This is a genomic window from Georgenia sp. Z1491, from assembly GCF_049856175.1.
In the GTDB taxonomy this organism is placed as follows: domain Bacteria; phylum Actinomycetota; class Actinomycetes; order Actinomycetales; family Actinomycetaceae; genus JB111.
Map to the genome: position 1 here is coordinate 1 of NZ_JBNDNA010000018.1, position 47,903 is coordinate 47,903.

The following is a 47,903-nucleotide window of genomic DNA, read 5'->3' on the forward strand; positions in this document are numbered from 1 at the left end:
CCCCCCCCCCCCCCCCCCCCCCCCCCCCCGCCCCCGTCCCGGTCGGAGGTGGTGCCGGTCAGTGACGCCGCTGCGTCTCGTTCGCGAGCGCTTCCACCTGCTCACGGCCGCCGCACATCACCGAGCCGGCGAAGACGAGGAGGATGAACGGCAGCGGTGCGAATCTGACGAGGGTGGTGCCGGATCCGGCATCGGCGACGTACAGGAGGATGAGCATGGTCACGACGCCACCGATCGCGCCGATCGCGGTGAGGATGAAGCCCACCTTGCGGAACCGTCCGGACGAGACCTCCTCCGGCTCGAGGATGTCGGTCCACAGCAGCCCCCACTTGTGCAGCCGGGGGTAGACGATGCGGATGACGAACGGCGTGACGACGGCGGCGAGGAGCCAGCCCGGCACCAGGACGGCGATGAAGTAGAACTCTGCCGGCGCGAGGCCGAGCAGCAGGGCCACCCAGAAGGTGAGGATGAGCGCGAGAGCGCACTGACGCACCACCTGGATCGCCTGGTACCTCACCACGCGGTTCGTGCTCGTGAGGTTGAGGCCCATGTCGTTGCGGGGGCTGAGTGCGTTCCACAGTTTGTAGGCGAGGAAGCCGTTGACGAAGTTGGCGACGAAGCCGCCGATGGCCCCGGGGCTGAGGGTGCCGAAGAAGTCGCCGATGAGGTTGCCGATCGCTACACCCCAGGCCCCCGCCGGCCCGAAGAGCATGCCGAGGGCGACGGGGAGGATGTCGGCCACCCGGAGTGAGACGTGGCCGGGGATGATCGGGATGCTCTGGAACGGGATCAGCAGCGCGGCGTACATCGCAGCCGACAGAGCGACCAGCACGATCATGTTGGTGTGCCGCCACATCGTGAATATCTCTCGCATCATTGCCACTTTCGACGTCGGGATAGTGGGGGGCTCGTCGCAGCCGCGCGTCCAGCGCAGGCATCCTTGGCGCGCTCGAGGTAGATCGTATAGTATTTGAACAGGCCTGCGGGGTCAACCGTTGCGATCCGATCTGCAGCTTTACGTGGGGTGGGGAGTGCACGGCCGGATGCTTCGGGTGTGGCGCCGCATGGAGCGGGTCGAACTCACGCATGGTGCCGGCCGGCCACGACGCCCTCCTGGGCGTCGCGGCCGGCGGTCCCCCCGTCCTCGAGCTCGGCCGTCGGAGGTGCGTTCCGCGCTCGCTCATGGTGCGGCTGGCGACGCGGGTGGTCGTGTTCCGCAGGGGTTGACACGACCAGAGCTTCAAATACTATAGGATCATTCATCGGTCGGAAGCGGCAGCGTGGCCAGCTGGGTTCGAGCTCTCGTACGGGCACCGGCCGCTCGAGCTCGGAGGTAGCGACGATGCGCGAAGTGTTCACGGCATGGCGGCACACCAACCTGAAAGTGCTGATCGCCCTGTCCGCAGCACACCAGCCTCTGTCCATGACGACGCGGACGCGAGAGGAGTCTTTTCGATGACGAGTGCCACCACCACAGCCGTCGAGCTGCGGGATGTGCGGTTCACCTACCGGGGAGCGCCCGAGGAGACCTTGCGAGGGGTCGACCTCGAGGTCGAGGCGGGCGAGTTCGTCGCCGTGATGGGAGCGTCCGGCGCCGGCAAGAGCACCATCTGCCAGACGCTGAACGGGATCGTCCCCAGGCTCGCCAAGGGGTCGTTCCAGGGGACGGTCATGGTCGGAGGTGTCCTGGTGTCCGACCGGCGGATCGCCGAGATGGCCGAGGTCGTCGGACTCGGGTTCCAGGACTTCGAGGCGCAGCTCTTCTCGACCAACGCGGAGCTCGAGGTCGCCTTCGGCCTGGAGAACATGCGCATGCCCCGCGAGGAGATCCGGGAGCGCGTCGCGACCGTGCTCGAGCAGGTGGGGCTCACGGGGTACAACGACCGGCAGCCGGCCACCCTCTCCGGCGGGCAGAAGCAGCGGCTCGCGATCGCCTCGATCCTCGCCGCGCAGCCAACGGTCGTGTGCCTCGACGAGCCCACCACCGACCTCGACCCGGTCGGCAAGAACGAGGTCTTCGCGATCGCCAGGCGTCTGGCGCACTCGGGTGTGACGCTCATCGTCGTCGAGCACGAGACCACCGAGGCCCTGATGAGCGACCGCATCGCACTCGTCGACCAGGGCCGGGTCGTACGGATCGGTGCGAAGGAGGAGATCCTGCGCGAGGCGGAGCTCTTCGAGGAGCTGCGCATCATGCCGCTGCAGGTCCCACAGCTGTTCGCGCGGCTGGGCGTCGAGACGCGGCAGCGACCGCTGACGGTCGAGGAAGGGGTCGATCGGTACCGGTCCGACGGCCTCGAGCTCGACGTGGACGCCCACCGTGCGCTCCTCGCGGCGGATGCCGACCGCGCGGCGTCCTACGGCGAGGACGTCATCGTGCTGGACAACCTCTCGCACAAGTACCCCACGGGCCTGACGGCGGTGGACGGCGCGACCTTGTCCATCCGGCAGGGTGAGTTCGTCGCCCTCCTCGGTCAGAACGGCTCCGGCAAGACGACGCTGGTCAAGCACCTCAACGGGCTTCTGCAGCCGACGACCGGACGCATCTCGGTCAACGGGAAGGATGTCCGCGAGCACTCGCTGCTGAGCATCGGTAGCCACGTGGCGTACGTCTTCCAGAACCCGGACCACCAGATCTTCTCCGACACCGTGTTCGACGAGGTCTCGTTCGCCCTCCGCAAGCGGCACATGGACGACGACGAGATCAAGGTGCGTGTCGCCGAGGTGCTCGAGGCCGTCGGGATGTCCGGCCAGGAGGAAGAGGACCCGTTCTCGCTGACGAAGGGCCAGCGACAGCGAGTGGCGGTGGCTTCGGCGCTGGCGCTCCGCCCCGAGGTGCTCATCCTCGACGAGCCGACGACCGGCCTCGACTACCACGAGCAGCGCAGCATGATGGAGTTGGTCCGCCGGCTCAACGAGGAGATGGGCGCGACCATCGTCGTCGTCACCCACGCCATGTGGGTCGTGTGCGAGTACGCGCACCGCGTCGTCGTCATGAAGAATGGCTCGGTCGTCAGCGACGGCACGACGCGCGAGGTCTTCGCGCAGGAGGAACAGCTCGAAGGGATGGCGCTGGTACCGCCGCCGGTCGTCTCACTGTCCAACGAGCTCGGCCACACCGTCCTGTCGGTGGACGAGATGCTCCAGATCACCGGGGGCGGTGCGCGATGAACCTCTACCTGTACCTCGACAAGGACACGATCTTCCACCGGCTCGACCCGCGGACGAAGATGCTCGTCCTGGCAGGCCTTTTCGTGCTGGCCTTCCTGTTCATGTCACCGATCGCGAACCTGGCGCTCCTCGTTCTCGAGCTCGCGCTGGTCACGTGGTCGCGGTCCTGGCCCAACGTCCGGCGCTTCGCCGTGCTGCTCGTCATCATCATGATCGGGACGATCGTGATGTTCGGTCTCATCCAGGGCGGCGAGACACCGCTGATCGGATTCATCAAGTTGGAGGGCATCGTCCACGGTGTCTCGATCGGCCTGCGGGTCGTCTGCCTCATCATCGCCGGGCTGATGTTCCTCTCGACGACGACGAACGAGGAGCTGCTCATCGGCCTGGTGCGCATCGGCGTTCCCTACCGGTTCGCCTTCGCGCTCTCGACAGCCCTCCGGCTCGTCCCCACCGTCCTCGGTACGGCGCAGATCATCATGCAGGCGCAGCGGAGCCGCGGCCTCGACATCGAGGCGGGCAACATCATCAAGCGCCTCAAGAACATGGCGCCGATCGTCATCCCCGTCTTCATCTCGACGATCCGGTCGACCCACGTCTTCTCGATGGCGCTCGAGTCGAAGGGCTTCGGCGCGTTCGAGGACCGCACGTTCCTCCTCGACCCGAGGTTCCGCGGTATCGACTGGGGCTTCGTCACAGCCATCGTCGTGCTGCTCGCAGGCGCCGTCGCGCTACGACTCATGGGGGTGGGCGCCTCCCTCTCCCCGTTCGTCTAGGCCGAGGTCGGCGAAACCCACCGAGGTGCCACCAGTCAACGTCCATGAACGACCTGAGAGGTGAGAGATGCTCATCGTAGATACCGACCCGGGGATCGACGACACCGTCGCGATCATGACGCTGCTCGCTGCGGGCACGAAGGTCGATGCCTTCGTCAGCGTGTACGGCAACGTCCCGGAGAGCCTGACGACCGCGAACATGCAGCGTGTCCTCGACCTGGCCGGCGAGACCACGGCCGCACGCTTCCGCGGAGCGACGGCGCCGATGTTCGGGGACCCGGTCACGGCGTACCACGTCCACGGCAACGACGGCCTCGGCGGCGCGCTCGAGCACACCGCGACGCCCTCGCTCGACCCCGTCGACTACCCCGCTCTCATCCGCTCGGCGACCGACCCGGTGACGATCGTCGCCCTCGGGCCCCTGACGAACGTCGCGCGAGCCATCGTCGCGGCGCCGGATGTCGTCGACCGGATCGAGCGCATCGTGCTCATGGGCGGTGCGGTACTGACCTGGGGCAACACGACTCCGGCGGCGACGTTCAACCTGGTCAACGACCCGTTCGCGGCGGCGTTGGTCTACGACTCCGGCATTCCGCTGGTCCAGGCCGGGCTCGACGTGTGTCGAAAGGCGGGCGTGCCCGGTTCGCGCCTGATGGAGTTCCGAGACTCGACGACGGAGACCGGGCAGTTCCTCTGGCGGATGTTCAACGGGCACCACATGGTCGACAAGGAGCGCGGGCTGCAGGACGACTCGAGCCTGTGGTTCAACGACGGCCCCGCGATCGCGTACCTGCTCAGGCCCGAGCTGTTCGCGACGAGCCGCCTGCCCATGATGGTCGAGTCCGAGGGGCGCTTCGCCCGCGGGGCCACGTTCGCGGACTTCGAGGGCGTCACAGGGCGTGCGCCCAACGCCGAGCTTCTCCTCGAGATCGACACCGAGGGGTACATCGACCTCGTGACCTCGATGCTCGCGACCTACCGATGAGGTGCGGCCCGGTGGACTCCGGCGTTGCAGCCGAGGGTCCGACGGCGGGGACGACGACGCGCACCGTCCGTCCGGCTGCCGCCCTCGTGGCGGGGGGATCCAACAGGACGAGAGGAGGCTGCCATGTATGACCTCGAACCGGTCGTCGACGGATTCCCCGGCAAGTCCTCGACCCACGGCGCCGTCGGGTGGAGCAGCGTCCACCTGCTCCGCGGCGAGGGGCGGGTGGTGCTCGTCGAGACCGGGCCACCGGCCTACGCGCCGCTGCTCGCGGCCGGGCTGGAGCGCCTGGGCCTCGGACCGGGCGACGTGACCGACGTCCTCCTCACCCACTCGCACTGGGACCACCTGGCGAACTTCCCGACCTTCGAATCGGCACGCGTGTGGATCGGCGGTCGCGAGCTCGCCTGGGCGGAGGGCCTTCCGGTCGGCACACCGCACCAGTCGAGCCTCCACGTCGCCGCGCTAACCGTGCGGCGGGGCGGCCTCGGTCTGGTCTCCGACGGCGATGAGGCGTGCGCCGGCATCGAGGTCCTCGACGTGCCGGGCCACACCCCGGGACACGTCGCCTTCTGCGTCGAGACGGGCGGCGGACCGGTGATCTTCGCCGGCGACTCCGTGAAGAACGTCTATGAGCTCACCACCGGTGAGGTCGACATGACGCTCGACGCCGAGGCGAGCCGGGCCAGCATCGAACGGCTGCGGTCCCGGATGACAGACAACGACGCGACCTTGGTCCCCGGCCACGACGTGCCGCTCCGCCTCGAGGGAGGACGCGTCGTCCGCGTACGGCCGCAAGGGGCCCAGGTGACGTTCTTCGCCTCGGCTGCGGGGCCGGAGGACCGATCGATCTCGGACCTGCCGGACGGATGACCGCGTGGCCCGCGGACCGCCCGACCGGGCGTCCGGCAGGCCGTCCGCAGGCGCGGCCGCGCCCCACGCACACGAACCTCGACCGCCAGTCGGTCGCACGATCACACAGCAGGAGAAGACATGCCACACCGTCGCGTACTGATCACCACGGGCTATCTCGGGCCGGGCGACGAGATCGACGCGATGCTCACCACGGCCGGGTGCGAGGTGAGCTACTCGAGGCCGCAGGACCGCACTGACGACGCGCACCTGACGAGCGCGCTCGCGCAGGCCGACGCGCTGATCGCCGGCACCGACCCGTACGGGGCGGACCTCATCGCCGCGGCACCGTCGCTGGGGGTCATCGCGCGGACGGGAGCGGGCTACGACAACATCGACCTCGCTGCCGCCGGAGAGCGCGGAATCGTGGTGTGCTGCACGCCCGGCGCCAACAGCCGGTCTGTCGCCGAGCTCGCGATCGGGCTCGTCCTGGCGTGCGCGCGCAACATCGTCTCGTCCGCCGCGCAGGTACGGGACGGCCGGTGGGTCCAGGCCAGCGGACGACAGCTCTCCGGCTCGACGCTCGGTATCGTCGGGTTCGGTGGCATCGGGCAGGAGGTCGCCTCTCTGGCGCGCGCCTTCGGCATGCGGGTGCTCGTCCACGACCCGGTGGTGGACGAGTCGCGTGCCGCCGAGCTCGGCGTCGAGCCGCGGGACCTGGCGGAGCTCCTCGCCGAGTCCGACTTCGTCACCCTGCACCTCGGCCTGTCGCCTGCCACGCGGCACCTGATCGACGCCGATGCGCTCGCGCTGATGCGGCCGGACGCCTACCTCATCAACACCGCGCGCGGCGGCATTGTCGACGAGCGTGCGCTCGCGGGCGCCCTGGAGCGCGGCGAGCTGGCGGGGGCGGCGCTCGACGTGCTCGAGACCGAGCCCATGGCGCCGGACGACCCCCTGCGCGGCGCCCCCAACCTCGTGGTCGTCCCGCACGTCGCCGGCGCCACGACCCAGGCTCGCCGCCGGTCCGGGGAGATGGCCGCCGCGCAGGTGATCGCGCATCTCGACGGGCTCCCCGTCGAGCACGAGGTCGCCGTCCCCGCCCCTCCGACGGAATGAAAGCGGGCCGATGATGACCAACGCACACGAGCCGCGGTTCGCCGCCAACCTCAAGTGGCTCTTCACGGAGGACCCTCTCGAGGGCAGGTTCGCCGCCGCCGCGGACGAAGGTTTCGCGGGCGTCGAGCTCCCGGCTCCTGGGGGCCTGACGGCCGCGAGGACCGCCCGGCTGCTCGAGGAGAACGGGCTCGAGGCCGTCCTCCTCAACGTCGCGCAGGGCCCCTCGGGCTCACCCACCGCGGGCGGCGCCGCGTGCCTCCCGGACCACGTCGACACCTTCCGAGACCTGGTCGACGAGGGGCTGGACTTCGCCGGTGAGATCGGCTGCCGCACGGTGCACGTCGTGGGCGGTCGCATCCCGGACGGTGTCTCCCGCGACGACGCGTTCGCCCGGTACGTGCACAACATCGGCTGGGCCGCCGCGCGCGCCGAGGGGACCGGCCTGCGCATCGTGCTCGAGATGCAGAACCAGCGCGACGCACCGGGATTCGTCCTCGGGTCCCAGGCCATGGCAGCGGCCGTCGCGAAGGCCGTCGGCGGCCCGGTCGGCCTGCTCTTCGACGTCTTCCACACCCAGGTCGCCGAGGGCGACGTGACGAGGACCTTCGACGCCGTACGACCGCTCGTGCAGCACATCCAGATCGGAGACGGGCCGGGGCGGACGGAGCCCGGTACCGGGGAGCTCGACTGGCACTACGTCGTCGAGCACGTCCGGGCGTCCGGCTACACAGGATGGTTCGGGTGCGAGTTCATCCCGGCGGGAACGTCCGCCGGTGTCCTGCAGCGACTCAAGGAGGCGGTCCGATGACACGCGACGAACGCACGGTGGCACTCATCAGCGCGACACCGGTGGCGATCCCGCCCGCGACCGACGCGCTCGCCGAGGCACTGCCCGACGCGACGGTCTGGAACCTGCTCGACGACCGGCTGCTCGCCGACGCCGCAGACGCCGGTGAGCTGACCGAGCCGCTCCGGGAGCGCATGGTCAGGCTTATCGCGCACGCCGTCGACGGCGGCGCCGACGCCGTGCTGCTCACCTGCTCGATGTACGGCACGGTGGCCGAGGGGACCGTCGCGGACATCCCGGTGCTCGCCCCGGACGGTCCGGCCTTCGAGGAGGCCGCGACCGGCGGGTACGGCACCGTGCTGGTGGTCGCCTCCCTGGAGTCGGCGCTCGCCGACTCCGTGCAGCGGTTCACCGAGGCGGTGTCCGACGCCGGCACCGAGGTCGACGTGCGCGGCCTCGCAGTGCCCGCCGCCCTCGCGGCGGCCAAGGCCGACGACCCGTCCGCGCTGGCGACGGTGCTGATCGACGCGTGCCGGCCGTTCGTCGACGGCGAGGCCGGCGTGGACGCCGTCCTGCTCGCGCAGTACTCGCTCTCACCGGCGCAGGCCCAGCTCGCCGAGGCGCTCGGGGTCACCGTGATCTCCGGCCCGAGCAGCGCGGCCGCGACCCTGCGGGACGCGCTCGCCGGGCTCTCCGCCTCCGGGCTCTCCGCGGACGAGCCCGGGGCACGCTCGGCGGACGCCCGGGGAGGACCCGCCGAGGACAGGCTCGACACCCGCTCCACGGACGCGCCGCTGGGCGCGATCGCCGACGACTACACCGGCGGCACCGACCTCGCTCTGGCCTGGCGTCGTGCGGGGCTGCGGACCCTGCTCTTCTTCGGACCGCCGCCGCGGAACATCGACCTGCCGGAGCACGACGCGATCGTCGTCGCGCTGAAGTCCCGGACGGCGCCGGTCTTCGAGGCGGTGGAGGAGAGCCTCCGGGCGGGCGAGTGGCTCCGGGCCCAAGGAGCGCGGCAGCTCTACCTCAAGTACTGCTCCACGTTCGACTCCACCCCGCAGGGCAACATCGGCCCCGTCCTCGACGCGCTCGCGGACGCCGTGGGGGCAGGTGTCGTCGTCACCACGCCCAGCTCGCCCGAGCACGCCCGCACGGTCTACGCGGGGCAGCTCTTCGTCGACGACGTCCTGCTCGCCGAGACGCACATGGCGAACCATCCGCTCACGCCGATGACGGACTCCTACCTCCCCCGCGTCCTGCAGGCGCAGAGCGGGCGGTCGGTGGGTACGCTCCCGCTCGCGACGATCCGCCAGGGCACACCGGCGGTCCGCGCCGCGATCACCGAGCCGGCTGGCGGCGGGTCGAGGCATGTCCTGGCCGACGCCGTCGAGGCCCATGACCTCCGCGTCCTCGCGGAGTCCGTCGCCGACCAGCCGCTCGTCGCCGGTGCGGCCGGCCTCGGCGGTGCGATGGCCGAGCTCCGGACCGCCGCCACGTCCTCCGACGAGGCGACGGCGCCGGACCCTGTCGGCGACGGACGGGCCGCGGTCCTGGCCGGCAGCTGCTCCGCGCGGACCCTAGCGCAGATCGCCGATCTGCAGCGCCGCGGTCACCCGACCTACCGGGTCGACGCCCTCACGGCGGACGACCCGGCGGTGCTGGCGGACGGCGCGCTGGCCTGGGCGGACGCCCTTCCCGATGGCCCGGCACCACTCATCTACACGTCACTGCCCGCGGATGAGCTCCGCGAGGTGCAGTCGCGGCTCGGCACCGCGGAGTCGGCCGCGCTCCTCGAGGGTGCGCTGTCCCGCATCGCCGTCGGACTGGTGGACCGCGGGGTCCGGCGACTCGTCTCGGCCGGCGGAGAGACGTCCGGGGCGATCGTCCACGCGCTCGAGGTCGCGGGCGCCGCCGTCGGGGGCGAGGTCTCGACCGGGGTGCCGTGGATCTACGCGATCGGCGCCGAACCACTCGCGCTGCTCCTGAAGTCCGGGAACTTCGGCGATGTCGCGATGTTCTCCCGCGCGGTGGACGTCGACCAGGGATGGGGCACGCATGAGTAGCCGCACGGTGAGCGAGGGCAGCGAGGACGAGGCGCGCGACGAGGTGGTCGCGGCCGCTCGTGCCGTGGCCGCCCGCGGGCTCAGCCACGGCAGCACGGGCAACGTGTCCGTCCGTCACGGGGAGCGGATCATCGTCACCCCGACCCGCAGCAGCCTCTCGACGGTGGAGGCCTCAGAGCTCGCCGTCGTCGATCTCGACGGGCGACCGCTCACGGATGCGCGCCCCTCCAAGGAGGCGTTCCTCCACGCCGCCGTCTATCGAGGCCGTCCCACGGCGGGAGCGGTGGTCCACACGCACTCGCTCCACGCGACGGCGGTCTCCTGCCTCGGCGGGCTGGACCCCGACGACGCGATGGCGCCGTTGACTGCGTACTACGCGATGCGCGTCGTGGCGCTGCCGCTGGTCGACTACTTCGCCCCGGGCGACGAGCGTCTGGCCGATCGTGCGGGTGAGGTCGCGCGCGGCGACGCGTGCATGCTGCTGCGCAACCACGGTCCGGTCGTCGCGGCGGACCGTGCGCTCGCTGCCGTCGACGTCGCCGAGGAGATCGAGCACATGGCCCGGATCGTCCTGCTCGTCGGCGCTCGCGAGACGTCGCCACTGACGCAGGACGAACGGGAGCGCCTGTATGCGAACAACCAACGTGGAGAGAGGACGTAACACCGTGGAATCGACGCAGGTGACGCTGTTCAGCGGGCTCGCGGTCCGCGACATCCTTGAGGACACCGTCCTTCCGGCCTTCACCCGGGCCAGCGGCCACGAGGTCGCCCCCACCTACGAGCCGACGAAGGTGCTCACCGGCCTCATCGCCGACGGCGAGCGGCCCGACCTGGTGCTCGGCGTGGGCGGTGCGCTCGAGAAGCTGGCGGCCGACGGGATCCTCGACCGGCCCGGCCTGACCCCGCTCGTGCGGTCCGGGATCGGTGTGGCGACCGCACCGGGTGCCCAGCCCCCCGAGGTGGGGACGATCGACGAGCTCGTGACTGCCATCCGCTCGGCACGATCGGTCGCCTACTCGCGCACGGGCGCGAGCGGCGAGCACTTCGCCGCCCTGCTCGACCGGTTCGGGATCGCCGACGAGGTCAACGCGACCGCCACGGTCGTGGAGAAGGGGTTTACGGCAGAGGCGCTGTACGACGGGCGGGCCGACCTCGCCGTCCAGCAGGTCATCGAGCTGGCCTCGGTCGGCGGCGGCCACCAGATCCGCCCGCTGCCGACGGACGCCCAGCATCATGTCGACCTGTGGCTCGGGCATGCACCGAACGCGTCGGTGCCCGCCCGCGCGCTGTACGACTTCCTCGTCTCGACGGTGGCCGCGGACGCCTACCGGGCGGCCGGACTCGAGGTGTCCGTACCCGGCGGCGGCACCGTTCCGATGTCGTGAACCACGGGATGGCCCGGCCCATCCGTCCGGACCTCCCGCTCACGTCAGCACTCGACCAACCCCCTGACCCGCCGAATCGCGAGGACTCAATGACTGCATTACTTCTCACCGGAGCATCGGGCCGGATGGCCGCTGCACTTCGCCCCGCGCTCCGAGAACTCTACGACGAGGTTCGACTCTTCTCTCGGTCCGAGATCGATGACGTGGCCGACGGCGAGACGCTCGTGCGAGGCACGCTGGAGGACCTGGCGGCGCTCAGGCAGGCGTCCGCCGGAGTGGACGCGGTGGTCCATCTCGGTGGTCGCGCGGACGAGGCCGAGTTCGCCGCCATCCTCTCCGCGAACATCCTCGGTACGTACAATGTGTTCGAGGCCGCACATGAATCTGGGGTCGGACGCGTGGTGTACGCGAGCTCCCACCACGTCACGGGATTTCATTCCGCCGACGAGATGGTCAGCGTCGACTCGGACGTCCGGCCGGACACCTACTACGGCGTGAGCAAGGTGTTCGGGGAGGCGATCGGGCGGCTGTACCACGACAAGTGGGGGCTCGAGGTGGTGTGCCTCCGTATCGGTGTCTGCCGCGCGGAGCCGGAGAACTCCGACCAGCTCCGCACGTGGTTGAGCGTGCCGGACAGTGTTCGCTTGGTCCGGGCAGCACTGAGCCACGACCTTCCGGGTGGTTTCGCCACCGTGTACGGGGTCTCGGACAATTCCACTCGATTCTGGGACGCGTCCGGCGGTGAGACGATCGGATTCATGCCCGAGGACAGCGCCGACGAATTCGCTGACAGGTTCGGTGGTCATCAGGAATTCTCCACCGCCCATCAGGGTGCAGCATTCACAGCGCCCGATTATCGTGGGGGGATATGGTGACAGGCCGGATCGAAGACGCCCGGGTGCCGCCGTCGCGACGGCGGTCGACCCGCGTGCCTCTCGCGGACAAGGTGCACGACATCCTGCTCGTGCAGTTCATGAACGGCATGCGACCTCCGGGGCAGCGGCTCAACATCGAGAAGCTCTCGCGCGAGCTCGACCTCAGCCCGACCCCGGTGCGGGAGGCGCTCGCGCGCCTGGAGCACACGGGTTTCGTCCGTCGGGAGGCGCTGCGCGGGTACGAGGTGGCCCCGCTGCTCACTCCCAAGGAGATCGTTCAGCTGATGGACGCGAGGCTCCTCATCGAGCCGACGCTCGCCGCAGAGGCCACCCCCCGCAGCACCCCGGAGTTCCTCGCCGAGCTGGACGAGACGATCGCGGTGATGGAGCGGGTGGGGGCGGTGGCCGACGGCGAGGCGCTCCGCCAGTGCTGGCTCGCCGACGAGGCCTTCCATGCGCTCATCAGCAAGCAGGCGGGCAACCCGTTCACCGAGCGCGCCTACCAGGCGCTGGGCGGACAGCTTCAGAGGTTCCGGCTGATCGGAGAGGCGGGTGTGTCGCACGCGCACCGGGCGGCCCGGGAGCACCGGCGGCTCTTCGAGGCGCTCAGCGCGGCCGATGCCGAGCAGGCGGCGAACCGGATGCGGGAGCACATCGAGAGCGCGAAGAACCGCACCCTCGACGACGAGCGGGCTGCCCAGGATGCGAAGCAGGCCGCGCGCGACTGACGTTCGCCCGATGGGATCGAGACGAAGCCGGCGGCCGTCGTCGGACATGGACGGACCGCGCCCGATGACGACGGCTAGTCCTAGCGCTCAGTCAGTCAGGTAACCACCGAGGCAGTGCCCCGCGTCGATTGACTCGGTGGTTACGTGACTGGCTCGGCGCTCGTGCTGCGCGGTGGGAGACATCTGACCGCGCGGGAGGGGGCGCACGGGACCCGGGTAATGGCGGCGGAGCTCGCTGCAGGCAGCCGTTCGGACCCCTGGGCAGCCGCGCCGACCTCTCGGCAGCCGCGCCGACCCTCTCGGCGGCCCGTGGCGCGGACGGGATCGGGCCCCGCCGGACGCCCCGGGTAGATTCGGCACCAGCCCAGCCACCGGTGGCGCCTGCGCCCGCACGAGCGGCGCGCAGCCACCGGTCCGACCACCAGCCCAGCCCGCGAGTCCGTGAGGTCGCCCGCATGTCCGCAGATTCACCAGCATCCGACGCCGCGCCGAGCGCCCCGCAGCACGACGCAGCGCCGAGCGCCCCGCGCCCCGACGAGACCGTCGACGACGCCGCCGCGACCCCCGACACCCCGATGCCCTACGCGGAGCTCGGCCTCACGGCCGACGAGTACGCCCGCATCACCGACCTCCTCGGCCGCCGCCCCACCTCGGCCGAGCTCGCCATGTACTCCGTCATGTGGTCGGAGCACTGCAGCTACAAGTCCTCCAAGCGCCACCTGCGCCAGTTCGGCGACAAGACGACCGACGCCATGCGGCAGAACCTCCTCGTCGGCATCGGCGAGAACGCGGGCGTCGTCGACGTCGGTGACGGCTGGGCCGTCACCTTCAAGGTCGAGTCCCACAACCACCCCAGCTACGTGGAGCCGTTCCAGGGCGCGGCGACCGGCGTCGGCGGCATCGTGCGGGACATCATCGCCATGGGCGCCCGCCCGATCGCGGTGATGGACCAGCTCAGGTTCGGGGCGCCCGACCACCCGGACACGAGCCGGGTGGCGCACGGCGTCGTGGCGGGCATCAGCTCCTACGGCAACAGCCTGGGCCTGCCCAACATCGGCGGCGAGCTCGACCTCGATCCCGTATACCAGGGCAACCCGCTCGTCAACGCCTTGGCGATCGGCGTGCTGCGCCACGAGGACATCCACCTGGCCAACGCGTCCGGCGCCGGCAACAAGGTCGTCCTGTTCGGCGCGCGCACCGGCGGCGACGGCATCGGCGGCGCCTCCATCCTCGCGTCGGAGACGTTCGACGAGGGCGGCCCGGTCAAGCGCCCGTCGGTGCAGGTCGGTGATCCCTTCATGGAGAAGGTCCTCATCGAGTGCTGCCTGGAGCTGTTCGGCAAGAACCTCGTCGAGGGCATCCAGGACCTCGGCGCCGCCGGCATCTCCTGCGCCACCTCGGAGCTGGCCTCCAACGGCGACGGCGGCATGCACGTCGACCTGGAGACTGTCCTGCTGCGCGACCCCAGCCTCACTGCCGGCGAGATCCTCATGAGCGAGTCGCAGGAGCGGATGATGGCTGTCGTCGCGCCCGAGCGGCTCGAGGAGTTCCTCGCCGTCACCGAGCGCTGGGAGGTCGAGACCTCCGTCATCGGCGAGGTGACCGGCACCGGCCGCCTGACGATCGACCACCACGGGCGCCGGATCGTCGACGTCGAACCCCGCACCGTCGCCCACGACGGCCCCGTCTACGACCGCCCCTACGCCCGCCCGGCGTGGCTCGACCCGATCGTCGCGAGCTCGGCGGCCGACCTCGAGCGACCCACCGACCCGGAGCGGCTCGCTGCCCAGATCCGAGAGGTCGCCTCCGACCCCAACCAGGCGCACAAGGGCTGGGTCACCGACCAGTACGACCGGTTCGTCCAGGGCCGCACGGCCCTCGCCCAGCCCGACGACGCCGGCGTCCTGCGCATCGACGAGGACACCGACCGCGGGGTGGCGCTGGCGACCGACGCCAACCACCGATACGCCTTCCTCGACCCGCGCGCCGGCGCCGCCCAGGCGCTCGTCGAGGCGGCGCGCAACGTCGCGACCGTCGGCGCCCGCCCGCTCGCGGTCACCGACTGCCTCAATCTCGGCAACCCCGAGGACCCGGGCGCGATGTGGCAGCTCGTCGAGACGATCACCGGGCTCGCGGACGCCTGCCAGGAGTACGGCATCCCCGTCACCGGCGGCAACGTCTCGCTCTACAACTCCACGGGCGAGCCGGGCACGGCGTCGTCGTCGATCCATCCCACCCCGGTGGTGGGCGTGCTGGGACTGCACGACGACGTCACCCGCGCCACGCCGTCGGGCTGGCGGGGTGCGGGGGAGACGATCGTCCTGCTCGGCGCCACCGCGCTCGAGCTCGACGGGTCCGCCTGGGCGCAGACCGTGCACGGCCACCTGGGCGGGACGCCGCCGCGCGTCGACGTCGCGCAGGAGAAGGCGCTGGTGGAGACCCTGCTCGCGATCCACGGCGAGCGGCTCGCCACGGCCGCCCACGACCTCGCCACCGGCGGGCTGGCCCAGGCGCTCGTCGACGCGACCACGAGGTACGGCGTCGGGGCCGAGATCGATCTCACGGGCGTGACCGACCGGGACGGCATCGACCTTCCGACGGCGCTGTTCAGCGAGACGCAGGCCCGGACGATCGTGGCCTGCGCGCCGGCGGACGTCGACCGCATCACGGCGCTGGCCGCCGCCCAGGGCGTACCCTGCGCGACGATCGGTTCCACCGGCGGCGGGTCCCTCGCCGTCGGGGGCGTGACCGGGATCGACGTGGCCGCGCTCGCCGAGGCGTCGGCCGCGGTGCTGCCCGCACTGTGGGACTGAGCACGGTCCCGGGCCTGAAACGAGGATCGTGTGGCGGACCGAGACGAACATTTGGCACGATCCTGAGACAATTGTGAGCAGTGCCGGGTGCGTCCCGGGCCGCCGCGGTCGACGCGGGGCGTCATGCCCCGTGCGCCGCGCCGGTGAGGCCGCGGGCGACCTTGCCCCGCGCACCGGGCGGGCCCGGCCCGCCACGCACGACCGCACCATCCATGACCGCACCACGCGCGAGCACCCCTCGGGCGAGAACCAAGGACCATCCGCCCGGCGTGAGCCGGGCCCGACGTCAGGAGCCGCATGATCGACGAGCTGCAGGCGGTGTACGACGAGGTCGTCACCCGCGACCCGGGCCAGCCCGAGTTCCACCAGGCCGTGCACGAGGTGCTCGGCACGATCGGCGACGTGGCGCTCAAGCCGAAGTACGAGGGGCAGGCGATCCTGCGCCGCCTCATCGAGCCGGACCGCCAGATCATGTTCCGCGTCCCCTGGGTCGACGACGCCGGCCGGACGCAGGTCAACCGCGGCTACCGCGTGGAGTTCTCCTCCGCGCTGGGCCCGTACAAGGGCGGCCTGCGGTTCCACCCGTCGGTCAACCTCGGCGTCATCAAGTTCCTCGGCTTCGAGCAGATCTTCAAGAACGCGCTCACCGGTCAGGGCATCGGCGGCGGCAAGGGCGGCTCGGACTTCGACCCGCACGGGAAGTCCGACGGCGAGGTCATGCGCTTCTGCCAGTCCTTCATGACCGAGCTCTACCGCCACATCGGCGAGTACACCGACGTCCCCGCCGGCGACATCGGCGTGGGCGGCCGCGAGATCGGCTACATGTTCGGCCAGTACAAGCGCATCACCAACCGCTTCGAGGCCGGCGTGCTCACCGGCAAGGGCACCGGCTGGGGCGGCTCGTTCGGCCGCACCGAGGCCACCGGCTACGGCACGGTCTTCTTCACCGACCGCATGCTGCGCCGCGCGGGCAAGCAGCTCGACGGGCAGCGCGTCGTGGTCTCCGGCTCCGGCAACGTGGCGATCTACGCGATCCAGAAGGCCCAGCAGCTGGGCGCGCACGTGGTGGCGTTCTCCGACTCCTCGGGCTACGTGCTCGACGAGCAGGGGGTCGACGTCGAGCTGCTGAGCGAGATCAAGGAGGTCCGGCGCGGCCGCGTGTCGGACTACGTCGAGGCCCGTCCCGGGGCGGAGCTGCGGACCGAGGGCTCGGTGTGGGACGTGCCGTGCACGATCGCGCTGCCCTGCGCCACGCAGAACGAGCTCGACGAGCACCACGCCCGCACCCTCGTCGACAACGGGGTCATCGCCGTGGCCGAGGGCGCGAACATGCCCACGACGCCGGAGGCCGTCGAGGTCTTCCAGGCCGCCGGGACGGCGTTCGGTCCGGGCAAGGCCGCGAACGCGGGCGGGGTCGCGACGTCGGCGCTGGAGATGCAGCAGAACGCCTCGCGCGAGCAGTGGGGCTTCGACAAGACCGTCGCCAAGCTCGAGGTCGTCATGACGCACATCCACGACACCGTGGCGCGGACCGCCGAGATCCACAACGCGCCCGGCAACTACGTCCTGGGTGCGAACGTGGCCGGCTACGCCAAGGTGGCAGACGCGCTGCTCGCGCACGGGGTGGTCTGACGGGACAGGGCCGGTTGGCGTTCCGCGGTCGGCCGGCGGCTCCCCGACGTCGTCGAGCGTGCGGTTCGGAGTGGGCGAGTGTGCGGTGTCACGGCGTCGAGCGTGCGGTTCACCCCGTGCGGACCGCACACTGGAGGGTCGAGAACCGCACGCCCGAGGGGCGCGAACCGCACACTCGATGACTGGGAGGGCCGCTCGTGACAACCGGAGGAAACATGTCCCGAACCGCTCGTCCGGCGCTCGCCGCCGGAGTCCTCGGCGCCGCGCTCGCGCTCGCCTCGTGCTCGTCCGATCCTGAGGACCCCGCGGCCACCGAGTCCGGCACCGAGCAGGACGCGCCCGACGAGGACGAGGACGCCCGGGCCGAGACGGAGGCCCAGGAGCGTGCGGACGAGGACCAGGAGCGTGCGGAGGAGTCCCGGGAGCGCGCGGAGGAGGCCGCCGCCGTGCTCGAGGACGTGCCGACCACGGACGTCGACGTCGTCGCGGAGGATCCCGCGTACCCGACCGCGGTCGGCGAGGCGGACGCCGAGGTGACAATGGTGGTCTTCGAGGACTACCTGTGCAGCTACTGCCAGGCGATGGCCACCCAGTCGATGCCGGAGCTGCAGGATCTGGTCGACGACGGCACGCTGCGCATCGAGTACCGCGACGTCGGCGTCCTCGCGCAGCAGTCCCTCACCCTCGCGGAGGCCGCGTGGGCCGCGGGCCAGCAGGACGGGTTCATCGAGTACCACGATGCGCTGATGGCCGAGCCGATGCAGGCCGCGCAGGTGACGACCGAGGCGCTGGTCGAGCGCGCCACAGAGGTCGGGCTCGACGCCGAGCAGTTCGCCGCGGACCTCGAGGACCCGGCCACGGCCGAGCAGATCCGGGCCAACGGTCGGCTCGCGACGGACCTGGAGCTCACCGGCACCCCGACGACGGTGGTCGGCGGGTACGTGATGGTCGGTCTGCAGGACGCCGAGACGCTGCGGCTCGCCGTCGAGGGCGTGGCGTCGGGGGGCACGCCCGGCGGTGCCGAGACCGAGAGCGGCGAGGGCGCGAGCGACGGGGCGAGCGAGGGCTCCGTCGCGAGCTGACCGGGGTAGCGGGGCCTCGGCGCGGTGAGTCAGTCAGGTATCCGCCGAGTCAATCGACGCGGGGGACTGCCTCGGCGCTTACCCAACTGCCTCGGCAACGGACTCGTCGCACCCCACTGCCTCGGCGCTTACCCCACTGCCTCGGCAACGGGCTCGTCGCACCTCGCCTCCTCCGCCCCGGCGAGGCGTCGGGCAAGGGCTGACCGGGGTCGGCACGGTGCGCATCAGCACCAGGCTCCGCACGCGAGAATCCGTGCACGCACCGGTGACCACGTGGTGAAGCCACAGGTCGGACCGACCAACCGCGGGTGAACTCTTGGTGGCCGCTCGGTGAGACCCGGGGATCGGCATGGGACCGGCGATAGCCTGGCCGCGCCCTACCCCTGTCGGCCCGACGAAAGACTGAGGTCTCCCCCATATGTCACGCCCCTCTACGGTGAGGATCACGGCCAGCGCCGGCGTCCTCGCGCTCTTCGGATCGGTCGCCGCGGCGGCCCCGGCCCTCGCGGTCGAGAACGAGGACGGCACGGTCACCATCGACCTCGCCGTCATCACCGATTTCCACGGACACATCGAGACGGCCGCCCAGGTGCAGACCGTCGTCGACGGCATCCGCGCCGAGAACGAGACAGGGACCCTGTTCCTCTCCGCCGGCGACAACATCGGCGGCTCCGCCTTCGTCTCGGCGATCGCCAACGACGAGCCGACCCTCGAGATCCTCAACGCGATGGGCCTGGACCATGCCGCCGTCGGGAACCACGAGTTCGACCAGGGCTACGCGGACCTGCGCGACCGTGTGATCCCCGCGTCGGACTTCACCCACCTCGGCGCCAACGTCGACGGCGCGCCCGAGATCGCGGACCCGGGTTACGCCATCGAGGAGATCGACGGCGTGCGGGTCGGCATCATCGGCACCGTCACCTCGGACACCCCGAACGTCGTCTCGCCGGCCGGTATCGAGGGCCTCGAGTTCCTCGACGAGGTCGAGGTCGCCAACCAGCGCGCCGCCGAGCTGTCCGACGGTGTCGACGAGGAGGGCAACGGCGAGGCCGACGTGGTCGTCGCGCTCATCCACGAGGACGCCGACATCATCGCCCCGGGCCTGTCCGAGGACATCGACGCCGCATTCGCCGGCCACTCGCACCTGGTGAAGTCCACCGAGACCGGCGCCGGTGCCCCGCTGCTGCAGCCCGGTAATTTCGGCAGCCACGTCGCCAACACCCAGCTGACGATCGACCCCGAGTCCGGCGAGATCACGGTCGACACGGCGGAGAACATCGAGATCACCGAGGAGACCGCGCGCGACGCGGACATCGAGGCGCTCTACCAGGACGCTCTGGCCGAGAGCGAGGAGCTCGGCCAGGAGCAGGTCGGCTCCGTCGTCGCGCCGTTCGACCGCGGCTCGCGCACGGGAGCACCCGACGGCACGAACCGTGGCGCGGAGTCCACGCTCGGCAACTTGCTCGGCGACGCCGCGCTGGCGTCGGCGAACGAGTTCAACCTCGGCGCCGACATCGGCGTCATCAACCCGGGCGGTATCCGCGCGGACCTCGACCCGGACGGCGACGGCGTTGTCACCTACCAGGAGGCGTTCGACGTCCAGCCCTTCGGGAACACGATCGGCGCCGTGACGATCCCGGGCTCCGACCTGCGCCTGCTCCTCGAGCAGCAGCAGCGCACCGTGACGGACTCGCACCCGTACCTGGCGCTCGGCTGGTCCGAGAACCTGGACTACGTGTGGGACCCGGAGAGCAACGAGATCCTCTCCCTGACGATCGACGGCGAGCCCGTGGCCGACGACCAGCAGGTCCGCATCGCCGGTAACACCTTCCTGCTCGCGGGCGGTGACGCGTTCACCGGGTTCACCGACAACGCGAGCAACTTCGTCGACGCCGGAGTGCAGGACGTCCAGGCGCTCAACGACTACCTGGCGGCGAACGAGGAGCTCTCCCCGACCTACGAGCAGCGCTCGATCGGCTGGACCGGTCCGACGTCGGCTGCCGCCGGCGAGACCGTCTCGGTGGACCTCTCGGGCCTGTCGTTCACGACCGAGGCGGCCGCCAAGCCATTCGAGGTCGAGGTGCTCCTCGGCGACGAGGTCGTCGGGACCGCCGACGTCGACAACACCCCGTCCGACGGTTACAACACGACCGGCACGGCGACCGTCGACATCACCATCCCTGAGGGTGCCGAGGTCGGCGAGCAGTCGCTGACCGTCAGCGCCGAGCCGACCGTCGCCGAGGTGCCCTTCGAGGTCACCGAGGGTGCCGAGCAGCCTGGTGAGCCGGTGCCGCCGTCGCCGGGTCGTGGGTTCTACCTCAACGACGGCTGGAGCATCTGGGCTGACCACGAGTTCTCCTTCGGTCGCCCGGGTGACGAGGTCCTGGTCGGTGACTGGGACGGCGACGGCGCGGACACCCTCGCGGTGCGTCGCGGGAACGCCTACTACCTGAGCAACTCGCTGTATGGCGGGGCGGCGGAGGTCGAGCTGACCTACGGCCGCGCGGACGACGCGGTGCTGGTGGGTGACTGGGACGGCGACGGCAGTGACTCGTTCGCGGTGCGCCGGGGGAACAGCTACTTCCTGTCGAACTCCCTGACCGGTGGGAACGCCGACGCGGAGCTGGACTACGGCCGCGCCGACGACACCGTGCTGGTCGGGGACTACGACGGCGACGGCATCGACACCTTCACGGTCCGTCGCGGCAACACGTACTACGTGTCCAACTCGCTGAGCACTGGTTGGGCGGAGGTCGAGCTCGACTACGGCCGTGCGTCGGACGACGTGCTGGTCGGTGACTGGGACGGCGACGCGGTCGACACCTTCGCGGTGCGCCGCGGGAACCTCTACCTGGTCTCGAACTCGCTGACGTCCACGGTGGCCGACACCGAGGTCCGCTACGGCCGGGCCGGCGACGAGGTGTTCGTCGGTGACTGGAACGGCGACGGCTCCGACACCCTGGGAGTCCGCCGCTGACACGCACCCCACGAGTGCGGGGATATTTCCTCACCAACGAGGGGATTCTTCTCCACGAGTGCGGGGAATCTTCCTCACCAGTGAGCGCCGCCCGGACCTCGGTCCGGGCGGCGCTCACTCGTTCGTCGGGCCGCGGGCACCCCCGGGGCGTGGCCTGGCCGGTGAGTCAATCGGCGAAGCGGTGAGTCAACGCCCCGGGCGACTGCCTCGACACGTACCCGATTGACTGGGCGACAGCGCGACGCCAGGATCCACTCCACGCACCCCAGCGGACCGAGCCCCGCTCTCCCGCGGGGAGGCAGTCCGTTCACTCGCCGGGAGGAAATCCCCTCACTCGCGGGGAGGCAGTCCGCTCTCCCGCGGGGAGGAAGTCCCCTCACTCGTGAGGGGGTGGTTCGAGGCGCGCGACGACGGCGTCGATCGTCGCCCGCACCACCTCGGGGTCTGGGCGGTTCGAGCGGAAGAACGCGTGCACCGTGAAGCCCTCGACCAGGGCGTCCAGCGCCTTGCGCGTCGGCTCGGCGAAGTGCAGGGCGAGGGCGTCGGAGGACATCTGCGTCCACTCGTTGCGCAGCGCCCCGACGGCCGGGTCGTGGTTGCCGTAGGCGTACAGCTCGAGCATGGCGGTGGTGTCGCGGGGCGTGGAGTACTCGTCGTCGGAGATGAGGGCGGCCAGCGCCGTGCACGCCTCCTCCTGCGACCGGGCCCCCTCCATCGCCGCGCGGAACTGGCTGGTCATCGTGCGTACGAGCTGCCGGAACGCCTCCTCGAAGATTTCCTCGAGCCCGTCGAAGTAGTAGGTCATCGACCCCAGCGGCACGCCCGCACGCTCGGCCACGGCGCGGTGCGTCGTCCCCCGCACGCCACCCTCGGCGATCGAGTCGAGGGCCGCCCGCACGATCCGCTCGCGCCGCTCGGGGTCGTTCGCCCCGCGCCTGCGCCCGCTCGCGCCGCCCGGGCCCCGTCCGGGCGCGGCTGCCTTGCTCCCTCCGCCCGCGCCTCCCGAGCCCCGTCCTGTCGCGGCCCCCGTGCCCCGTCCTGTCGCGGCCCCCGTGCCCCGTCCTGTCGCGGACATCTCATCCTCCGGTCGTCGTCGGCCGTACCCTCGTCCCGCTCGTCAGTGTACATTTGTCCGCGAAACATGTACGAACGTACACGAATGGCGAAGCGAGCACGCTGCGCGCACGCGACGAAGGTGCCCTAGGAGGTTGTATGTCCGAGGTGATCGCCCGCCACGAGTCGGGGGTCGGCCGTCGACGGCTGGCGCTGCTCGCCCTGTTCCTCCTGCCCGGCCTCGCCATTTCGTCCTGGGTGACGCGCACGCCCGCGATCCGTGACGCGATCGGTGCCTCGACGGCCGAGATGGGCCTCGTGCTGCTCGGCCTATCGGTCGGGTCGATGGTCGGCATCCTCGCGGCGGGCCCGCTGGTCACGCGGTTCGGCGGGAAGCCGGTCGTCGTGGTCGGGATGACGCTGCTCGTCCTCAGCATGCCGACGATCGGCCTCGGCTCCGCCCTCGGTGAGCAGTCCGTCATCACCGCGGGCCTCGCGCTGTTCGGCGCCGGCATGGGGTCCGGCGAGGTCGCGATGAACGTCGAGGGCGCCGCGATCGAGGAGCTGACCGGGCGCTCGTTCCTGCCCGTCATGCACGGCTGCTTCAGCCTCGGCACGGTGATCGGCGCCCTGCTCGGCATGCTCGCCACGTGGGGCGGCTTCCCGGTCGGCGTCCACCTCGTCCTCGTCGGCGCCGTCGCGCTGGTCGTCGCCCTGGCGAGCATGAGTCTCGTCCCCGGTGGTACGGGTCGGGTCGACCCCGCCACCCGGGCGCTCACCGCCGCCGGGCCGCGCGTGCGGGTCTGGAAGGACTCCCGCCTGCTGCTCATCGGGCTCGTGGTGCTCGCGATGGCGCTCGCCGAGGGCACCGCGAACGACTGGCTGCCGCTGATCATGGTCGACGGCCACGGTGTCGATCTTGCCCTCGGCTCCGCCGTCTACGCCGTGTTCGCCGCCTCGATGATGGTGGGGCGCTTCGCGGGCGGCGCGATCGTCGAGCGCATCGGGCGCCCGGTCGTGCTCGCCGGGAGCGCGATGTCCGGCGTCGTGGGTCTCGGGCTCGTCGCGTTCGTCGACAGCCAGCTGGTGGCCGGGCTCGCCGTGGTGCTGTGGGGCCTGGGCACCTCGCTCGGCTTCCCGCTCGCACTGTCCGCGGCCGGCGACTCCGGGCCGGAGCCGGCCTCGCGCGTCGCGCTCGTCTCGACGGTGGGCTACCTCGCCTTCCTCGTCGGCCCCCCGGTGCTCGGCTTCCTCGGGGAGGAGGTCGGCCTGCGCAACGCGCTGATCGTCCCGATGGTCGTCCTCGTCGGCGCCGCCTTCCTCACGCCAGCCACCGCTCGTCGCGGCGCCCCCGACGACGACGCGCCCACCTCCCGTACCCCTGGCGCCGGGGAGGGCGGCGCGCCTCGCGCGGACGGGGGCCACGGTCCCGGCACGACGACGTCGCACGCCGGCTCGGGTGAGTCCCTCGCCCCGGTCGGGGCTCGCCGGGAGTGAACCGGCTCGCCCGGAGTGTCGCGGCTCCCCGGGAGTGAGGCGGCTCGCCGGGGGTAGCCGGCGGCGGTCGGGTGCGGGGCGGGCGTGCCGCGGGGGACCGGGTTGTTCGTTCCGCGCTCCGCTGTCGATTGCGGTGTCATCGATAGCTTCGCTGTCGATATCGCCGTGATCGACAGCGGCGGTCCGGGAGGCGATCCCCTCCGCCGCGTTCCGCGTGACGCAGGATGGTGCGGTGACCATAACGACGAGGCCGCAGCCCCGCGGCTGCCCAAGGGTTGATGGCCCCGCCGCGAGATCGGCGCGGACCGGTGTCTGACGCGCTGGTCGAGAGCGCGGCGCGGCTGGCCCGGGAGGGGCAGGCGCGGTCCGGACGCCGCCCGATCCTCGGCATCACCGGCGCTCCCGGCGCGGGCAAGTCGACCCTCGCCGCCTCGCTCGCGGAGGGCCTGCGGGCGGGGGGCGTCGTCGTCGGGATCCTCCCGATGGACGGCTTCCATCTCGCGGACGTCGAGCTCGACCGGCTGGGGCGCCGGGCCCGCAAGGGCGCGATCGACACGTTCGACGGTTGGGGCTACCTCTCCGTCCTCGAGCGCGTGGCGGCTGCCCCGGACCACATCGTCTACGCGCCGGGGTTCGAGCGAGAGCTGGAGCAACCGATCGCCGGCGCCGTGGCGATCGAGCCGGACGTCGACCTGGTCATCACCGAGGGCAACTACCTCCTCGCCGACGACGCACCCTGGGACGCGTTGCGCGGCGTGCTCGGCGAGACGTGGTTCGTCGAGGTGCCCGACGCGCTGCGTCGAGAGCGCCTCGTCGCCCGGCACGTCACGTTCGGCAAGAGCGAGCAGCAGGCGCGGGACTGGGTCCGCGACGTCGACGAGCCCAACGCCCGGGCCATCCAGGCAACGCGTGACGCCGCCGACCGAGTGGTCGAGGTCGGCTGAGGGGCTGGCTCAGTCAGGGTCTCGGGGCGATCCGCTACTTTCGCGTTCCGTAGGGGGGCCGATTCGTCGGCTTGAGCGAGACGCCGAGGTTGGACGCCATCGACTGAACGGCGCTCTCGGACCGTCCGAGCTTCAGTCCGATCACTCGTGTGGGCGTATTGCCTCGGGCGAGGGCTGAGAGTTCCTGCTTCTCGGTCGAGGACCATGGCTTGCCTGAGTTGCGTGTCGATTTCGACATGTGACCACCTCGATCTTGATCCTGCCGGGTGGGTCTGACATCGAGCCCGCGTCGGCTCCCCCCGTCGAGGTGCGTCCCTCGGTTGCGGCTGTCCGCGGTGGCAACGGACGCGCAGCCCATTGATTAATCCAGGATCCTGGATATTCTCTCTCCGTGGTGTCGACGGAGATTCTCATGACGCGCGTCGGGTACGTGGTCTCACGCCTGGCGGGCGAGCTCGCCGCGCTCACGCCCGGTGACCGCATCCCGAAGGTCGACGACCTCGCTGAGAAGCTCGACTGCGGCCGCGGGACGATCCAGGCCGCCTTCGCGGTCCTCGAGGAGGCTGCTGCGCTGCGGCTCAAGGCTCGTGGGCGGCTCGGCACGTTCGTCGAGGCGATCGACCACCGCAACCTCTGGGAGCTGTCCGGCCGGCGCTCAGCCTCGCTCGCGATGCCACTGCCGTACACGCGTCGGTACGAGGGGCTTGCCACCGGCCTCCAGGCTGCCTTCGACGACGGCGCCATGCCGCTGACGCTGTCCTTCATCCGCGGCTCGGTCGCCCGGGTCCGCGCGCTGCGCGAGGGGCGCGTCGACCTCGCCCTCGTCTCCGCCCTGGCAGCCAGCACCTTCGGCGATGTCGAGACCGTCCACGACTACGGCCCCGGCAGCTACGTCGCGGCGCACGCCGTCGTCGTCCGCCGCGGTATGGACCCCACGGACGCAACCTTGAGGGTCGCGGTCGACCCGAGCTCGGCCGATCTCGTCGACCTGGTGGCCCGCGTCTTCCCGGACCTCCCGGCGGAGCGACGCATCGAGATGTCCTACAACCACCTCGATCGCGCGTTCACCGACGGGGCCGTCGACGCCACCGTGTGGAACGCCGACGAGATCGGTTCGCACATCTCCACGCCCATCGACCTCCACCCGCTGCCCGACTCGGTGGGCGACGCGAACACACGCGGCGTCGTCCTCCGTCTCGCCGGCGACACCCCGATCTCGGTGGCCGTGCTCGACGCGCTGCGCAGCGACCGCGTGCTGGGCATCGCTGACGACGTCGTCGCCGGACGCGCGATCCCCACCTACTGATCCCCGCCCCCAAGGAGTCCCGAATGCATCCCACGGTCACTGCCCGGCTCGACGTCTACCGATCCATGGACACGGTTCCGGACGCGGTCGTCGACGCCGTCGCCGACGAGGTCGACCGCATCGATCCCGGAGGGGCCCTCGACGACGAGGCGGTCGGCTCGTTCGTCTCCCACCTCGTCAGCGCGCTCGCCAGGGCGGTCGACGGCGACACGTCCGTCGAGCAACCCGTGGAGGCCGTCTACGACGAGGTCAGACGCACCGTCCCCGACGCCGACTCACGAGCGAGCGAGCTCGCCGCCCGCGTCTCCGAGCGCCTGTCGGTCGACGTCCCCGAGCCCGAGCGGCGCTTCGTCGCGATCCACCTGGCGGTCATCGACCAGCACCAGACGCAGCACCAGTCCCAGTCGAAGGAGACATCATGAAGATCATCGTCGGAGGCGTGGCGAAGTCCGCCGTGGCCGATGCCCTGAAGCCGATCCTGCGCGAGACCGACTCGGTCGCGGTCGGCAGCGACATGGATGCGGCGATGAAGCTGCGCTCCGGTCAGGCCGACTACTTCCTCGGCACCTGCCACACGGGCGCCGGTGCCAGCCTCGGCGTGCTCGTCGGGCTGCTCGGCACGAACAAGTGCCACACGTTCGCCCGCCGCGTGCCCACGTCCGACGACGTCACGGCCGCCGTCGAGTCCGGCGTGCAGGCGCTGGGCTTCTCGGTAGACCAGGTCGAGGTTGCAGCGCCCACCATCTACCGCGCGCTCGTCGCGCACGACGAAGGACGTTGACCATGGGCACCGTGATGCTCTCCGCTCCGCAGGTGGGGATCAGCTTCGAGGTCTGGCAATCCGGCGTGGTGCTGGCCGTATCGGCGATCGCCGCCGTCCTGGCCCACTACGCGCTGGCCGTCTTCAACGACGGCGCCCGCCCGTTCATGCTCGACTTCATCCAGGGGCGCACGAGCAGGGCAGCGACCGCCACGATCATCTTCGGCCTGTCCGCCGGGTTCATCTTCGGCCTCGGCGCGCCGATGGCCCTGTCCACGGGCGTCCTCAACCCGTGGCTCATCTTCCTGCCCGCCGAGATCCTCGGCCTCATCGCTCCCTGGCCGTGGCTCGCCGCGGCGCTCGGCCTGAGCTGGGGCGCGATCTGCGCGTTCGGCCTGTCCACGGTCAACAACGCCGCGCAGCAGCTGCCGATCGACTTCATCACCGCCCTGCAGCAGATCGGCACGCCGATCCTGTGGCTGTTCGCCATGTTCCCCGTCATCGCCGTCGCCCAGCAGTTCGGCAAGATGCGCGGCGCGATCACGTTCGGCGTCGAGGCGGTGGCGATCGTCGCCACGATGAAGCTGTGGCCCACCATGTTCGCCGGTGCCATCGCCATGGCCCTCGGTGTGGCGATGCTGCTGGCCTTTGCGCTGACCAAGGACCGCACGCGACGGGCAGCCGAACAGAGGGAGCTGGCGTCCCAGGGCGCGGAGGCGATCGATGCGGCCCGGGCGTCGAAGGCAGCGGAGGCCGAGGCGGTCGACCAGCTCTTCGGCCCCAACGCCGAACGCCTGCGCCGCGGGCTGCCGTGGCTCGCGATCCTCGGCGCCGGCGTCGCCGCTCTGTCCGCGACCCACGTCTTCGCCGGCGGCGAGGCCACCTCCTTCCTCATCGCCGACGGCAACGTCACCGAGGCGGCCCAGGTCGACTTCTACCGGGCCTTCGGCTTCATCCCGCTCATCGCGACGACGGCGCTCGCGTCTGGTGCCTACGCGATGGCCGGGTTCACCTTCGTCTACCCGGTCGGCTACCTCACCGGCCACTGGGTCGACAACCCGGTGCTCGCGATCGCCATCGCGGCGGTCCTGGGCGCGGCGATCTTCGCCGTCGAGGTCTTTGCCCTGTCGGCCCTCGGTCGCTGGCTGCAGCACTGGCCGTCCGTGCGTGACTCCGCCGACCACATCCGCAACGCGATCCACGAGTCGCTGCACCTCGCGATCCTCGTCGGCTCGCTCATGGCGGCGCTCGCGATGGGCGGCGGGCTGGGCGTGTTCATCGTCGGTGGCCTCTACCTGCTCAACGACGCCATGGGCCGGCCCGTCGTCCGGATGGCCGCCGGTCCTGCCGCGGTGATCATCGGTGGCGTGGTCCTCAACCTGCTGTACCTCGTCGACCTCTTCGCACCGGTCGCCGCGTGAGCATGCCCGGCACGACGACGATCCGCACCGTCTCGGGCCCGGTGGCCGCCTCGGCGGTCGCCGGCCCGGTCCTCGCCCACGAGCATCTCGCGCTCGACCTGCGCACGGGCGACGACGCCGAGGGTTTCCTCGCCCACGAGGACGCGGTCACCGCGGAGCTCGCACGGGCAGCCGACGCGCACGGACTGGCGCTCGTCGTCGACCAGACGGCGCGCGGGATGGGGCGGGACGTCGCCGTCCTCGCCCGGATCTCCGCCGGCTCGGGGGTCGACGTCGTCGCCGCCACCGGCTGGTACTACGCGAGGTTCCATCCGGACGGAGAGCCGGGTGACGACGTCGGGAGGGCGACGGACCTCCTGCTCGCCGACCTGCTCGAGGGCATCGACGGGACCGGCATCCGGGCGGGCGTGGTCGCCGAGATCGGTACCCACGCCGAGGAGCCGACACCCGCGGAGTCGATCGGTCTGCGTGCCTCCGCGCGGGCCGCCTGCCGCGCCGACGTCTCGCTCGCCACGCACGCCCACCTGGGCACCGGCGCGCGCGCCCAGCTCGACCTGCTGCTGAGAGAGGGCCTCGACCCCGCCCGGATCGCGATCGGCCACCAAGACCTCAGCGCGGACGAGGACCAGCAGGACGAGCTGCTCGCCGCCGGCTGCTACCTCTCCTTCGACACGGTCGGCAAGGAGTCCTACCGCCCCGACGACGCCCGCCGCGCCCGCATCCTCGCGCTCGTCGAGTCCGGGTACGGCGGCCGGCTGCTCCTCAGCAACGACATCTCCCGGCACGCCTACCTCGCGTCCGAAGGAGGCCAGGGCTACGGGCACGTCCTGGGACCGTTCGCCGACTCGCTGCGATCCTTGGGGCTGGAGATCGACGACATCGACAGGCTCTACCGGCGCAACGCGCTCCGCTGGCTGACGGGGGTGGGGACCAGATGACCACGAGACCAGAGCTGCCGGCCACAACGCCGCTGCCCGTGATGGACGCGGACGGAGCGTTCGACCTCCAGCAGCGGCTCGTCGAGGCGATGTGCGAGGAGATGCCGGGCGCTGCGCCGTTCGAGGCCGACGCCGGCGTGCGCCCACCGCTGGGTCGACCCGGAACGACGGCCGGCGTCGAACGCGTCCTCGCCCGCGCGTTCGGCGGAAAGGCGGCGTGCCTCGTCCAGGGCGCAGGGACCGGCGCCATCCGCACGGCACTGTCCGCCGGGCCCTGGCGGTCGGGCGTCCGCCGTCTCCTCGTCCACGATGCCCCGGACTACACGACGACGGCGCAGACCTTCGCGGACGGGTGCGTCGAGACCGTGCGGGTCGACATGGGCGACGACGACGCCCTGCGGGCGGCGCTCGCCGGCTCGGGCGACGACGCCTGGGTCTACGTCCAGCACACGCGCCAGAGGCTCGAGGACGCGTTCGACCCAATGGCGGTCGTGCGTCTCGCGGTGCAGCACGGCCGGCGCGTGATCGTCGACGACAACTACGCGGTCCTGCGCACGCCGAGCATCGGCGTCGAGCACGGGGCCGCTGCCTCGGCCTTCTCGCTGTTCAAGCTGCACGGGCCGGAGGGGGTGGGCGTGGTGGTCGGGGACGCTGACCTCGTCGACGCCGCCCACGCGGCCAACTACTCCGGCGGCGGCCAGGTCCAGGGCCATCAGGCGCTCGAGGCGCTGCGCGCGCTCGTCACCGTCCCGCTCGCCTGGGCTGCGCAGGCCCGGGAGGCCGCCCGGCTCGCCGAGCTCCTCGACGCCGGCCACGTGCCGGGCGTGGTCGGCGCGCGGCTCGCGAACGCCCAGGACCTGTGCGTGGTGGCACTGCTCGAGGAACCGGTCGCCGACGCGGTGCGCGCGGCGGCCGCGCAGCTCGGTGCCGCCCCGTACCCGGTGGGCTCGAACTCGCGCTACGAGATCGCCCCGATGATCTACCGGCTGTCCTCCTCCGCACTGGACTCCAGGCCCGACCTGCGGGAGTGGACGCTGCGCATCAACCCGATGCGGGCGAGCGCCGAGCTCACCGCCCGTCTCGTGCGTCGCGCGCTCGACCAGGTGGGGGGACGCCATGTTTCTTGACGCGTTGCTCCGGCGAAACCCGCTCCTGGTCGACGCTGCCGCCCAGCTGCACGCCGACGGTCGGGTCGAGGCCGATACCTACGTCGTCGACGCCGATGCCGTCGAGGCCAACGCCGCCGCCCTCGCGAGCGTGGCCGCGGAGCACGGGGTCACGGCCTGGTTCGTGGTCAAGCAGCTCGGGCGCAACCCGGCGCTCGCCGCCCGGATCGCCCGTCACCTGCCCCGCGCCGCGGCCATCGACCTGCGGGAGGCTCGGGTCCTGCGTTCGGCCGGCGTCGAGCTGGGCAACGTCGGGCACCTCGTACAGATCCCGGTCCGTGCCCTCGACGAGGCGCTCGCCTGGCGCCCGTCGCACGTGACCGTCTACGACCGCGCGAACCTCGCGGCCGTGGCTGCCGCCGCGGAACGCGCCGGGATCGTCCAGGACGTGCTCCTGCGGATCGCGGGGGATCCAGCTTCGACCTACCCGGCGCAGGAGGGCGGCATCGACCTCGCGGACGTGGCCGTACTGCTCGAGGAGTCCGACCGGATGGCGGCGGTGCGGGCCGTCGGCGTCACCGGGTTCCCGTGCGTGCTGCTCGCCCCGGACACGGGGGAGCCGCGGCTGACGCCGACCGGTGAGCTCGTCGAGGCTGCGGCAGGCGTTCTTCGCGACCGGGGGATCGATCCGGTGGTGTCGATGCCGAGCCTGTCCAGCTGCTCGACGATCCCCGTCCTCGCTGCGCACGGCGCCACCCACGTCGAACCCGGGCACGCGCTGACCGGCACGACACCGGAGCACGCCCGCCGCGACGACCTCCCCGAGGTCCCCGCCATGGTCTACATCTCCGAGCTCGCACGCACCGAGCCGGATGCGGCTGTACTGGGCGGCGGCTTCTACGCGCGCGGTCACGCCGAGCACGCGCTCATCGACCCGCGCGGCGCCGCCGTGCGGGGGCGCCTGATCGGCACCCCGCCGGAGAACATCGACTACTACCGACGCCTCGGCCTCGAGGCGGGCGACCGGGAGCGGGTGCGGCTCGGCGACACCGCCGTCATGGCGTTCCGGACCCAGATCTTCGCCACGCGTTCCCGGGTCGCCGTCGTGTCCGGCGCCGCCTCAGGCACTCCGGTGATCGACGGGATCTACGACAGCCTGGGTACGCGGATCGAGGCCGGACAATGACGGTGACGATCCTCGTCGTCGACGGCCTGGGCATCGGAGCCATGCCGGACGCCGGCGAGCTGCGGCCAGGCGACGTCGAGGCCGACACGATCGGCCACGTGGCCGGCTGGTCGCTGCGCGAGCGCGGTCGACCGCTGGACGTCCCACATCTGGCGGCGCTCGGGCTGGCGGCGCTGCGCCCGGACCTGGGGGAGACGGTCGAGGCTGGGACCGGGGACGGCCCGACCGGGCTGCCGGCCAGCCTGCGCGCGATGGCGTACCGGGTCGCCCTCGGCTACCCGGGTGCCGACACGTTCGCGGGCCACCAGACGATGATGGGCGCGGACATGTCGCACGTGGTGCTGTGCCCTCTCGCGGACCGGATCGACGCGGTCGCGGCCGCGCTGTGGTCGGCGGGCCACCGTGTCGAGCGCCTGGACGGGCAGGCGCTGCTCATCGTGGACGGAGCCGCGCTCGTCCACGACAATCTCGAGGCCGACCCGGGCCTCAACTGGAACGTCTCGTGCCGGCTGGACGACCTGCCGTTCGAGGAGATCGTGGCGATCACCCGCGTGGTGCGCGGCGTCGCGCCGGTGGCGCGGGTCATCGCGGTCGGCGGGCGGTCGGACGGTCCGCTGGAGGAATTTGTGCGTGACGGCGACTTCGGCGTGGTCGGGATGGACACTCCTGCGTCGGGTTTCTACCGCAACGGCGGGCTCGAGGTGCTGCATCTCGGTGCGCCGATCGATCACTCCAGTCAGCTCCCGCAGGTGGCCGCGGCCCACGCGAAGCAGGTGACCCTCATCGGCAAGGCTGCGGACATCCTCGAGTGCGACCTTCCGGTGGAGAGGCGACCCGGTGTCGACACCGCCGACGTCCTGCGGTGGACGCTCGAGGCGCAGGGGCACGCCGATCTCGTGGTGGCCAACGTGCAGCAGACCGATCTGGCAGGGCACCAGCAGGACGTGGGGAGATATGCCGACCTGCTCGAGCAGGTGGACCGGGCGCTCGTCGAGCTGACTGCGGGGCTGAGCGGCGAGGACCTGCTCGTCGTCACCGGGGACCACGGCAACGACCCGACTATCGGGCACGGATATCACACGCGTGAGTACGTGCCGGCGCTCGTCGTGGAATCACGGTCCGGGACCGACCGCGGAACGGAACGGAGCGCGGCGTCGGCAGCCGCTGACCTTGGGTCGCTCCGTGAGGTCGGTGAGCTGTCCGCCCACCGGTTGGGAATCGACGAGCCGGGCTCGGTCCGCCGCGCATAGACCTCAGAGCCAGGTCAGGTTGGACTCATATTCCAGTCGAATCGCTGTCGTTCTTACGGCAGCGCACCGGAGGGAGTTCCGTCATGGTGGCCGCACGCTCGGCGCACGGCAGCCGATCCGTTGCCTCCTCGAACGAGGGCAGGCAGCGTCCGGAGGACTGGACCGTCGCCCAGATCGTCGAGCATCTGAGCGACAACCTCGGTCCGAAGGTGGTCGCCTACATGGTGGGCAAGAGCCCCCAGACCGTGTCGCGCTGGGCCGAGGAGAAGCAGCGTCCCCCGCAGCCTGACGTCGAGCGCAAGCTCCGCGGCGCCCTCCAGATCTTTCAGCATCTCGTTGAGCGGGACTCTCGGCACGTCGCGCGCGCGTGGTTCATCGGCATGAATCCGCAGCTCGAGGACCGCAGCCCCACCGAGGTCATCGCAGACGGAGACGTCCGTGCCGCGATGGCTGCAGCTCGCGCGTTCTCCACCGGGGGATGAGCCCTCGCGAGCCCCGCACGGTTGACGCCCCGGACCAGGTGTGGCGCGCGGCCCGGTTGGGGATGGGCGACGAGCTGCGGAGCCCGACCCACGGGTCCCGGGTCCCCCTGCTCGGGCCGAGCGTCGGAGCTTGCGGGTCCATCGTCGATCGCGCCGCACTCGCCGCAGCGGCACCTGAGTGGGTGCTGGCTGTCGGGGCGCGAGGCTGCTCGGCAGGGGTGTTGTTGTCCGGCGGCCGCTACTGATTTCGGTGTGGTCGTTAGCTTCGTTGTCAATATCGGTGTGATCAACAGCGTCGTCCGACGACGAACACCCCTGTCCGCCGCGAGGAGCAGCCTCGCAGTCGGGTGGGAAACTCTGCCCCGCCTCCGATGACGGCAGCCGGTGTTACTGAACGTGCGTCCGCAGCGGGTTGACGACTGTGACGCCTCGGAGGACGGACCCCTCGGCGAGGTCCTCCGTCCAGAGCTCCGCGCAGCCCGCTTCGCTCGGCCGGGAGTGCGGGCGCGAGCTTTCGCGTGAGAACGACATACAGCTCGAGGAGGACCTGTGTGCTGACGACGAAGTCCCGGTCCTCACCGATCGCCGCTCGAGCGGCTGCCTGCTTGCCGGGCGAGGCCGAGTCGTAGAGGTAGGCGAGGATGTTGGTGTCGAGGAAGACCTCACACGTCGTAGAGGTCGTCTCGACGCCATCCGCGCTCGCCGTCTCCGCTCGCCGAGTCGTGCTCGAGCGCCATTGCGAGGAGGGACTCGATGGCCGAGGTGTCGTCGGCGCGCGCGTACCGCTCGAGGACGTCCGACAGGTACTTGTTGACGGACTCGTTGCGCTGCAACGCGCGAATCCTCGCCCGACGCAGCACGTCGGGGTCGACGGAGAGAGTCAGCGTGACCACGCCAACCAGTGTGGCACTGGTCCAGTGCTGAACGAGCGACTGCGTCAAGCAGAAGTCCGCTCACTCGCCGGAGAGGGGGTCGCCAGAGAGGGGGTGGGTGGGGACCTCTGACGGGGGAGCGCTGCCACTACGCAGGACTCCGCGCACCTCCTACTGTCAGGCCATGACGCCGCCCCCGACGCCCACGCGCCACCGATGGCGCCAGCCCGTGCTGGGCCTGGCCGTCGGGATGGTGTGCGCCGTCGTCGCCTTCCTGCTCCTCGGCCTCGTCCGCGACGCCCGGGCGGACGAGCACGTCACCGGATATCGCCTGAGCGACGAGGACGCGCTCGCGCCCGGCCCGGTCTCGCTCGTCTCGGTGCGGGACGTCCGTCAGCCGTCGTCGGTCCCAGGTCTCGCAGCACCGACGGGCGACCGCTACATCACCCTCGTCGTCGCGATCGAGGGCGACGTCGGCGCTACCGCAGACACCCCCACCGACACCCCCACCGACGACGACACCCCCACCGACGACACCCCCACCGAGGAGTGGATCGACCTCGACGGCCTGGAGCTCACCCTCTACGCCGTCGACGACTCGGGCGAGCGCGAGGAGCTCGTCCCCACCGACCGCGGCCGGCGCACGCTCGACGGCATCGGCGGCGAGGTCCGCAGCATCGACCCGTACTGGATCCGCGCCGGCTACGAACCCCCGTCCGGCGACGCCGAGCACTACGAGATGGACATCGTCGTCGACGGGGAGCAGTACACGCTCGCCGCCCGCACGGAGGAGCAGGAATGACCGACGACGACGCCCCCACCCCCGCCCCCACCCCCGCCCCCACCCCCGCAGCCGGAACGCGAGCCGCCACCTCCCGCACCCTCTTCTGGGCCACCGCGACCCTCACCTTCGTCCTGGCCCTCACCGTCCTGGTCCTGCTCCCGCGTGGCGGCGCAGCGGCACCGGCCGCCGCGGGCGAGGAGGTGAGCGCCGAGCTGACGGACGGCGTGACCGTCACCGTCCTGCCAGAGCTGCGGGACCTCGGCTGGCGCGCGGCCTCCTCGACCCGCCCGTACGCGCTCGACCTCCGCCTGACGATCACCAACGACTCCGAGGACCTCTTCCCGCGCTGGTACCGCGTCGAGGTGTTCGAGGCCAGCAACGTCGTCGAGGGCGAGGACCTGGGGGAGCGGCTGACCGGCAGCCTGCAGACCGCGCACGTCCCCGCGGGCGGGCAGGCGTCCACCGACCTGTCCTACTTCCACGACCGGCCGTGCGGTGAGTTCGTCGCCCGGATCTCCTACCGGCTCACCCTCGAGGCCGACGACGAGCAGACCGACGTCGACATCCCCATCCGCGTCGGGGACGAGGAGTGCCTGGCCGAGCGCGAATGAGTACGCCGACCTGGCCCCGTCGGGCGCCGGCTCACCCGCCTCTGGGTACCACCGGCTGCGTCCCCCGCGCCCGCAGCCACCTCTCGGCCGGGTGCTCGACCAGCGAGTACAGCGCCCACGCCGCCGCCTGGGACAGCGCGAGCAGCGCCACCCACTCCAGCGCCACGCCCACCCCGGGCGAGGTGAGCCCGAGCCCGTCGGGCACCACGTGGTTCCACGCCCGGATGACGGGCTCGTGGACGAGGTACCAGGCGTAGGACCACGCCCCGAGCCGGATGGACACGCGGTCGCGCACGAGTGTGGCCCGCCCGTCGATGTCGTGCTGCGCGGCGGCCACGATGAGCAGGGCGAACACCGGCGTCGACCACCACTGCGACCCGGAGTACGGCCCGAACCCCGCCTCCCCGCCGGAGACCCGCTCCCACGGCACCATCGCGGCGTGGAAGGCGACCACCAGCACCACGGCCGGCCAGTACCCCACGGGGGAGCGCCCGCCCCGACGCACCACCACGGCGCACAGCACCCCGATCACGAACTGCACGAGCCGCGACGGCGGGAAGTAGTCGAGCCAGAACCCCTCCCAGCCGACGGTGCCGAACACCCACCACAGACCGAGGAGCACGACGCCGCACCCCACCCACAGCGCCCCTCGCCACCGCCTGCCAGCCGCCGCGATGGCGAGGAGCGCGGGGAAGAGCAGGTAGAAGAAGGCCTCGTCGCTCAGCGACCACGACGCCGGGTTCGCCCCGTCCTCCCACAGCGGGTGCCAGGCCTGGAGGAAGAGGAACGTCGTCGCGGACTCCCACACCCCCGGCAGCTCGTCGATCCACCAGTAGATCGCCAGCGAGATCGCGCCCGTCGCCGCGACGAGCGGCCACAGCCGCGCGAACCGCCGCCACATGAAGACGCCGAACCCCACGGGTCGGTCGAGGTAGGTCCACGCGAGCACGAACCCGGACAGGACGAAGAAGAACGTCACGCCCGTGCGGCCGAACGCGGTGAGGTAGCTGAGCACCGGCACCTCGCCGACCTGCGCGCTCAGGTGGTACATCACCACGAGCAGCGCCGCCCAGAACCGCAGCCCCGTCAGCGAGTGCAGGCGCGACGGGAAGTCACGCCCGACGGCAACCGCGCGCCCGCCGCCCCCACCGGTCCCGCTCGCACTCGACACGAGCGGACACGTTACGGGCGCGCCGCCCGCGCCGCAGGATCGGCGGCCCGGAGCACCGCCCACCGAGCGGCCACCTACCCTGGACCCATGCCCCGACGCCGCATCGACCCCACGATCGGGCTCGCCGCCGTGCGGGCCTGGCAGGAGGACCCGGACTCGATGTCCCGGGCCGACCTCATGACGGCGGTGCGGTTCACCCTCGAGGAGCTGGCGATCTCCTCCCCGGGCGGGGCGCTCGAGGTGCGGGTCCCACCGGCCGGCGCGGTCCAGGCCATCGCGGGCCCGCGGCACACCCGGGGCACACCCCCAGGCGTGGTGGAGACGGACCCGGCCACGTGGCTCGCGCTCGCGAGCGGCGACCTCGACTGGGGCACGGCGGTGAGCGAGAGTTGGGTCTCGGCATCGGGGGAGCGGGCCGATCTCGGCGCGTGCCTGCCGCTCGTGCGCCGGGGTAGGTTCAGCCAGTGACGCAGCACGACCCCTCCGGCACCTCCGGCGAGCCGGAGCACCACGCCCCCGACGACGACGCGCCCCCGCCCGCCGCCGACCCCACGGCGCGCACCGAGGACCTCGCGGGTGAGAGCGACCAGGCCGCCGAGTCCGACGCCGACGCCCCGGACGACACCTCCGACGCCGAGCCAGAGCCCGAGCCGACCCGAGCGACGACGGTCGGCCACGTGCGCGCCGCCCCGCGGTACGGCCGGTTCATGTGGACCGGGTTCCTGCTGGGGATCCTCGTGAGCATCTTGCTCGTCGTGTTCACGGAGGGCCAGTCGTTCGGCGACGACTACGCCGACGACGTCGGGGGCAGTCAGTTCTTCACCGATCGCCTGAGTGATTCGAACGCCATCGGTCTGCTCGTCCTCACGCTGGGCCCGCTGGGCATCCTGCTGGGTGCGTTCGTCGCGTACCTGCTGGACCGCCGCTCGCTGCGCCGCCGCGAGCGCGCGACCAGGGGGCTCACGGAGTGATCGCGAGCATGGTGTGTGCCCGTTCGGCCGTGGAGTCTCTGCCGGATAGTTGGTGAGAGCGTGACCCGCACCGGGTCGCGGCCCCGACGATGCTGGTTGACGCGAACTCGTCAATCGATCAGGTTGGGCGCCACCAAGGCTCGGCAGTGTGCGTGGACCCGATCGGCAAACTCGTCGCAGCCCGCCTGCGCCAGTGCATGCCAGATCGATCGTGGGTTCATCTTCGCCCGCCAGTAGTTGAACTGCTTCAGCGCGACAGCCTGGACGATCCGAGGCGTCGAGTCATCGACAAGGCAGAAGAACTCGTCTGGAGTACTGATCTCGTAGCGGTCGTCTTCGATCTTCAGGTAGGACGAATCGTTGGTGAGGACGAGATCGATCTCGCCCGCGACGGCCGCGGCATGGATGTGCCCGTCGTTCGCGTCGGCCCCGGCGAAGTCCGATAGGTGCGGATACTCGGCGATCACGGTGTCAGTTGACTCGCGGAGCAGTTGCGAGAGGCGGTGAATCACTGCGCCGTCGACTCCCCGATTGTTCCGCCTGAGGTGGTATGTCACTTCGGACACGATGTCTTCGGTGGTGTGGAGCGTGAACATTCCGCCACCCGAGGCGTCACGAAGGAGGAACAGCCAGTCACGAACGGTCTTGCTGTTGAGGACATTGCTGTCCGGCAGCACCTTCGTGATCACCCATCCAGCGTAGCTGCCGACGCCGACGTCACTCCCGAATGCCGTGTTCCTCTTCCAGGTCGCGCAGCTCGGCAAATGCGTCGCGCTGGCGGCTCGAGCGTGCCGACCGGAACTCGACAACGTCCGCTGATCGCAGTCGAGTGTGCGAGCCGACCTGGTGGCTTGCCAGGTCGCCGTTGCGAATGTGCTTCATGAGGGTCGGGCGCGAGATGCCGAGCATCCGGGCCGCCACCGTCGTCGACACGACTTCGGGCACGGACTGAAAGGTGACATCTGCGCCAGAGGCGATCGCCTCGATCGCCTGCCGAAGGAACTCCGACAGGGCGGGCTCCAGGGTGACGGCGTCGCGACCTCGTGCGGAGGTGATCATCTCGAGGGTCTGTCCGTCACGTGGTGGCAGCTCCGAGACGAACTGCCGCGCCTCGCTGCGCACCTCGTCGGAGACAGTCATGGTGTCAGGCACGGTCGCTCCTCATCTCCACAACGCCGCTCGCTCTGCGTGCCGTGGACCAACAGTGTCCAACTTTGCACTCGTAAGTGCAACCCCGGATCGACTCCGCGAGGGACCAGATTGGCGCGCCCGAAGGCCGCGCGCACCGCTCGGCAAGAGAAGGCGCAGCTGCCGCTACCAGCTCGCCCCGCCGTCGGCGGACACGAGCGTCTCCTCGCCCGCCCACAGCCACATGGCGTCGCCTGCGCCGGCCACGGCGGTCTGACCGGCCTCGGGGTCGGCGCCCTCGGCGGACCCGGCGAGCTCGACACCACTGGAGCGTGAGTCCGGCGACGACGATGCCGTGCTTCTCGGGCCGGGTATCCTCGCGAGCATCCTGCTCGGTGCGTTCGTCGCGTACCTGCTCGACCGCCGCTCGCTGCGCCGCGGCGAGCGGGCGACCCGCGGGCTCACCGACTGGCCTTCGGACGTTCCGCGCGACACCGTGCTCGTCGTATGCCACAGTTGAGGCGCCGGCGACAAGAGGCCAGCGCGATCTCTTCCCTTGAGGGGATAGCCGGCGCACTCATGCCACGCCCCATGGCCTAAAGATCGACTTCACCAGTGGAGCTACGTCCTCCTCGTAGTTCTTCAACGGTGCGCCACGTAGATGGCGGTGGGCGGCCCACAGGGCATAGTCAGCGACCTGCAAGCCCCATGACGTCGCCGCCGGCCACACGCACAACGTGATTTGTTGGCTCATCTGGCTGACGACGTCTCGAACTGCCGCCATCGCCGCTGTCTTGCGCGCCTTGGTGCCGATCGACCCGGTGACGACGTACAGGTGATCCTCAGGACGGGCGACGTTCTCGCAGATGTGCCTGAGGTGCAGGAACCAGGCGTATTTGTGCATCCACATCTCGCCGCGCTCCTTCACGTCGGGGTACGCACCAGACTTCAGCAAGAAGGTCGTGTCGATCCGCGGTCGCTGGTCACTGAGCAGGGCAAACATGCTGTTGCGGACTTCCCAGGTGTCGTACTTCGCGTGAAAGCCCTTCGACATGTCGATGCCTCGACCGGATAGCGCGGCGCGGAGGACGTGACCGTCCCTGATCTCCAGGCTGTGATCTCCCTGGAAGATTGCCGAGCCGAAGCCGAAGTAGTCGCTGGCGCCGTCCTTGCCTGCCCCCGCGTAGTCGAGGTTGCCGGTCTCGTCGGCATAGACGAAGACGTCGGCGCCGTTCATGTGCGGGCGTCCTGGTTGGTCCGCGCGCAGTCGTTGGTGATCACCCTGCGAGTATGAGTAACACGCCCGACGTGATGACGCGCAGCCGTTGAGTCGGATCACGCAGGGCACTCGAGGAGGCCTGATGTGCAGGCGGCCACCCAGCCTGCGCGACCATGAAGCCGCTGCCGTTCGCGGTGCGGATGTGCGAGTTGACAGCCCCGCGTGCGGGCGAAGCCAATTGCTGGTCATTCTCTTGACGTCGACTATTGCTGCTGCCCACCGTGCGCGTCGGACGTCCCTTGCCGGACCATGTATTCGAGGAGCAGTAGCTCGGGGTCGCGCGTGCGCTCGGTATGCAGCGCTCGGCTGATGCCATGCGCGGTGGCACGCACCGCTGGGCGAGCGTTGTCAGCCAGAGCGCTGTCGCGCGGAACGAGGACCGAGACCGCCGCGACGACCTCGTCGTGCTGATCGCGGATCGGGGCGGCGAGTCCCGTGACGTCCGGGTGGATCCATCCCTCGATCGCGCACACGCCGGAACGGCGACCGGCCTCGATGGCCGCCCAGATGTCATCGGTGCGGGTCGGGGACGCGGAGGTGAGCGGCCGAGGGATCGCGCCGAGGATGGCCTCCCGCTCGGCGTCGGTCCCGAATGCTGCGAACACGATGCCGGCGGAGCAGGTGGCAGCCGGAAGCCTCCCGGCCAGTTTGAGGATGCTGATGGCAGTCGGCTCGGGCGCTCGGAGATTCTCGATGTAGACGACGTCTGTTCCTCGGAGGACCGACAGTTGCGTGTGCTGCCGGACGGCTGATTGCAGCCCCTCGAGGAACGGCAGCGCGCGGTCCCGGAGTTCGGTCTGGGGTGAGTTGCGTACGGCCAGCTCCCACAACCGCAGCCCGATCCTGATGCGCCGTGTGTCGGTCCGTTCCAGGAGCTCCCACCGAATGAGCTCATTGACGATCCGGTGAGCGCTCGGGATCGGCAGACGACTGGAGCGCGCGATCGCAGCGACGCTGAGCTCCGACTCGTCGCTCTGAAACGCCTCGAGGACTCTGACGACGCGTGAGATCACGGACTCTCCGGGCGTGGCCATGAGCAAGATCCTTCCGATGAGTGAGAGGTTCTTTTCCTGCGGGTAGTCCCTACGCAGAAAGGGTATCGCTCAGCAAGAGATTGGGTGGCGCGGCCTCGGTTCGACAGGGATGCTCACGGCCAAGTAAGGACGCGCTATCCCCGTCGTGAGCAGGCGGCGCACGAAGCGTGGCCGGTGAGTCACAGACAACCCGTCGGAGAGTGCCGCGCGCAGGGCGGGGTGGCGCTCAGAACGCAGAGCGAGGAGACGCAGTGGTGGGAGAACGGGATGGCACGTCCGGGGCACCGACGCCAGAGGTCGACGTCCTCGTCGTTGGAGCTGGTCTGTCCGGGCTGTACTCGCTGTACAGCCTGCGGAAGGCGGGCTTCACCGTCCGGGTGCTCGAGAGCGGCGACGACGTCGGCGGCACCTGGTACCACAACCGGTACCCAGGAGCTCGGTGCGACATCGAGAGCCTCGACTACTCCTACTCCTTCGACGAGGACCTCCAGCAGGAGTGGACGTGGAGCGAGCGTTATGCGAGCCAGCCCGAGATCCTCTCCTACCTCCGGCACGTCGCCGAGCGGTTCGACCTCCGCCGCGACATCGAGCTCCGGACCCGCGTCGACCACGCCTCGTGGCACGACGCCATCGCCCGCTGGTCGATCTCCACGGACGACGGTTGGTACTACTCGGCGCAGTTCCTTGTCCTCGCGACCGGGGTGCTCTCGGCGGCCCAGTTGCCCGACATTCCCGGGCTGTCCGAGTTCGCCGGCGAGCGCTACCACACCGCCGACTGGCCGCACGAGGGAGCGGACCTCACGGGCAAGCGGGTCGGTGTCATCGGCACAGGTTCGTCGGCCACTCAGCTCATCCCGCTCGTCGCCGAGGACGCTGCACACCTGACGGTCTTCCAGCGCACACCCAACTTCGTGATGCCGGCGCAGAACCACCCTCTCGACGACGAGTTCCAGAACCGCTGGAAGGCGAGCTACCCCGAGCGGCGCCGTCACGCGCGCACCACCAAGAACGGTCACAACCAGCCGAGCAACGTCGCCCGTGGAGCGGACGTGAGCGCGGCGGAGCGGCGGGCCGAGTTCGAGAGCCGCTGGCAGTCCGGCGGGCTCTACATGATGCGCGCCTTCACGGACATCCTCACGAACCCGGACGTCAACGCCGAAGCAGGCGACTTCGTGCGGGACAAGGTTCGGAGCATCGTCGACGATGAGGAGACCGCCGAGCGACTGCTCCCGCCCCGGGACCTTCACCTCGGCACGAAGCGCCTCTGTTCAGGCACGAACTATTTCGAGACGTTCAACCGGCACGACGTCTCTCTCGTTGACCTCAGGTCGACGCCGATCGGCCGCGTCGTGCCCGAAGGCCTCCGCACCGCCGACGGCGTGGTCCACGAACTTGACGCCCTCGTCCTCGCCACCGGGTTCGACGCCATGACCGGGTCGTTCGTACGAATCGATGTTCGTGGCCGCGACGGCCAGACCCTGCGCGAGAAGTGGTCTCACGGCCCGCGCACCTACATGGGTGTGATGACCCACGGGTTCCCCAACCTCTTCGTCATGGCCGGCCCGCAGACGCCGTCGGTCTTCAGCAACATGGTGACGCAGGCGGAGATCCACGTCGAATGGGTGACCGCGTGCCTCGAGGCGCTCCGGAGCGCGGGTGACACCACCATCGAGCCCACCCTCGAGGCCGAGGACGGCTGGGTCGACCACGTCAACGACCTCGCCGCATCGACTCTCTACGGCAGCTCGCGGCATTCGTGGTTCTGGGGAGCCAACACACCGGGCAAGGCGCGGGTCTTCGCCCCCTACGTCGGCGGCATCGACCGCTACCTCGCCACCGTCACGGAGTCCGCCGAGCACGGCTACTCCGGGTTTGTCCGCCGCGGTCTGTCGACCGCGGCCCACCGATAGCCCGACGACAACAAAGGAGACAACGATGTCTGCTCGAACAGCTTCTACGATCGCAGTCCTCGCGGCCACGGCTGCCCTCGTCCTCGCGGCGTGCGGTGACGAGGATGCTGGAGGGAGCGCGGACGCCGAGACCCCCTCCGAGGGAGCCGACGACGCGCTGCAGCAGGTCACGGTCGGCGTGCAGCCGTTCGCGGAGCTCGCGCCCTTCTACATCGCTATTGAGGAGGGCCTCTTCGCCGAGCACGGCATCGAGGTGGAGCCCTTCCCCGCCAGCCAGGGCGCGGAGCTCATCACCGCCATGGTCGCCGGCGACGTGCCGATCATCTACGCCAATCACTTCAGCTCCCTGACCGCGGTGGACCAGGGGCTCGACGTGCAGATCTTCCGGGAGAACGACCGGGGCGAGTCCCAGGCGCTGTACGTGCTCCCGGACAGTGAGTTTCAGGAGCCGGAGGACTTCGAGGGAGCCTCGATCGCGGTGAGCGGTCTAGGGAACGTCATGGAGATGACTGCTCGGGCCGTCCTCGAGCACCACGGCGTGGATCTGAGCACCGTCGAGTTCGTCGAGCTGCCGCCGCCGAACATGCAGGCGGCGCTCGAGCAGGGCCAGGTCGACGCGGCCTGGCTGGTGGAGCCGTTCATCTCGTTCGCCTCGCAGGCCGGGGCAGTACCAGCGGTCAGCGCCTTCGAGGGACCGACCGAGAACGCGCCGGTGGCCGGGTGGGCGACGACCAGCGCCTACTTCGGCGAGTCCCCAGAGGTGGTAGCGGGCTTCGCCGCCGCGATCGATGAGGCCATGCAGATCGTGGCGGAGGATCCGGAGGCTGTCGCGGACATCATCCCGACGTATACGGAGATGAGTGCCGAGGTCGCGGCCTCGCTCTCGCCGATCGGCTACGCGATCGAGAGCGATCTCAGCGACCTCTCGGTCGTCGAGGAGCTGCTGCTCCAGTACGACGTGATCGGTGGCTCGGTCGATCTCGGCTCGCTCGTTCTCGACCCGACGACGGGAGGAGAATGAACTCCCAGGTGGAGAGCCCAGGCACCGCGCGACCGATGACGGACCGGGAGCCGGCCGTGCACGAGCGGGCGATCCGTATCGGTGGCGTGACGACGCGGTACCTCGAGGCAGGCGACACGGGGGCCCCGCCGTTGCTTCTCCTGCACGATGGTGCCTGGGGCGGGGCCAGCGACGTCACCTGGGGCGCAAGTCTCCCGAGGCTGGCGCAGGACTTCCACGTGCTCGCCCCGGACTTCCTCGGCTTCGGCGGGAGCGACAAGGTCACGTATTTCGACCGGTCGACCTATAGCCCACGGATCGAGCAGGTCGAGGCGCTCCTCAGTGCGCTGCTGGTTGAACGTCCGCACGTGGTCGGCAGCTCCTACGGGGGATCGATCGCCCTGCGGATGCTTGCGGAATCGTCCATCGAGCCCCGATCGGCGGTCTCGATCGGCGGGACCGGTGGCCCCTGGAAGACCCGGACGCTCGTCGAGGACCTCGGCCGGTGGGACGGTACGGAGTCGGATCTCGCCCGCGTGCTGCGGTACCTGATGGACGAGCGGCATCCGGACTTCGAGGCGCAGTTGGCAAGACGGTTGAGGTGGGCGACGGCGCCGGGGCATTTCCGCGCGGTCGCCTCGGCTGTGCTTGCGCTCCCGGAGCCGCTGCGTCTGCGTGTGGAGGACCCGTGGCCGGGCACCCTGCGCGGCGTGGACACGCCCGTCCTGCTGGTGCAGGGCACGCAGGACGAGCTCTTTGAGCCCGAGTGGACGACCGGGATCGCAAGCCTGCTCGAGGACGTTCAGGTGGTCCGTATGGACAGCCTCCACTCACCCAACCTCGATCACCCCGAGCAACTGGTCGGCCTGATCCGTACGTTCATCGGCTCGGTGGAGCGAGTGCCTGTCGACGTGCGCAGTCTCCATGGCGGCGAGTAGCCAGGACTTTCACCACGGCGGCACGTCGCCGCAGATGAAGGATGACTGGCCGCTTCGGTCGAGCTACCAGCTCGCCCCACCATCGTTAGACACGAGCGTCTCCTCGCCCGCCCACAGCCACATGGCGTCGCCCGCGCCGGCCACGGCGGTCTGACCGGCCGCGGGCTCGGCACCCTCGGCGCAGCCGACGGGGGCGGTCGATCCCTCGACGCCGGCCGTCCACAGCTGCGTGCCCTCGCACCCCTCGGCGGACCCGGCGAGCACGTAGCCCTGCAGGGTGAGCCCGACGGCGACGGCGCCGGTCTCCTCGGCGGTCGTCGTCCAGGAGGAGCCACCATCGGTGGAGACCGACAGGCTCCCGTCCGTGCACAGCAGCGCCGCACTGGCGTCGTCGAAGCCGGCCAGCCCGGCAACCTCGCAGGGGGCCTCGACCTCGCCGACGGTGGTGCCGAGCACCGCACGGTCACTGGGGTCGATGTACCAGGTGCCGTCCACGAGCTCGGGCGCCTGTTCCCAGTTGTTCCCACCATCCACGGAGCCCGCGTAGACGGGCGCACAGTCCGGGTCGACCCCGCCGACGGCGAAGACCGCGGTCGGGGTGATGGCCTTGAGGCGTGTGACAGGGGCGAGGCCGGTGTCGGTGGGGGACCAGGTGGCCCCACCGTCGGTGGTGAGCTCGACGGTGCCCGGGTTCTGGCAGTCACCGACGACGGCGCGCCACGCCACCTCCCCGTTCGCGCTCGCGAGGAGCCGTTCAGCAGGTACCGGAAGGGCCGCCTCGACGGGGCCGTCCGACTCGGACTCCGACGGAGCCTCTGCCGTCTCACCAGGGGTTTCGCTCGCGGACTCGTCCGGCCCGTCGCCCTCGACCCCCGAACCAGACGACGACTCCTCCGGTGACGTTCCGACGCTCGGCGGGACGTACTCCCCGGCCTCGCCCGACGCACTCGCCGGATCGCGCAGCAGCAACAGCACGATCAGAACAATGTTCAGCAGGACGAGGACACCGATCAGCGCGTACGTCACAGGCCTGCGCACGCGGGGAGACATGCGGAGAGCATAGGGGACGCCGCAGCGGCGGGTAGCACTTTGGCCAGCGCTGGCACCGATTGCGGGGTGTGGGCCGGGACAGTGACACGCGCGGCACTTTCATGCATCTCAATCCGTCCGGGGTGAAACCGAGGGTGATTACGATGGCACCGTCCGTGTTCCACAGGGGGCTTCGCTGAAATTAGGGGCGCACGAGCGCATGGTGATGAGTAGTCCGGTCCCCCGCAGGCTGGTGAGAGTGGCCTGGGACGTCCTGAGCTGGGTCCTGGCGATCGGTGCGATCGTGCTGACCCGGTACGACTTCTACCTCGAGACGGACCAGTGGAACTGGGTCGCCGTCTACGCGCTTCTCGCCTGTGGCCTGCAGGTCGTCGTGGGCGCGGTCCTCAAGATCTACCTCGGGCGCTACCGGATCGGGAGCTTCGACGAGATCCTCGGGCTCGTCGTCAGCGTCGGCATCGTCATGTTTCTCGCTGGATCCACCTTCCTCGCGATACGTCCGTTCGGCGACTTCCCCAGAGGAACGGCGATCCTTGCCCCGCCGCTGGCGCTCCTGCTCATGGCCGCAGGCCGATGGGGCTACCGCGCGTGGCAGACCAACTCACGCGTCGTTCCCAAGGACGCCGAGCCGACCCTCATCTACGGGGCGGGCGACGCCGGCTACCAGCTCGTGCGCCTGCTCAAGATGGACGACGCCTCGCCGTTCCGACCGGTCGGACTCATCGACGACGACCCCAGCAAGCGCAACCTCACCCTCGCGGGCGTCCCCGTGCTCGGATCCCGGGCGCAGCTCGCCGATGCCGCCAAGGCCACCGGTGCGACAAAGGTGGTCATGGCCATCTCCCGCGCAGAGCCGGAGATGCTCCGCGAGGTCTCCGCCCTCGTCGAAGACGCGGGACTGCAGTTCCTGCTGCTCCCCCCGGTCAGCCAGATGGTGGGCGGCCGCGTGAGCGTCGCGGACGTCAAGGAGCTCGACATCGCCGACATCCTCGGTCGGCGGCAGGTCGACCTCGATCTCGACTCGATCGCCGGCTACCTCACTGGGAAGCGCGTCCTCGTCACGGGTGCTGGCGGCTCGATCGGCTCGGAGCTCGCGCGGCAGGTGCACCGCTTCGGACCGGCGGAACTGGTGCTCCTCGACCGCGACGAGTCGGCCCTGCACTCGGTCCAGCTCTCGATCTACGGTAAGGCACTCCTCGACACGCGGGACGTCGCGCTCGTCTCCATCCGCGACCAGGAGTCGCTCCAGGATGTGTTCGACGCACATCGTCCCGAGGTGGTCTTTCACGCGGCCGCGCTCAAGCATCAGCCACTTCTGGAGATGTACCCCGAGGAGGGGTGGAAGACGAACGTCCTCGGTACCCTCAACGTGCTGCGAGCGGCCGAGAAGGTCGGTGTGCAGCAGTTCGTCAACGTCTCGACGGACAAGGCCGCAGCTCCCGTGAGTGTCCTGGGCAACACCAAGCGCGTGGCGGAGCGGCTGACCTCCTGGTTCGGGGAGACCGCCGACGGCACGTACATCTCCGTCCGCTTCGGCAACGTCCTCGGCTCGCGCGGCTCGATGCTGCACACGTTCCGCGGCCAGATCGCGCAGGGCGGGCCCGTGACGGTGACCCACCCGGAGATCACCCGCTACTTCATGACGATCCCCGAGGCCGCGCAGCTCGTCGTCCAGGCCGCAGCGATCGGTAACGACGGCGAGGTGCTGGTGCTCGACATGGGGGAGCCGGTGAGCATCCTCGATGTTGCCGAACGCCTCATCGCGGCCTCCGGCAAGAAGATCGACATCGTCTTCTCTGGGCTCCGTCCCAACGAGAAGATGCACGAGGTTCTCATGAGCGACACGGAGACGGCGACGCGTTCCAACCACCCGCTGATCTCGCAGGTACCGGTGCCTGCGCTTGCGCCGTCGACTCTGAAGTCCGTCCACCGCGCGTCGTTCGATCCCTCCGCTAACCAGAACG

At 70.6% G+C, this 47,903-nt stretch carries 44 protein-coding genes and 1 pseudogene; 34 read left to right on the forward strand and 11 right to left on the reverse strand.

Annotated elements, in window-relative coordinates:
• Positions 1-58: 58 nt before the first annotated feature.
• A complete protein-coding gene (locus ACPYO4_RS14505) occupies positions 59-874 on the reverse strand; it encodes a QueT transporter family protein (protein ID WP_425709963.1) in 816 nt (271 codons plus the stop codon).
• Between the two features lie 581 nt (positions 875-1,455).
• Here ACPYO4_RS14505 and ACPYO4_RS14510 point away from each other — a divergent pair.
• The 15 genes from ACPYO4_RS14510 (at position 1,456) to ACPYO4_RS14580 (ending at position 21,248) form a co-directional block, all read left to right on the forward strand.
• Positions 1,456-3,171, forward strand: a complete 1,716-nt coding sequence (locus ACPYO4_RS14510) for an ABC transporter ATP-binding protein (RefSeq protein WP_425709964.1) — start codon at positions 1,456-1,458, stop codon at positions 3,169-3,171.
• The gene (locus ACPYO4_RS14515; RefSeq protein WP_425709965.1) at positions 3,168-3,947 is read left to right on the forward strand and encodes an energy-coupling factor transporter transmembrane component T family protein; all 780 of its coding nucleotides are present in this window, start codon (positions 3,168-3,170) and stop codon (positions 3,945-3,947) included. Before ACPYO4_RS14510 ends, ACPYO4_RS14515 begins: the two co-directional genes overlap by 4 nt.
• 67 nt (positions 3,948-4,014) lie before the next feature.
• Complete coding sequence (locus ACPYO4_RS14520) at positions 4,015-4,932, forward strand: nucleoside hydrolase (RefSeq protein ID WP_425709966.1); 918 nt, start codon at positions 4,015-4,017, stop codon at positions 4,930-4,932.
• Between the two features lie 123 nt (positions 4,933-5,055).
• Complete coding sequence (locus tag ACPYO4_RS14525; protein ID WP_425709967.1) at positions 5,056-5,805, forward strand: MBL fold metallo-hydrolase; 750 nt, start codon at positions 5,056-5,058, stop codon at positions 5,803-5,805.
• A 120-nt stretch (positions 5,806-5,925) separates the two neighbouring features.
• The gene (locus ACPYO4_RS14530; RefSeq protein WP_425709968.1) at positions 5,926-6,903 is read left to right on the forward strand and encodes a phosphoglycerate dehydrogenase; all 978 of its coding nucleotides are present in this window, start codon (positions 5,926-5,928) and stop codon (positions 6,901-6,903) included.
• Between the two features lie 13 nt (positions 6,904-6,916).
• Positions 6,917-7,711 carry a hydroxypyruvate isomerase family protein gene (locus ACPYO4_RS14535; protein WP_425709969.1) on the forward strand — a complete coding sequence of 265 codons (795 nt, stop codon included), beginning with the start codon at positions 6,917-6,919 and terminating at the stop codon, positions 7,709-7,711.
• Positions 7,708-9,756 (forward strand): 3-oxo-tetronate kinase, encoded by a 2,049-nt coding sequence (gene otnK, locus ACPYO4_RS14540; RefSeq protein ID WP_425709970.1) that lies wholly within the window; start codon positions 7,708-7,710, stop codon positions 9,754-9,756. The genes ACPYO4_RS14535 and otnK overlap by 4 nt, the downstream gene beginning before the upstream one ends.
• The gene (locus ACPYO4_RS14545; protein ID WP_425709971.1) at positions 9,749-10,417 is read left to right on the forward strand and encodes a class II aldolase/adducin family protein; all 669 of its coding nucleotides are present in this window, start codon (positions 9,749-9,751) and stop codon (positions 10,415-10,417) included. The genes otnK and ACPYO4_RS14545 overlap by 8 nt, the downstream gene beginning before the upstream one ends.
• A gap of 4 nt (positions 10,418-10,421) precedes the next feature.
• Positions 10,422-11,141, forward strand: a complete 720-nt coding sequence (locus ACPYO4_RS14550) for a substrate-binding domain-containing protein (RefSeq protein ID WP_425709972.1) — start codon at positions 10,422-10,424, stop codon at positions 11,139-11,141.
• An 89-nt stretch (positions 11,142-11,230) separates the two neighbouring features.
• Positions 11,231-12,016, forward strand: a complete 786-nt coding sequence (locus ACPYO4_RS14555) for an NAD-dependent epimerase/dehydratase family protein (RefSeq protein ID WP_425710005.1) — start codon at positions 11,231-11,233, stop codon at positions 12,014-12,016.
• Between the two features lie 53 nt (positions 12,017-12,069).
• Complete coding sequence (locus ACPYO4_RS14560) at positions 12,070-12,744, forward strand: GntR family transcriptional regulator (protein ID WP_425709973.1); 675 nt, start codon at positions 12,070-12,072, stop codon at positions 12,742-12,744.
• Between the two features lie 455 nt (positions 12,745-13,199).
• Positions 13,200-15,557: a phosphoribosylformylglycinamidine synthase subunit PurL gene (purL, locus tag ACPYO4_RS14565; RefSeq protein WP_425709974.1), complete on the forward strand. Its 2,358-nt coding sequence runs from the start codon at positions 13,200-13,202 to the stop codon at positions 15,555-15,557.
• A gap of 297 nt (positions 15,558-15,854) precedes the next feature.
• A complete protein-coding gene (gdhA, locus tag ACPYO4_RS14570) occupies positions 15,855-17,189 on the forward strand; it encodes an NADP-specific glutamate dehydrogenase (protein WP_425709975.1) in 1,335 nt (444 codons plus the stop codon).
• A 215-nt stretch (positions 17,190-17,404) separates the two neighbouring features.
• Positions 17,405-18,271, forward strand: a complete 867-nt coding sequence (locus tag ACPYO4_RS14575) for a DsbA family protein (protein WP_425709976.1) — start codon at positions 17,405-17,407, stop codon at positions 18,269-18,271.
• Between the two features lie 436 nt (positions 18,272-18,707).
• A complete protein-coding gene (locus ACPYO4_RS14580) occupies positions 18,708-21,248 on the forward strand; it encodes a bifunctional metallophosphatase/5'-nucleotidase (protein WP_425709977.1) in 2,541 nt (846 codons plus the stop codon).
• A gap of 376 nt (positions 21,249-21,624) precedes the next feature.
• On the opposite strand, the gene ACPYO4_RS14585 is transcribed toward ACPYO4_RS14580, so the two are convergent.
• Entirely contained in the window at positions 21,625-22,323 is a 699-nt protein-coding gene (locus ACPYO4_RS14585; protein ID WP_425709978.1) for a TetR/AcrR family transcriptional regulator, read from the reverse strand.
• Between the two features lie 137 nt (positions 22,324-22,460).
• Here ACPYO4_RS14585 and ACPYO4_RS14590 point away from each other — a divergent pair, with 137 nt between their 5' ends.
• From ACPYO4_RS14590 to ACPYO4_RS14640, 11 genes are all read left to right on the forward strand, one after another.
• Positions 22,461-23,798 (forward strand): MFS transporter, encoded by a 1,338-nt coding sequence (locus ACPYO4_RS14590; protein WP_425709979.1) that lies wholly within the window; start codon positions 22,461-22,463, stop codon positions 23,796-23,798.
• A 308-nt stretch (positions 23,799-24,106) separates the two neighbouring features.
• Positions 24,107-24,742 (forward strand): nucleoside/nucleotide kinase family protein, encoded by a 636-nt coding sequence (locus ACPYO4_RS14595; RefSeq protein WP_425709980.1) that lies wholly within the window; start codon positions 24,107-24,109, stop codon positions 24,740-24,742.
• A gap of 412 nt (positions 24,743-25,154) precedes the next feature.
• A complete protein-coding gene (gene yhfZ / locus ACPYO4_RS14600; RefSeq protein WP_425709981.1) occupies positions 25,155-26,048 on the forward strand; it encodes a GntR family transcriptional regulator YhfZ in 894 nt (297 codons plus the stop codon).
• 23 nt (positions 26,049-26,071) lie between these two features.
• Entirely contained in the window at positions 26,072-26,470 is a 399-nt protein-coding gene (locus ACPYO4_RS14605) for a hypothetical protein (protein WP_425709982.1), read from the forward strand.
• Positions 26,467-26,829: a DUF2620 family protein gene (locus tag ACPYO4_RS14610; RefSeq protein WP_425709983.1), complete on the forward strand. Its 363-nt coding sequence runs from the start codon at positions 26,467-26,469 to the stop codon at positions 26,827-26,829. Before ACPYO4_RS14605 ends, ACPYO4_RS14610 begins: the two co-directional genes overlap by 4 nt.
• Before the next feature lie 2 nt (positions 26,830-26,831).
• Complete coding sequence (locus ACPYO4_RS14615; protein WP_425709984.1) at positions 26,832-28,229, forward strand: YhfT family protein; 1,398 nt, start codon at positions 26,832-26,834, stop codon at positions 28,227-28,229.
• A 2-nt stretch (positions 28,230-28,231) separates the two neighbouring features.
• Positions 28,232-29,167, forward strand: coding sequence for a phosphotriesterase family protein (locus tag ACPYO4_RS14620; RefSeq protein WP_425710006.1), 936 nt, complete (start codon positions 28,232-28,234; stop codon positions 29,165-29,167).
• On the forward strand, positions 29,164-30,294 hold the full coding sequence (locus ACPYO4_RS14625; RefSeq protein ID WP_425709985.1) for a hypothetical protein: 1,131 nt from the start codon (positions 29,164-29,166) through the stop codon (positions 30,292-30,294). Before ACPYO4_RS14620 ends, ACPYO4_RS14625 begins: the two co-directional genes overlap by 4 nt.
• Complete coding sequence (locus tag ACPYO4_RS14630; RefSeq protein ID WP_425709986.1) at positions 30,284-31,459, forward strand: alanine racemase; 1,176 nt, start codon at positions 30,284-30,286, stop codon at positions 31,457-31,459. The genes ACPYO4_RS14625 and ACPYO4_RS14630 overlap by 11 nt, the downstream gene beginning before the upstream one ends.
• Entirely contained in the window at positions 31,456-32,709 is a 1,254-nt protein-coding gene (locus ACPYO4_RS14635; protein WP_425709987.1) for a phosphopentomutase, read from the forward strand. Before ACPYO4_RS14630 ends, ACPYO4_RS14635 begins: the two co-directional genes overlap by 4 nt.
• A gap of 83 nt (positions 32,710-32,792) precedes the next feature.
• Positions 32,793-33,191 carry a hypothetical protein gene (locus ACPYO4_RS14640; RefSeq protein WP_425709988.1) on the forward strand — a complete coding sequence of 133 codons (399 nt, stop codon included), beginning with the start codon at positions 32,793-32,795 and terminating at the stop codon, positions 33,189-33,191.
• A 286-nt stretch (positions 33,192-33,477) separates the two neighbouring features.
• Here ACPYO4_RS14640 and ACPYO4_RS14645 read toward each other — a convergent pair.
• Positions 33,478-33,840 (reverse strand): annotated as a pseudogene (locus ACPYO4_RS14645) (hypothetical protein); the annotation flags it as partial.
• A 13-nt stretch (positions 33,841-33,853) separates the two neighbouring features.
• The gene (locus tag ACPYO4_RS14650) at positions 33,854-34,084 is read right to left on the reverse strand and encodes a hypothetical protein (RefSeq protein WP_425709989.1); all 231 of its coding nucleotides are present in this window, start codon (positions 34,082-34,084) and stop codon (positions 33,854-33,856) included.
• A 163-nt stretch (positions 34,085-34,247) separates the two neighbouring features.
• On the opposite strand from ACPYO4_RS14650, the gene ACPYO4_RS14655 reads away from it, so the two are divergent.
• Together ACPYO4_RS14655 and ACPYO4_RS14660 are read left to right on the forward strand one after the other, a co-directional pair.
• Positions 34,248-34,865 carry a hypothetical protein gene (locus tag ACPYO4_RS14655; protein ID WP_425709990.1) on the forward strand — a complete coding sequence of 206 codons (618 nt, stop codon included), beginning with the start codon at positions 34,248-34,250 and terminating at the stop codon, positions 34,863-34,865.
• Positions 34,862-35,458, forward strand: a complete 597-nt coding sequence (locus tag ACPYO4_RS14660) for a hypothetical protein (RefSeq protein ID WP_425709991.1) — start codon at positions 34,862-34,864, stop codon at positions 35,456-35,458. The genes ACPYO4_RS14655 and ACPYO4_RS14660 overlap by 4 nt, the downstream gene beginning before the upstream one ends.
• A gap of 31 nt (positions 35,459-35,489) precedes the next feature.
• On the opposite strand, the gene ACPYO4_RS14665 is transcribed toward ACPYO4_RS14660, so the two are convergent.
• Positions 35,490-36,629 (reverse strand): acyltransferase family protein, encoded by a 1,140-nt coding sequence (locus ACPYO4_RS14665; protein WP_425709992.1) that lies wholly within the window; start codon positions 36,627-36,629, stop codon positions 35,490-35,492.
• Positions 36,630-36,716: 87 nt separating this feature from the next.
• Between ACPYO4_RS14665 and ACPYO4_RS14670 the strand changes: the two genes are divergently transcribed.
• The gene (locus ACPYO4_RS14670; RefSeq protein ID WP_425709993.1) at positions 36,717-37,097 is read left to right on the forward strand and encodes a sterol carrier family protein; all 381 of its coding nucleotides are present in this window, start codon (positions 36,717-36,719) and stop codon (positions 37,095-37,097) included.
• Positions 37,094-37,600 carry a hypothetical protein gene (locus tag ACPYO4_RS14675; RefSeq protein ID WP_425709994.1) on the forward strand — a complete coding sequence of 169 codons (507 nt, stop codon included), beginning with the start codon at positions 37,094-37,096 and terminating at the stop codon, positions 37,598-37,600. The genes ACPYO4_RS14670 and ACPYO4_RS14675 overlap by 4 nt, the downstream gene beginning before the upstream one ends.
• A 110-nt stretch (positions 37,601-37,710) precedes the next feature.
• Here the strand turns inward: ACPYO4_RS14675 and ACPYO4_RS14680 are convergent, their stop codons facing one another.
• The 5 genes from ACPYO4_RS14680 to ACPYO4_RS14700 all read right to left on the reverse strand — a co-directional run bounded on the left by ACPYO4_RS14680 (position 37,711) and on the right by ACPYO4_RS14700 (position 41,041).
• Positions 37,711-38,289: a PIN domain-containing protein gene (locus ACPYO4_RS14680; RefSeq protein ID WP_425709995.1), complete on the reverse strand. Its 579-nt coding sequence runs from the start codon at positions 38,287-38,289 to the stop codon at positions 37,711-37,713.
• Positions 38,290-38,317: 28 nt separating this feature from the next.
• Positions 38,318-38,752: a helix-turn-helix domain-containing protein gene (locus ACPYO4_RS14685; protein ID WP_425709996.1), complete on the reverse strand. Its 435-nt coding sequence runs from the start codon at positions 38,750-38,752 to the stop codon at positions 38,318-38,320.
• Between the two features lie 162 nt (positions 38,753-38,914).
• On the reverse strand, positions 38,915-39,193 hold the full coding sequence (locus ACPYO4_RS14690) for a hypothetical protein (RefSeq protein WP_425709997.1): 279 nt from the start codon (positions 39,191-39,193) through the stop codon (positions 38,915-38,917).
• Positions 39,194-39,305: 112 nt separating this feature from the next.
• The gene (locus tag ACPYO4_RS14695) at positions 39,306-39,965 is read right to left on the reverse strand and encodes a DUF3800 domain-containing protein (protein WP_425709998.1); all 660 of its coding nucleotides are present in this window, start codon (positions 39,963-39,965) and stop codon (positions 39,306-39,308) included.
• 245 nt (positions 39,966-40,210) lie between these two features.
• On the reverse strand, positions 40,211-41,041 hold the full coding sequence (locus ACPYO4_RS14700) for an IclR family transcriptional regulator (RefSeq protein ID WP_425709999.1): 831 nt from the start codon (positions 41,039-41,041) through the stop codon (positions 40,211-40,213).
• Between the two features lie 254 nt (positions 41,042-41,295).
• Between ACPYO4_RS14700 and ACPYO4_RS14705 the strand changes: the two genes are divergently transcribed.
• From ACPYO4_RS14705 to ACPYO4_RS14715, 3 genes are read left to right on the forward strand one after another with little or no spacing between them, the layout of a single operon-like run.
• Positions 41,296-42,951: a flavin-containing monooxygenase gene (locus ACPYO4_RS14705; protein WP_425710000.1), complete on the forward strand. Its 1,656-nt coding sequence runs from the start codon at positions 41,296-41,298 to the stop codon at positions 42,949-42,951.
• Between the two features lie 25 nt (positions 42,952-42,976).
• The gene (locus ACPYO4_RS14710; RefSeq protein ID WP_425710001.1) at positions 42,977-43,972 is read left to right on the forward strand and encodes an ABC transporter substrate-binding protein; all 996 of its coding nucleotides are present in this window, start codon (positions 42,977-42,979) and stop codon (positions 43,970-43,972) included.
• Positions 43,973-44,007: 35 nt separating this feature from the next.
• Entirely contained in the window at positions 44,008-44,889 is an 882-nt protein-coding gene (locus tag ACPYO4_RS14715) for an alpha/beta fold hydrolase (protein WP_425710002.1), read from the forward strand.
• Between the two features lie 63 nt (positions 44,890-44,952).
• On the opposite strand, the gene ACPYO4_RS14720 is transcribed toward ACPYO4_RS14715, so the two are convergent.
• Positions 44,953-45,939: a WD40/YVTN/BNR-like repeat-containing protein gene (locus ACPYO4_RS14720; RefSeq protein ID WP_425710003.1), complete on the reverse strand. Its 987-nt coding sequence runs from the start codon at positions 45,937-45,939 to the stop codon at positions 44,953-44,955.
• A gap of 238 nt (positions 45,940-46,177) precedes the next feature.
• Here ACPYO4_RS14720 and ACPYO4_RS14725 point away from each other — a divergent pair.
• A partial coding sequence (locus ACPYO4_RS14725) for a polysaccharide biosynthesis protein (RefSeq protein WP_425710004.1) occupies positions 46,178-47,903 on the forward strand: 1,726 nt, incomplete at its 3' end.

Excerpts from the sequence above, each read along its gene's own strand:
- ACPYO4_RS14710 (WP_425710001.1), top strand. The coding sequence starts at position 42,977 with ATGTCTGCTCGAACAGCTTCTACGATCGCAGTCCTCGCGGCCACGGCT.
- ACPYO4_RS14525 (WP_425709967.1), top strand. The coding sequence starts at position 5,056 with ATGTATGACCTCGAACCGGTCGTCGACGGATTCCCCGGCAAGTCCTCG.
- ACPYO4_RS14620 (WP_425710006.1), top strand. The coding sequence starts at position 28,232 with ATGCCCGGCACGACGACGATCCGCACCGTCTCGGGCCCGGTGGCCGCC.
- ACPYO4_RS14715 (WP_425710002.1), top strand. The coding sequence starts at position 44,008 with ATGACGGACCGGGAGCCGGCCGTGCACGAGCGGGCGATCCGTATCGGT.
- ACPYO4_RS14575 (WP_425709976.1), top strand. The coding sequence starts at position 17,405 with ATGTCCCGAACCGCTCGTCCGGCGCTCGCCGCCGGAGTCCTCGGCGCC.
- ACPYO4_RS14605 (WP_425709982.1), top strand. The coding sequence starts at position 26,072 with ATGCATCCCACGGTCACTGCCCGGCTCGACGTCTACCGATCCATGGAC.
- ACPYO4_RS14530 (WP_425709968.1), top strand. The coding sequence starts at position 5,926 with ATGCCACACCGTCGCGTACTGATCACCACGGGCTATCTCGGGCCGGGC.
- ACPYO4_RS14720 (WP_425710003.1), bottom strand. The coding sequence starts at position 45,939 with ATGTCTCCCCGCGTGCGCAGGCCTGTGACGTACGCGCTGATCGGTGTC.
- yhfZ (WP_425709981.1), top strand. The coding sequence starts at position 25,155 with ATGACGCGCGTCGGGTACGTGGTCTCACGCCTGGCGGGCGAGCTCGCC.
- ACPYO4_RS14640 (WP_425709988.1), top strand. The coding sequence starts at position 32,793 with ATGGTGGCCGCACGCTCGGCGCACGGCAGCCGATCCGTTGCCTCCTCG.
- purL (WP_425709974.1), top strand. The coding sequence starts at position 13,200 with ATGTCCGCAGATTCACCAGCATCCGACGCCGCGCCGAGCGCCCCGCAG.
- ACPYO4_RS14615 (WP_425709984.1), top strand. The coding sequence starts at position 26,832 with ATGGGCACCGTGATGCTCTCCGCTCCGCAGGTGGGGATCAGCTTCGAG.
- ACPYO4_RS14510 (WP_425709964.1), top strand. The coding sequence starts at position 1,456 with ATGACGAGTGCCACCACCACAGCCGTCGAGCTGCGGGATGTGCGGTTC.
- otnK (WP_425709970.1), top strand. The coding sequence starts at position 7,708 with ATGACACGCGACGAACGCACGGTGGCACTCATCAGCGCGACACCGGTG.
- ACPYO4_RS14545 (WP_425709971.1), top strand. The coding sequence starts at position 9,749 with ATGAGTAGCCGCACGGTGAGCGAGGGCAGCGAGGACGAGGCGCGCGAC.
- ACPYO4_RS14505 (WP_425709963.1), bottom strand. The coding sequence starts at position 874 with ATGCGAGAGATATTCACGATGTGGCGGCACACCAACATGATCGTGCTG.
- ACPYO4_RS14695 (WP_425709998.1), bottom strand. The coding sequence starts at position 39,965 with ATGAACGGCGCCGACGTCTTCGTCTATGCCGACGAGACCGGCAACCTC.
- gdhA (WP_425709975.1), top strand. The coding sequence starts at position 15,855 with ATGATCGACGAGCTGCAGGCGGTGTACGACGAGGTCGTCACCCGCGAC.
- ACPYO4_RS14635 (WP_425709987.1), top strand. The coding sequence starts at position 31,456 with ATGACGGTGACGATCCTCGTCGTCGACGGCCTGGGCATCGGAGCCATG.
- ACPYO4_RS14585 (WP_425709978.1), bottom strand. The coding sequence starts at position 22,323 with ATGTCCGCGACAGGACGGGGCACGGGGGCCGCGACAGGACGGGGCACG.
- ACPYO4_RS14630 (WP_425709986.1), top strand. The coding sequence starts at position 30,284 with ATGTTTCTTGACGCGTTGCTCCGGCGAAACCCGCTCCTGGTCGACGCT.
- ACPYO4_RS14670 (WP_425709993.1), top strand. The coding sequence starts at position 36,717 with ATGCCCCGACGCCGCATCGACCCCACGATCGGGCTCGCCGCCGTGCGG.
- ACPYO4_RS14700 (WP_425709999.1), bottom strand. The coding sequence starts at position 41,041 with ATGGCCACGCCCGGAGAGTCCGTGATCTCACGCGTCGTCAGAGTCCTC.
- ACPYO4_RS14655 (WP_425709990.1), top strand. The coding sequence starts at position 34,248 with ATGACGCCGCCCCCGACGCCCACGCGCCACCGATGGCGCCAGCCCGTG.
- ACPYO4_RS14535 (WP_425709969.1), top strand. The coding sequence starts at position 6,917 with ATGACCAACGCACACGAGCCGCGGTTCGCCGCCAACCTCAAGTGGCTC.
- ACPYO4_RS14660 (WP_425709991.1), top strand. The coding sequence starts at position 34,862 with ATGACCGACGACGACGCCCCCACCCCCGCCCCCACCCCCGCCCCCACC.
- ACPYO4_RS14610 (WP_425709983.1), top strand. The coding sequence starts at position 26,467 with ATGAAGATCATCGTCGGAGGCGTGGCGAAGTCCGCCGTGGCCGATGCC.
- ACPYO4_RS14515 (WP_425709965.1), top strand. The coding sequence starts at position 3,168 with ATGAACCTCTACCTGTACCTCGACAAGGACACGATCTTCCACCGGCTC.
- ACPYO4_RS14590 (WP_425709979.1), top strand. The coding sequence starts at position 22,461 with ATGTCCGAGGTGATCGCCCGCCACGAGTCGGGGGTCGGCCGTCGACGG.
- ACPYO4_RS14520 (WP_425709966.1), top strand. The coding sequence starts at position 4,015 with ATGCTCATCGTAGATACCGACCCGGGGATCGACGACACCGTCGCGATC.
- ACPYO4_RS14555 (WP_425710005.1), top strand. The coding sequence starts at position 11,231 with ATGACTGCATTACTTCTCACCGGAGCATCGGGCCGGATGGCCGCTGCA.
- ACPYO4_RS14625 (WP_425709985.1), top strand. The coding sequence starts at position 29,164 with ATGACCACGAGACCAGAGCTGCCGGCCACAACGCCGCTGCCCGTGATG.